The following is a 43,634-nucleotide window of genomic DNA, read 5'->3' as shown; positions in this document are numbered from 1 at the left end:
TTGCCCGGATCGTATTCGCTCTGCTGAAAGGGCAAAGCGAATACCAACCAAAAGCGGCTTGAGGGCTTCCCCTCAACCATAGAATCTCCCACAGTTGAGCGGGGTGCTGCTGATGCATGCGGTCCAATGTGGGAGCGGGCTTGCTCCGGGCGGCGATCCGACGAAGGCAATCTATCAGGCGCCGCTCACCATCGAAGCCTGTGCAGTGCGCAGCGCATGCCGATTACCCTTGAACAACACCAAGGTGGCAATCAACCCCAGCACTGCCGCGCCACTGAGCCAGATCCCCGGCGCGGCCTTGTTGCCCAGCACATGGATCAGATAAGTGCAGGCCGCTGGGGTAAACCCGCCGAAGGTCGCGGTTGCCAGACTGTAGGCCAGGGAGAAGCCGGTGGTGCGCACTTCGAGCGGCATGATTTCCGTCAAGGCGACGACCATGGCGCCGTTGTACGATCCATACAGGAATGACAACCACAATTCCACGATCAGCAAATGACTGAAGCTGGGGTTCGCCACCAGCCAGGACAGCGCCGGATATGCCGTGAGAATCGCCAGAATAGTCGCGCCCAGCAGCAAGGGCTTGCGTCCGATCTTGTCGGAAAATGCGCCCATCACCGGCAGCCAGAAGAAGTTCGACAGCCCGATGCATACCGTGACCAGCAACGCATCCAGGTCCGACAGGTTCAATTCGGCTTTACCGAAGGTCGGCGTGTAAGCCGTGATCAGGTAAAACGACACCGTGGTCATCACCACCAGCGCCATGCCCGCCAGGACGACGCCGAAATTCTGACCGATGGAACGGATGATTTCCGATAGGGTAGGGCGATGTTTTCTCGCCTGGAACTCAGGTGTTTCTTCCAGTGAGCGACGGATCACGAATATCACCGGCACAATCATGCAACCCACCAGGAACGGCACGCGCCAGCCCCATTCGCCCATCTCTTGGGGACTCAGCCAGTGATTGAGGCCCACGCCCAACAGACCGGCAAACACGACGGCCGCCTGCTGACTGGCGGATTGCCAACTGACAAAGAAACCCTTGCGTCCCGGCGTGGAAATTTCCGCCAGGTACACCGACACACCACCGAGCTCAACACCGGCGGAAAAGCCCTGCAGCAATCGCCCCAGCAGCACCAGCAGCGGTGCCGCCACGCCGAGGGTGGCGTAACCCGGCACACAGGCGATAAGCACCGTGCCGGCGGCCATCATCGCCAAGGTGATGATCAAGCCTTTGCGGCGGCCGTGCCGGTCGATGTAGGCGCCGAGAAAAATCGCCCCCAACGGGCGCATCAAGAATCCGGCGCCAAATGTGGCCAGGGACAGCATCAGCGAGGCGAAAGCACTGTCGGTGGGGAAGAACGTCTTGGCGATGGCCGTGGCGTAGAAGCCGTAGACCATGAAGTCGAACATCTCCAGGAAGTTGCCGCTGACAACGCGAAAAATCGCCTTGCCGTTGCTCGTGGTGGAAGACATGGGTCGGTACTCACTCTGACAATCTTGTATGGAGGCGCTGCACGCTGTGGGGGGGCTGCCTGTGGGAGCAAAGCTTGCTCGCGATGAACGAAAACGCAGCCTTGTAGCTGGACCGTGTCGCATGCATCGCGAGCAAGCTTTGCTCCCACAGGTTCGCGCATGCACGCGCTGAAGCCCATAATGGCCGGCGCGGTTTTGAGGGGGGATGAAGATTTGTTAACTGGACGGTGGCTGGGGCTTGTGGTGTTGGTCGGGGTTCTGGCCGGCTGCGGCAATGGCGACACCCTGGAGCGCTTCGATGGACCGACCATGGGCAGTCATTATTCCATTCGATACGTCAGGCATTCCGCCGGGCCCGGTCCGAAAGCGGTGCAGGCCGAGGTGGAAAACATCCTTGCCGAAGTGGATCGGCAATTCTCGACCTACCGCAGCGACTCGGACATCGAGCGTTTCAACGCGCTGCCTGCTGATAGCTGTCTGGTCATGCCCGGTCCGGTACTCGAACTGATCGGTGTGGGTGAGCAGTTGTCAGCCCAAAGCGACGGTTCTTTTGACCTGACGGTGGAACCGCTGCTGAATCTGTGGGGCTTCGGTCCTCAATCCCGAGAAGAGAAAGTGCCGACCGCGGAAGCCTTGGCCCAGGTGCGCCAGCGCGTCGGGCAGGGTCATTTGCGCATCGACGGCGACCGGCTGTGCAAGGACGCCGCGGTGGAGGTCGACTTCAACAGCATCGCTGCGGGCTATGCCGTCGACCGGATCGCCGCCAGACTCCAGGCCCTGGGCATCGACAGTTACCTGGCCGAAGCCACCGGTGAACTCAAGGCTGCCGGGCGTAAACCCGACGGCTCGGCCTGGCGCATTGCCCTGGAGGAGCCTCGGGATGACCGGCAAGTGGCTGAGCGTGTCATCGAAGTCAACGGCTACGCAGTCTCGACGTCCGGTGACTATCGTCGTTATTTCGAACAGGACGGGGCGCGTTACTCCCACACCTTTGATGCACGTACCGGTGCCCCGGTCCTACACAACCTGGCGTCAGTCACGGTGATTCATCCTTCGGCGTTGATGGCCGATGGACTGTCGACGCTGTTGCTGATTCTCGGTCCCGAACGGGGTTGGGACTATGCCCAGAAGCATGGCAACGGGGTATTTTTCGTGTTGCGGGACAATGACCGTTTCATCGTTCGCACCAATGAAGCATTTGAACGGATGACGGTCGGAAAAACCCAATGATGACAGCGCTGTGAAAGCATACCTGTGGCGAAATAGCGCAGGCAAAACTAGCCTACGACGCGACCAAGGGGTAATGTGCGCGGCGTTGACGCTTCTATAGACTGTGGCCGGGCTCGTGAACCGGCCTGAAAATTGTTCCTTCATGTCGCTGGCCGGCATGATTTAGCCGTGGTGCCAAGTGTGGCGTCGCGGCCTGTTCTGAGGAGTACGCATGGCTGTCTACAACTACGACGTGGTGGTATTGGGTTCCGGCCCGGCGGGAGAAGGCGCGGCAATGAACGCCGCCAAGGCAGGGCGCAAGGTCGCGATGGTCGACAGCCGTCGGCAGGTCGGTGGCAACTGCACCCACTTGGGCACCATCCCGTCCAAGGCCTTGCGTCACTCGGTCCGGCAGATCATGCAGTTCAACACCAACCCGATGTTCCGCGCCATCGGCGAGCCGCGCTGGTTCTCCTTCCCGGACGTGCTCAAGAGCGCCGAGAAGGTGATCTCCAAGCAAGTGGCCTCGCGCACCGGTTACTACGCCCGCAACCGGGTCGATGTGTTCTTCGGCACCGGCAGCTTTGCCGACGAGCAGACTGTTGAAGTGGTGTGCGGCAATGGCGTGGTCGAAAAGCTGGTGGCCAAGCACATCATTATCGCCACCGGCTCGCGCCCGTATCGTCCGGCCGATATCGATTTCAACCACGCACGTATCTACGATAGCGACACGATCCTGAGCCTGGGCCATACCCCGCGTAAGCTGATTGTCTACGGCGCCGGGGTGATCGGTTGCGAATACGCCTCGATCTTCAGCGGCCTCGGTGTGCTGGTGGAACTGGTGGATAACCGCGGCCAGTTGCTGAGCTTCCTGGACTCGGAAATCTCCCAGGCCCTGAGCTATCACTTCAGCAACAACAACATCACCGTGCGCCACAATGAAGACTACGACCGCGTCGAAGGCGTGGACAACGGCGTGATCCTGCACCTCAAGTCCGGCAAGAAAATCAAGGCCGACGCCTTGCTCTGGTGCAACGGCCGTACCGGCAACACCGACACCCTGGGCCTGGAAAACATCGGCGTGAAGGTCAACAGCCGTGGCCAGATCGAAGTTGACGAGAACTACCGCACCTGCGTGACGAACATCTACGGCGCCGGTGACGTGATCGGTTGGCCGAGTCTGGCCAGCGCCGCCCATGACCAGGGCCGTTCAGCGGCCGGGAGCATTGTCGACAACGGGAGCTGGCGCTTCGTCAACGACGTACCGACCGGCATCTACACCATTCCGGAGATCAGCTCGATCGGCAAGAACGAGCAGGAACTGACCCAGGCCAAGGTGCCCTATGAAGTGGGCAAGGCCTTCTTCAAGAGCATGGCGCGGGCGCAGATCGCCGGAGAGCCGCAGGGCATGCTGAAGATCCTCTTCCACCGCGAGACGCTGGAAGTGCTGGGCGTGCACTGCTTCGGTTATCAGGCGTCGGAGATCGTTCACATCGGCCAGGCGATCATGAACCAGCCGGGCGAGCTGAACACGCTGAAATACTTCGTCAACACGACCTTCAACTACCCGACCATGGCCGAAGCCTATCGGGTAGCGGCCTATGACGGGCTCAACCGGCTTTTTTGAGCGGCTCCGGCCGGTGGCCTGAGCCGGCCGGGGAGACCGATTTCAGCAATTCTCGAGGGTGGCAGTGGCCAAACCGGGAAAGTCTGTAATCAGGCTGTCAACGCCGAAGTCGGCGAGCCTGCGCATCAGCGCGGGTTCGTTGACGGTCCACACTGATACATGCAACCCCTGACGCTGGGCCTTGATCAGGCGTTCCGGCGTACACAGCGTCCAGTTGAGGGCCAGAATCTGGCAACCGTAACTCTGCGCGACCTTCAGCGGGTCGAGCCAGGCGTATTCGGCCACCAGTCCGCGGGCGATGTCCGGGGTCAGGTCCAGGGCAGCTTTGAGCACTTCCCGGGAGCTGGAGGTGATGGTGATTTTGTCCAGCAACCCGAAACGCTGGGCCATTTCGCGGATTCCCAGCACGGTGGCAGCGGCGCGGGTGCGTGAGGCACTCTTGACCTCCAGTTGCCAATGCTCGAAATCACATTTTTCGAACAGCTCCTCCAGGCGCGGGATCGGGCACGGCTTGATCCAGCCCGGGCCACCCTTGCGCGCATCGTAGGTCACCAGCTCGGCGGCCGAATGCTCCACGACCTTGCCCCGGCGATCGGTGGTGCGCTTGAGGGTCGGGTCGTGGATCACCATCAACTCGCCGTCCATGGACAGGTGCAGGTCCAACTCGCATCGGCGCACGCCGTGCTTGAGGCACTCCTGGAAACCGGTCAGGGTATTTTCTGGCGCTTCGCCCTTGGCGCCGCGGTGGCCATAAATGAGGGTCACGGTTCTTCCTTATTGGTGCCGGATTCGTTCAGTTCGCGCGCCAGGCGCCGCTCTTGCGCCTGTTTCTGCAGGATGTAGCGGGCCAGCAACTGACGCTGGGCGTCGGTGGGGCGTTCGAACTCGGTGCCCACGTCGTAGCCATCGCCCTTGGGGTCGCAATGAGTCACCCGGGCCCGCAGCAACAGCCCCAGAGCCTGGGGCATCAGCACCATCTTGATCGACAGATGCGCGCCGACGGCAATGGGGGTGGGGTATTGGAAGTCGATACCCCCTTCGGAAATGATCACCGGCTGCGGCTCGCCGATCTCGCCGAGCGCGGTCAGGGCAATGACCTGGCTGAGCAGGTCGATGCGTTTGTTCATCGCTTTGAGGTAAGCCGTGATGCTACGCTCGCGCTCGCTGATCTGGCGCAGCAGGTGTTGCGATTCGAATTCGCTCAGGTGCAATTCGCTGAGCAGATTGAACAGTGGAGAAGCATCCTGCAACACTTCCTGGCCAGCAGCTTCAGGAATGGAGAGGGGCCGAATTTCCAGTGCGATCGTGTCCTCGATACGGTAGTATTCGCGGCGATCTTCTTCATCTAATGTCGACATGGCGAACCCATGGTAGCGGCGGTGGTCTGAGTGTAAAGCTGGTTTGTGACCCCCGCCACAAGGACGTTCCTTTTCCCTCCGAACAAGCCCCGACATGTTCAGACCTCTCTTCGTATTTATCGGCACGCGTTATACCCGTGCAAAACGTCGCAATCATTTCGTATCGTTCATTTCCCTGACTTCAATCATCGGACTGGCCCTTGGCGTGGTCGTGATGATCGTCGTGCTGTCGGTGATGAACGGCTTCGACCATGAAATGCGCACTCGCGTGCTGGGCATGGTGCCCCACGCAACGCTTGAAACCGGCGAAGCCATCAGCGACTGGCCGAGCCTGGCCGCCAAGGTCAAGCAGAACCCGCAGGTGCTGGCGGTTGCGCCGTTCACCCAAATGCAGGGGCTGCTGACCAACAACGGCAAGGTTTCCAAGGTCTTGCTCAATGGCATTGACCCCGGGCTTGAGCGGCAGGTGTCGATCATCGACAACTTCATGCAGCAGGGCCAACTCGACGACCTGGCGCCCGGCAGCTTCGGCATCGTCATCGGTGACAAGGCCGCGGCCAAGCTCGGCGCGGCCATCGGCGACAAGCTGACCTTCGTGGCACCGGAGGTCACCGTGACCCCGGGCGGTATGTTCCCGCGTATGAAGCGCTTTACCGTGGTCGGCATTTTCCATGTCGGCGCCGGCGAGTTGGACGGTTACCTGGGCGTGACCAACCTTCAGGACCTGGCCCGTTTGCATCGCTGGAAGCCGGACCAGGTCCAGGGCCTGCGCTTGAAGTTCGACGACCTGTTTCAGGCGCCGCGGGTTGCCTGGACCATCGCCCAGCAGCTCGGCGAAGACCGTTACTACGCCCGGGACTGGACGCGCACCCACGGCAATCTGTACCAGGCGATTCGCATGGAAAAAGCCATGATCGGCCTGCTTTTGTTGCTGATCGTCGCCGTGGCGGCATTCAACATCATCTCCACCCTGGTGATGGTGGTGAACGACAAGAAGGGCGACATCGCCATCCTGCGTACCCTCGGCGCCACGCCGGGGCAGATCATGCGGATCTTCATGGTCCAGGGCACGGTCATTGGCGTGATCGGCACCCTCGTCGGTGCCTTGGTCGGCATGTTTGCCGCGCTCAACGTCAGCGCTGCGATTGCCGCCCTCGAAGGCCTGATCGGGCACAAGTTTCTCAACGCCGACGTGTACTTCATCGACTACCTGCCGTCGCAGTTGCAGACAGACGATGTGTTGATGGTCTGCGGCGCCGCGTTGGTCCTGAGTTTCCTCGCCACCCTGTATCCAGCCTGGCGTGCCGCGCGCACCCAGCCTGCGGAGGCGTTACGTTATGAGTGAGTCGGGTATGAGTGAAAAAGCAATCTTGAGCTGCCGTAACCTGGGCAAATCCTACGAGGAGGGTCCGGAGTCGGTGGTGGTGTTGTCGGGCTTGCAGTTGGAGCTGCATCCGGGCGAACGTGTGGCGATTGTCGGCACCTCCGGGTCGGGTAAAAGCACTTTGCTCAATCTGCTGGGCGGCCTCGATACGCCGACGGCCGGCAGTGTCTGGCTGGCGGGCGAAGAGCTCTCGGCGCTGAACGAGAAGGCCCGTGGCCTGCTGCGCAACCGCTCCCTGGGTTTCGTCTACCAGTTCCACCATTTGCTGCCTGAGTTCACCGCCCTGGAAAACGTCTGCATGCCGCTGTTGATCGGCCGCACCGCGATTCCTGAAGCCCGTCAGCGCGCCACGGCGTTGCTGGAGCGGGTAGGGCTGGGTCATCGCCTGGAGCACAAGCCGGCCGAGCTGTCCGGTGGCGAGCGCCAGCGCGTGGCGATTGCCCGGGCTCTGGTCAACAAGCCTGGGCTGGTGATGCTCGACGAACCCACCGGCAACCTCGACTCCCACACCGCCCAAGGCATTCAGGACCTGATGCTGGAGCTCAGCACGTCGATGCGCACCGCGTTCCTGGTGGTGACCCACGACATGAACCTGGCCCGGCAGATGGACCGCGTCCTGCACTTGCAGGAAGGTTGCCTGACGCCCATTTGACCGACCGAAACCCGGCGCTTGCTGCAAGCGCCGGGTCTTTTATTTTTATACGGTGCCCCGCGAATGTTCAGACCGTTATCGATCTTCATCGGCACGCGCTATACCCGCGCCAAGCGCCGCAATCGCTTTGTTTCGTTCATCTCCATGACCTCGATGATCGGCCTCGCCCTGGGGGTGCTGGCGATGATCGTGGTGTTGTCGGTGATGAACGGCTTCCAGCGCGAAATGAGCTCGCGCATCCTCGGCATGGTGCCCCACGCCACCATTGTCGGCGTCAAGCCGATTGATGATTGGCAGCCGGTGGCCGCTGCGGCGCTGAAAAACCCCGAGGTGACTGCCGCCGTACCGTTCACCGAAATGGAAGGCATGCTCAGCCATAAAGGCGCGATGCAGCCGATCCAGATCAGCGGCATCGACCCGGCCCAGGAAGGCAAGGTGTCCATCGTCGCCCAGCATATTGTCCAGGGGCGACTCGATGCCTTGAAACCGGGCGAGTTTGGCGTGGTGATCGGTGAAATCACCGCCCGGCGCTTCCGGCTGAACGTCGGTGACAAACTGACCCTGATCGTGCCGGAAATCAGCACCGCGCCGGGTGGCATCACCCCGCGGATGCAGCGCTTGAATGTGGTCGGCGTATTCAAGGTGGGCGCCGAGCTGGACGGCTCCATGGCGCTGATCCACGTGGCCGACGCCGCGCAAATGCAGCATTGGCAGCCGAATCAGGTGCAAAGCGTGCGCCTGGCGGTCAAGGACCTGTACGCCGCGCCGCAAGTTTCCGCCGACATCGCCACGGGCCTCGGTACGGCCTACAAGGCCGACGACTGGACCCACACCCAGGGCAGCCTGTTCAGTGCCATGAAGATGGAAAAAACCATGATCGGCCTGCTGTTGTTGATGATTGTCGCGGTGGCGGCATTCAACATCATCGCGACCCTGATCATGGTGGTGAACGATAAGGGCGCAGATATCGCGATCCTGCGCACCATCGGCGCCACGCCCCGGCAGATCATGGCGATCTTCATGGTCCAGGGCACGGTGATTGGCGTGGTCGGCACGCTGATCGGCGGCGTGCTGGGGGTGATTGCGGCGCTGAACGTCAGTGATTTAGTGGGTTGGTTCGAAAGGGTCACTGGCCAGCATATTTTCAGTTCCGACGTGTATTTCGTCAGCAACCTGCCCTCGGAGCTTCAACGCGGTGATGTGGTGCTGATCTGCTCGGCCGGGTTCATCCTCAGCTTCCTCGCCACGGTTTACCCGGCCTGGCGTGCGGCGAAGGTCGAGCCGGCACAGGCGTTGCGGTATTCCTGAGACCCCGCAGCCAGTCTCCCCGTGGCGAGGGAGCTTGCTCCCGCTGGGCTGCGCAGCAGCCCCAAAAGTGGGGGGGCTTATGCAAATTGATGTGCGGGCTTTCAGATTTTTGGGAGCGCTTCGCGCTCCAACGGGAGCAAGCTCCCTCGCCACGGGGTTTGTGTCAGGGCTGGCCTGCCTTCGGCAACTCAATCAAAAACCGCGTCCAGCCATCGGCCGATTCGCAGCGGATCTGCCCGCCGTGGGCGCGGACGATGGAGCGGGTGATAGCCAGTCCCAACCCAGCGTGTTCACTGCTACCTTCTTGGCGGGCCGGGTCGGCGCGATAGAAGCGGTCGAACAAACGCGGCAGCAAGTCCGCTGAAATCCCGTCACCGCTGTTCTCCATATTCACCTGCACCTGCCCAACGTCCTCGACAATATGTACCCGTACTTCGCCACCGTTAGGCGTGAAGCGCAAAGCATTGTCCAGCAAGTTGGAAAGGGCTCGGCGCAACATGCTGCGGTCGCCCTCGATGCGGCCGTTGCCTTCACGGCTCAAGCGCACGTGGGCGTCTTCGGCCAGCGGGGCGAAAAACTCCAGCAGCAGATCCACTTCCTGAGCCAGTTCCAGCGGTTCGCGGCTGGGTGCCAGCAAGCCGTGGTCAGCCTTGGCCAGGTAGAGCATGTCGTTGACCAACTGCGCCATCCATTGCAGCTCTTCAAGGTTGCTGTGCAACGCTTCGCGATAATCCTCCAGCGAGCGTTCGCGGGTGAGGGTGACCTGGGTGTGGGTCAACAGGTTCGATAACGGGGTGCGCAGTTCATGGGCGATGTCGGCAGAGAACGCCGAGAGCCGCTGAAACGCATCATCGAGGCGTCGCAGCATGTCGTTGATGCTGTGGGCCAGTTCCGCCAGTTCGGCGGGCATGTGTTCTTCCGGCAGTCGGGCATTGAGCGAACGGGCTGAGACGCTGCCGGCGATGGTCCCCATGCGCCGCAACGGGCGCAAGCCGCGCCGGGCGGCCCAGGCGCCGAGCAGGGCGGTAGCCAGGGCCGAGAGGCCGACTGTCAACCAGATCAGGCGCTGCATGCGTTGCAGGAAGTGCTGGTGGTGGGTGATGTCCAGCAGCAGCGTCAGTTGCGGCGAGTCGGGGCGGTCGGGGTACAGCGGTGCATTCAATACCCGGTAGTCAGTGTCGGCATCGCTGAGGGTGGAGAGGCCGGGACGCTCCGGCAATTGCGCCGGAATCCGCAGCGAACTGTCGTACCAGCGCACGCCATCACTGCCTTTGATGCGCAAGGCCAAGTCGGCCTGGCGACTGAGTTCACTAGCCAGACGGCTTTGGGTTTGCTCGGCATCAAGCCCTTGCAGGGCGCGCCGCAGGTCGATCAGCTTGCCTTCGAGCAGTTGCTGATCCAGCTCGATGAAGTGCGCCTCGCTGCCACGGCTGAACAGCACGCCGGCAAACAGGGACACCACGGCGGTGCAGGCGGCGAACAGCAGCGCCAGCCGGCTGCTCAGCGACCAACGCCCCCTCACAGGCTGCGCTCTTCAAGCACATACCCCATGCCCCGCACGGTGTGGATCAGCTTGCTGGGGAAGTCATCGTCGATCTTGATTCGCAGGCGCCGTATCGCGACTTCGATGACGTTGGTGTCGCTGTCGAAATTCATATCCCAGACTTGGGAAGCAATCAGGGATTTGGGTAGGACCTCGCCCTGGCGACGCAGGAGCAGCTCCAGCAACGCGAACTCTTTGGCCGTCAGGTCGATGCGCCGGCCGCTACGTTCGACGCGGCGGCGGATCAGGTCCAGGCGCAGGTCTGCCAGTCGCAGGCTGGTTTCCTGGGGTGTCGAGCTACCCCGGCGCAACAGGCTGCGGACTCGTGCCAGTAGTTCGGAAAAGGCAAAGGGTTTGACCAGGTAATCGTCGGCGCCCAACTCCAGGCCATGCACGCGATCCTGAACCGCATCCCGCGCGGTGAGAAACAGCACCGGTGTATCCAGGCCGGCCCCGCGCACGGCCTGCAGAATTTGCCAGCCATCGCGGCCGGGTAGCATCACATCGAGGATCAGCAAGGCATATTCGCCGCTCAAGGCCAATTGCTGACCAGTAATGCCATCGGCCACCAGATCGGCGTTGAACCCCGCTTCGGTCAGGCCCTGGCGCAGGTATTGGCCGGTTTTGGTTTGGTCTTCGACGATCAGCAGTTTCATGGGCAGCTCAAGGCGTTGTTGGAACGAGGGCGTTATACCGCGTCGGGCGGGGCCGTGGCGCTACCTGACAAAGTTGTAATCGGGCCGTCAGCCGATTGGCAGGCGTACAGGGATAGAGTTCCCCCAAGCTCAATCCCACAGGAGTATGGACATGTTAATGGCAAACCGCTTGATCCTGGCCGCCTTTGCACTGGTGCTCAGTACGCCCACGTGGGCGTCACCGGGCCATTTCGATTTCGGCCAGCCTGCATCGGCGGCCAAGGCCACTCGCAGCATCGATGTGGTGATGGGGGACATGACGTTCGATCCCGGTGCGCTTGATATCAAGGCTGGGGAGACCGTTCGGTTCGTACTGATCAATAACGGTCAGTTGCTGCATGAGTTCAACCTGGGCAATGCCGCGATGCACGCCGAACATCAGCAGCAAATGCTCAAGATGCAACAGAGCGGACAGTTGACCCCGACCGCAATGAAGCCAGGCATGGCTCATGACGCGATGGGCCACGGGCAGGCCGGTATGCGCCACGAAGACCCCAACAGCGTGTTGGTGGAACCGGGCAAAACCGCCGAGTTGACCTGGACCTTCAACAAAGCCATGCGGCTGGAGTTCGCCTGTAATGTGCCCGGCCATTACCAGGCCGGTATGAAAGGCAAGCTGACAGTCAGTCAGTAAGCACTCAAAGGCTGGGGCAAAGGCTGATAGAATCGGCTGATTCTTCAGTCAGGTTTCCGTCATGCATCCCGCAGCCGAACATTCGCCGCTGGGCAAATCCAGCGAATACATCGCCACGTACACGCCGTCACTGCTGTTTCCGATCCCGCGCACCGCGAAATGGGCGGAACTGGGCCTGACGGCCGAGACCCTGCCATACAAGGGCGTGGATTTCTGGAACTGTTTCGAGCTGTCGTGGCTGCTGCCGTCCGGCAAGCCGGTGGTGGCCATTGGCGAATTCGCAATCGCGGCGGATTCACCGAACATCATCGAATCCAAATCTTTCAAGCTGTACCTCAACTCGCTGAACCAGACGCCCTTCGCTGATACCGCGAGCCTGGAAGCGACCCTGCGCCAGGACCTGTCGGCGGCCGCCGGTAAACCGGTGGGCGTGCGGATCCGCAGCCTGAAAGAGGTGGAAAGTGAAGGTGTCGTGGCGCTTCCCGGCGTATGCATCGATGACCTGGACATCAGCGTCGACTCCTACGCGCATCCGCGCCCGGAGCTGCTGCGTTGCGACGAGTCGCGCATCGTGGAGGAAAGTCTGCACAGTCATCTGCTCAAATCCAATTGCCCGGTCACCAGCCAGCCAGACTGGGGCAGCGTGGCGGTGCAATATCGCGGTGCGGCGCTGGACCCTGCCAGCCTGTTGGCCTACATCGTCAGCTTCCGCCAGCATTCGGATTTCCATGAGCAGTGCGTGGAGCGGATTTTTCTCGACTTGCAGCGATTGCTCAAACCGGAAAAATTGACGGTGTATGCGCGCTATGTGCGGCGCGGTGGGCTGGACATCAACCCGTATCGCAGTACCGAAGAGGTACAGCTGCCGAACCATCGCCTGGTCCGGCAATAGATATCCAATGTGGGAGCGAGCCTGCTCGCGATGAGGTTGGCACATCCGTCAGTGTTGTTGACTGACGCACCGCTATCGCGAGCAGGCTCGCTCCCACAGGGGGATTGCATTTCATATCGTGAAAACTGAAAAAGCCCCGCTGTTGATAGCGGGGCTTTTTTGCATCCGGCGGGTTCAGATTCCCATATTGCCCAAGGCTTGCACGATGTTGCGCAAAGTCCCGGCAATGGCGGGGTGATCCAGTTCGAAGCGTTCGACGGCCAGGTTCACGCCATCGACCAGGTCATTGTTCTGCAGCTTGTTATCCAGTTCGATCTCGGCTTCGAGCTGAATCATCAGTTGATGCAGATTCTCGCGTTCAGGCCCCGAAAGCGGCGGGTTCTGTTCCAATTGCTCGCGCAGTTCATCAAGTTGTTTCTGCAATTCGCGGGCAGGCATTGGCGTACTCCCTTTATTGATAGGCACAGCCATGGACCGCGACGGTGCGTCAAAAGTCCGTGGCTTGCCTTAAGAGTAATCCACCCTCGTGCACCCTGCATGATCTCGGTCAGGGCTTTTCACCTTTGAGCCGACGCAGGCTGATATCCGCCAGGCAGGTGTCGAGTTCACCCAGGTGATCGATCACCGAATGCACCCCCAGACCGAACAACTGCACGGTGGCCCTGGCGCGCTTGGTCTCGCGTTCCTGTTGGCTCAGGATCTGCCATTCGTTCGGCGCCAGGCCACACAGCGAGCCGCAGGACGCCAGCCCGATGGTCCACAAGCCGGCATTGAGCCCCGACTGCAACAAGCGAGGCTCGCCGCTGACCAGCACGCAACCGTCCAATTGCTGGACGTTCAACGCCATCAAGGCCTGCCAGCAGGCATGCGGGGCCGGCCACGGATAATTTGTTGCTGGAAGTTGCGGCGATTTGATCCACGCCGGTAACGAAGCTGCCAGGCTATGACTGACGGCGGGGGGCAGTTCGTCGAGCCAGGCGCAGGGAATCTCCTGAAGCTGCAGAAGGCGCAGGCTTTCGAGGGCGCCGGGGGTTGGCTGCGAATGCTCGGTTGGCACTGCTCCTGACTGTCGCGCCCTTGCCCCGAAATCCACCAGACAACCGCTCAAGCCAAACAGTACGGCGGTCAGGCTGGGAGCGGGCAAGGGCAGGGTTTCGGCGCGGGGCATGGGAACGTCCTTGAAATATCCCGCAGCCTAACGTGCCTCAATGACAGTCCAATGACAGTGAAATGAAGGCGCCGGGTGCGGAAAAATCCTACGAGCAGCTTCTCTTTCAGTGCTGTCTATCCAAGCGTTCCGCTTTATACTAGCCCCCTTACCGCCTGGGCTCGGCGCCCTTGCCTGAATAATCCAAGGAGTTTTCCCTATGCGCTGGAGCCATTGTCTAGCTCAGCTGTGTGTGTCTGCCTGCGTCCTGCTAGTCCCCTTCGCCGCCCAGGCCGCAACGGAAGACGATCCTTGGGAAAGCATCAACCGCCCGATCTTTACCTTCAACGACACCGTTGATACCTACGCGCTCAAGCCGCTGGCCCAGGGTTATCAGTACGTGACGCCGCAATTTCTCGAAGACGGCATCCACAACATGTTCCGCAACATCGGCGACGTGGGCAATCTGGCCAACAATGTATTGCAGGCCAAGCCGGCTGCTGCAGGGGTCGACACGGCGCGGTTGATCTTCAACACCACCTTCGGCCTGTTGGGGTTCTTCGACGTGGGTACCCGGATGGGTCTGCAACGCAGTGATGAAGATTTCGGCCAGACCCTGGGTTACTGGGGCGTGGGCAGTGGCCCGTACGTCATGCTGCCATTGCTGGGGCCAAGCACCCTGCGTGACGCGCCGGCCAAGTTCGTCGATAACTACGCGGCCCCCTATCGTTACATCGACAACGTCTCGGTGCGTAACTCAATCTTCGGCCTCAACATCGTGGATACCCGCGCCAGTCTGTTGTCCGCCGAAAAATTGGTGAGTGGCGACAAGTACGTGTTTATCCGCAACGCCTTCCTGCAAAACCGTGAATTCAAGGTCAAGGATGGCCAGGTCGAAGATGATTTTTAACTTCGCCCGGTAACCCCAGGAAGGCGGCCTCAGGGCCGCCTTCTTTGTTTTGAGGCACTGTTTAAGCAGGGATCCAACCTTCCATTGAGTTACGCTTCGCCCGGTTCTTATAACTCTCTGTACTTTGACAAACCAAGACGGCGAGCGGCTATCTGCATGAGCTTGAAACGCCCCGCGGATGGGAGTACCGTCTGCGCCTTAGAAGGGCACCTCTGATGTAACTGTGTGTAGGACAAGGACCTGCGTGCGGTGCGACAGAGAGGCTAGAAAGCGAATCCAGTAGCCAGCGCCAGGCCCAGTTGCCCAGCCCGCTACGCCAACCTAATTCTGGCGCCGTTTGCCCACATGCCAAAAACCAGTGCCACGCTGCTGATAATCGATGATGACGAAGTGGTGCGAGCCAGCCTCGCAGCCTACTTGGAAGACAGTGGTTTCAGCGTCCTGCAGGCCAGCAACGGTCAACAGGGTCTTCAGGTATTCGAGCAAGACAAGCCCGACCTGGTCATCTGCGACCTGCGCATGCCGCAGATGGGCGGACTCGAACTCATTCGCCAGGTCACCGAGCTTTCCTCGCAGACCCCGGTCATCGTGGTTTCGGGCGCGGGCGTGATGAATGACGCGGTCGAGGCGTTGCGCCTGGGCGCGGCCGATTACCTGATCAAGCCCCTTGAAGACCTGGCCGTGCTTGAGCACTCGGTGCGCCGGGCCCTGGACCGTTCACGCCTGTTGGTGGAGAACCAGCGTTATCGCGAAAAGCTGGAAACCGCCAACCGCGAGCTGGAAGCCAGCCTGAACCTGTTGCAGGAAGACCAGAACGCCGGCCGCCAAGTGCAGATGAACATGTTGCCGGTCAGTCCCTGGACCGTCGACGATTTCCGGTTTGCCCACCAGATCATCCCGTCTTTGTATCTGTCGGGGGATTTTGTCGACTATTTCCGGGTCGATGAACGTCGAGTGGCGTTCTACCTGGCGGACGTTTCCGGCCATGGCGCGTCGTCAGCGTTCGTGACGGTCCTATTGAAGTTCATGACCACGCGCCTGCTGTTCGAATCCAAGCGCAACGGCACGTTGCCTGAGTTCAAGCCTTCAGAAGTCCTTGGTCATATCAACCGGGGCCTGATCAGTTGTAAGCTGGGCAAACACGTCACGATGGTCGGTGGAGTCATCGACGAGGAGACGGGTTTGTTGACCTATAGCATCGGCGGTCATCTGCCGTTGCCTGTGTTGTATACGCCAGACAGTGTTCGTTACCTGGAAGGGCGCGGTTTGCCGGTGGGTCTGTTCAACGAGGCCACCTACGAAGACCACGTGCTGGAACTGCCATCGACCTTCAGCCTGACGCTGATGTCTGATGGCATTCTGGACCTTTTGTCAGAACCTACACTCAAAGAGAAAGAAGCGGCCTTGCCTGAACGGGTAAGCGCAGCGGGCGGCAGCCTGGAAGGCTTGCGTCAAGTGTTTGGATTAGCCACGCTAGGGGAGATGCCGGATGATATCGCCCTGTTAGTGTTGAGCAGGAATCTTTGATGAGTACCGGTAGAATCCAGTTCGCCGAGCAGGACGGCACCTTTGTCCTGAAGTTTGTCGGTGAAGTGCGCCTGACCCTCTGTTCGGCGCTGGATGCGACTATTGAGCGGATCTTCACCGCGTTGAACTTCAACGCCATCGTGATCGACCTGACCGAAACCCGCAGCATCGACAGCACCACCCTGGGCCTGCTGGCCAAGCTGTCGATCCTGTCGCGGCAAAAGGTCGGCCTGCTGCCGACCGTGGTCACCACCCACAACGACATCACCCGGTTGCTGCAATCGATGGGCTTCGACCAGGTATTCAATATTGTCGGCGATCCCGTGCCATGCCCTGAGTGCCTGGACGATCTACCCGATCAGGATCAATCGGAAGAGGAAGTGCGGATCAAGGTGCTCGAAGCCCATAAGATCCTCATGGGGCTGAACGATTCCAATCGTGAAGCGTTCCATGACCTGGTGAGTGCGCTGGAGCGGCCCTGATTCATAGGTTTGCGTCGACTGAGCGGGCCTCATCGCGAGCAGGCTCGCTCCCACAATGGATCGATGGTGTTCTTCGATTTTGTGCTCAGAACCCAACCCCCCTGTGGGAGCGGGCTTGCTCGCGAAGGGGCCGGTAGATTCTGCATCGATGCAAGCTGACCCACCGCCTTCGCGAGCAAGCCCGCTCCCATAGGGGGATTTGGGCAGATTCGGATATCGTGGTCGATGGGTGACCTTGTGGGAGCGAGCCTGCTCGCGATGACGCCCGGCCAGCAAGCCACCATCCCAAGCCTATAAAAAAGGGCGAACCCATCAAGGTTCGCCCTTTTGCATCACCTTCGAATTACCTCAAAGCTTGGCTTGCAGCAACGCCTCAAGCTTCTCCTGGTCCCGCGCGAACTGACGAATGCCTTCAGCCAGTTTCTCAGTCGCCATGGCGTCCTCGTTGGACAACCAGCGGAACTGCGCTTCATTGAGACTCAAGCGCGCTTCGCCGGCTTGCCCAGGCGCCAGTTTACGTTCCAGCTTGCCTTCGTCGGCGGCCAGTTTCTCCAGCAGTTCCGGGCTGACCGTCAATCGGTCGCAGCCGGCCAATTGCTCGATCTGGTTGAGGTTGCGGAAGCTGGCGCCCATGACCACGGTTTTGTAGTCATTGGCCTTGTAGTAGTTGTAGATGCGCGTCACCGACTGCACGCCCGGATCATCGGCACCGGTGTAGTCGTTGCCGTTGGCCTTCTTGTACCAGTCGTAGATGCGGCCGACAAAAGGCGAAATCAGGAACACGCCGGCATCGGCACAGGCCGCGGCCTGGGCGAAGGAGAACAGCAGCGTCAGGTTGCACTGGATGCCTTCACGCTCCAGCTGCTCGGCGGCGCGAATACCTTCCCAGGTGGACGCGATCTTGATCAGCACGCGATCGCGGCCAACACCGGCCTTTTCGTACAGGTCGATCAGGCGATGCGCACGTTTCAACATGGCTTCGGTATCGAACGACAGGCGCGCATCCACTTCAGTGGAAATGCGCCCCGGAATCACCTTGAGAATTTCTTGCCCGACCGCCACGCCGAAGCGGTCGCTGGCCAGGCCCACATCGCCCTTGCAATCCGCCACACAAGCGTTCAGCAGCTCGGCGTAGCCTTGAATGGCCGAGGCCTTGAGCAGCAGGGAAGGGTTGGTGGTGGCATCCACGGGTTTAACGCGGGCGATGGCTTCGAAGTCGCCGGTATCGGCCACTACGGTAGTGAATTGTTTGAGTTGTTCCAGCTTGGAAGTCATGAGCGTGCTCTGTCCTATGGGTCTGTTGACATTACCCGAGGGCCGGCAGCCACTCAAGGGCGTGAAGGAGGATCAATGGCCCCAGCGGCAACAACCTGAAAACGGCTGTTTGAAAGGCCGGGGTGGGTATCGATAGATACGATGCCAAAACAGGACTCAGGTTCAAAGCAAGTGACGGTCAGCGGCCTTCCAGCATGCCCGCCGCCTGATCCAGCAACGCCAGCGGGTCCTTGGTTTTGTGGATATCCACCGACAACAACTGCCGAAACCGCCGTGCCCCCGGAAACCCGGTGCCCAGCCCCAGCACGTGGCGGGTGATGTGATGCATCGCCCCACCGGCGGCCAGATGATTGGCGATGTAAGGTCGCAACTGCGCCAACGCCTCGGCGCGGGTGATGACAGGCGCGCTGCTGCCAAACAGTTGTTGATCCACCTCGGCCAGCAGATACGGGTTGTGATACGCCTCGCGCCCCAGCATCACGCCATCGAATGTCTGCAAATGCTCATGGCAGGCTTCCAGCGTCTTGATCCCGCCGTTAAGCACAATTTCCAACTCCGGGAAATCCGCTTTCAACCGCGCCGCCACGTCATAGCGCAGCGGCGGAATGTCACGATTCTCCTTGGGCGACAGCCCCTCCAGAATCGCAATCCGCGCATGCACGGTAAAACTCGTACACCCGGCGTCACGCACCGTCCCGACGAACTCACACAACTGCTCGTAACTGTCCCGCCCGTTGATCCCGATCCGATGCTTGACCGTCACCGGAATCGACACCGCATCACGCATCGCCTTCACACAATCAGCCACCAGCGCGGGATGCCCCATCAGGCATGCGCCGATCATGTTGTTCTGCACACGATCGCTTGGGCAGCCGACGTTGAGATTGACCTCATCATAGCCATGCGCCTGAGCCATCCGAGCGCACGCGGCCAAATCAGCCGGGACACTGCCACCGAGCTGAAGCGCCAGGGGATGCTCGGCTTCATGGTGGCGCAGGAAGCGCTCGTGATCACCGTTGAGCAACGCGCCCGTGGTGACCATCTCGGTGTAGAGCAGGGCGTGTTTGGAGAGGATGCGTAGGAAGAACCTGCAGTGGGGGTCAGTCCAATCCATCATCGGCGCCACGCTGAAGCGGCGGGAGAGTGATTGGGGGGCGGCTGTGATTAAGGGCATTGGGGAATCTGAATGGGTAGGGCAGAGGCGGGGAGTTTATCAGGAATGGGATAGGGTAAGGCTGGCGGGGCTAGATTGGTGAGAGAGTTGAATCTCCCGGCTGGGTCAGAGATTCCCGGTTTTGGTCGGGAATCTTAGGGCGCTGGTTGCTGTGTTGGGATTGCATGCCGTCGCAGGGGCGGTAAATAAATCCCCTTTTTTCCTCTTATCCGCCCGCGTGGTCGTTGCCACCGTGCGCGGCGATGAACATGGTGACGGCCGCCCGGCAATAGGATTCGATTTCGTTGTCGTCCTCTGCTCTTACCTCATCGAAGCGCGCGATCATCAGGAGATCGGATCCTTTGAAAAGCGCGGCAAACAAGCGGGCGGACTGGAGAGGATCGGGCACGTTCAGAACCGCCTTCGCGTGCAACTGACGCAACAGTGCCTCGATCTGGGCAATGACATAGGCGGGGCCGGCTTCGTATTGGCGCTTGCTTAACGACTTTTGATTCGTCTTGTCGGCCATGATCATGGCTTCGACACTGCGCACGTCGGGGCTCAACAACGTGCGAAGCAGGGATGTTCCCACCGCCATGAGCTGATCTGCCGCCGAACCGCCGACGCCTTCAATAAGGGCCTGCGGTGCAAACTGATGACAGTGGGCCGCAATGGCCGCACTGAACAGCGCCTCCTTGTTCTCGAAGTGCCGATAGATGCTTAGCTTGGATATCTTCGCCCGCTGGGCGACCTTGTCCATTGTCGTCGCTTGAAAACCCAATTCCACAAAAAGTTCGCCTGCGGCGTCGACTATCGTTTGGCCAAGCGCCTCGTTGGCGGGCCGGCCGCGCCGGGCCTGGCTGTTTTCGGTCATAAAAAATTCCAGTACTTGACAGTATTCTAATTCGTGAATTATGGTACTTCAAAGTATCTAAAAGATACAAGCCTATCTCCTCATCCATACACGGAGCCCATCACCATGAATGACGTCATCATCATCGGCGGCAGCTTTGCCGGGCTTGCCGCCGCGCTGCAGCTTGGCCGTGCCCGTCGAAAGGTCACCGTTCTCGATACCGGCCTGCCGCGCAATCGCTTCGCCGACCACTCGCATGGACTGCTCGGCCACGACCACCAGCCACCGCTGGAGATCCTGGCCGAGGCGCGGCAGCAGCTGGCGCGCTATCCTACGATCAGGCTGGTCGCTGCCCGGGCCGAGAGCGTCTCCGGCGCCATCGACGATTTTTCCGTCCTCACGGGTGAGGGCGAAACCCTCAGGGCGCGCCGCCTGATCCTGAGCTATGGCGTCGCCGACCAGATGCCTGAAGTTCCCGGCTTTGCCGAAGGCTGGGGCTCCTCAATCGTGCCTTGCCCCTATTGCGACGGCTTTGAAGTTGCCGGCCGGCATTGGGGTCTCGTCTGGTCCGGCCCAATGTCGCACAACTACGTCAGGCTGTACCACGATTGGACTGACACGTTGACGGTCTTCGCCAATGGTCACGACATTTCACCCGACATTCGGGCCGATCTGGCGCGCCGTGGCATCCCTGTCGTCGATGGCCGGGTCACCGAAATCGACCATGACGAGAGCCATAACGCCACCGTCAGGCTCGACGCCGGCCCCTCTGTCGCGGTCGACATCCTGTTTGCGCATCCGCGCAACAAGCCGTCCGCACGCCTGCATGAATCGCTGGGTCTCGCCACGGTCGATACGCCCCAGGGCATCGTCCTCAAGGTCGACGAGCGCCGCGAAACCAGCGTGCCCGGCATCTACGCCGCCGGCGACCTCGCCAACCCCGGAATGCCCTCGGTTACCACGGCATCATGGCAAGGCGCGACGGCGGGCATCTCCGCCCAGCAGTCGATGCTGGTTTGAGGGCACTTCGGTTGTCGCAGGCTTCTAAAGGTCGCTTCGAAGCAGCATTGATCACGCCGGTTTCAACTTCATACTAGACGGGAGCACCCACCATGGCCGACCAAAAGCCGCAAGACCGTAAATTCAAACCGCTAGACGATAAATTCCCGCTTGAGCGCCAGCTCGGCATCGCGGCCGCGCCAGTCGTGCTCATTAACCTCTTCACGCTCGATTACGCCGACGAAGCGGGCTTCCTGGATGCTTTCAAGGCGGCTGCCGAGATCATAACGAAGCAACCGGGCTTCATTTCCATGCAACTGCATCGAGCGATCGGCGATAGCCCGACTTACCTGAACTATGTGGTGTGGGAATCCACCGAGACGGTCCGCGCCGGCCTCACCCATCCTGAGTTCGTCGCGAAGCTTTCGGCCTATCCATCATCCGTCGTAGGCAGCCCGCACCTGTTCCAGAAGGTCGCCGTCCCCGGCTTTTGCACGGCCTGAAGAGCGAATCAAAACGAGGAGATGTCATGACAGAGCAAAATGCCTATCAGGTCGCCGACTGGAATGGCCAAAGCGGAGAGTACTGGGCCGCCAACCAGGCCCGGCTCGACGCCATGTTTGCGGTGTTCGGCCAGGCCGCGATAGAAGCCGCCGCACCCGCGACGGGGGAGTGCGTGCTGGACGTCGGCTGCGGCGCGGGTGCGTCGAGTCTGGCCCTGGCCGCCCGCGTCGGCGCGGGCGGCCATGTACTGGGCGTGGACATATCCGAACCGCTGATCGGTCGAGCGCGGGCCCTTGCGCCACAGGATACGCCGGCCCAGTTCCGGGTAGCGGACGCCAGCAGCGCCGAGCTGCCAGAGGGCGCATTCGACATCCTGTTCTCCCGTTTCGGGGTGATGTTCTTCGACGATCCGACAGGGGCGTTCGCCCATATGCGTCGCGCGCTCCGGCCGGGCGGGCGGGTCGCTTTCGTCTGCTGGCGCGGCGTGACCGAGAACGATTGGGTGCGCCTGCCGATGGGCGCGATCAAGGGCATTGTCCCGCCGACCGCACCGCCCGATCCCGAAGCGCCCGGCCCATTCTCGTTCGGCGACCGGGGACGCGTGACACGTATCCTGACAGCGGCCGGCTTCAGCGATATCGCTATCGCGCCCTTCGATGCTTCCATCCCGTTCGGCGAGGGCGGGACGCGGGACGCGGCGATCGACGACGCGGTGAAGATGGCGTTCGAAGGCGGCCCATTGTCGCTTGTGCTCGCTAGTCAGCCCGACGACATCCGTGCCCGCGCCTGGGCCGCGGTTCGTGCCGCCTTCGCGAGCCTCCCCGGCGAGCGGTCGGTGATGATCGACGGCGCGGCGTGGATCGTCATGGCACGCAATCCGGCAAGCTGACAAGGATTAACAGTGGAGACGCCCCTGCTCGGTGGAGCGGGGCGTCTTTGGCCGGTCAGATTGATGTCCTTTCTTGCTTGGTCATCCGTTCCTCGGCAAAAGCGGCCACTCACGAATGTCTTTACTCTTATTCCACGAATTATCTGATCGATACCGAGCACGGCGTCATCGATGGATTGGAGCGACAAGCATTACAGCGTAGCCATCTGCATGGCGAGGATCGTATGCGCCAATCGGTTGGACCCAAGTTAAATAAACCTATCCCCTCTGTTTGGTGGCTGTCTGGCTAGAGCCTCGCCCCATAGTCGGGTAGGGTTGCTTGAGCCCTCTCCCGATACGAAACAAGGATGAAATCATGACGATGACCGCTCTTCGCTCTCGTTTGGCCGTCAGTCTCGGCCTGAGCCTGGCCCTCGGTGCCTTCGCCCCCGTTGCTTTCGCGCAGCCCCATCAACAAGTCCTGAGCGACGCCGAACAGTACAAGGGCGAAGCCCTGAAACTGCTGGAACGGCTGGTCAACATCGACTCAGGCTCCGGGTATGTGCCGGGGTTGAACCAGGTCGGTGACATTGCCATCGATGAATTGCAGAAGTTGGGCGCCACCATCGAAAAGGTGCCCAGCTCGGACGGCACCCAGCACATCCTGGCGACCTTCAAGGGCTCCGGTAAGGCGAAAATTCTGCTGATGGCCCACATGGACACGGTGTTCAAGGAAGGCTCGGCCGCCGAGCGTCCGTTCCATATCAAGGACGGCCGGGCCTACGGGCCGGGGGTGATGGATGACAAGGGTGGGATCGTCGCTGGGATCTATGCGTTGAAGGTGCTCAAGAACCTGGACTTCAAGAACTACGCGCAAATCACCTTCCTGCTCGACGCCAGCGAAGAAACCGGCTCGGACGTTGCCACCGACCTGATCAAGAAAACCGCCAAGGCCCATGACGTGACTCTCAACCTTGAACCGGGTCGTCCGGCCGATGGTTTGGTGGTCTGGCGCAAGGGCAGTGCCACGGCGCTGGTGGAGGTCAAGGGCAAGGCGTCCCATGCCGGTGTCGCGCCGGAGCTGGGGCGCAATGCGGCGATGGAAGCCGCGCACCAGATCCTGCAACTGGGCAAGCTGGGCGACGCGGAAAAGAAAACCACCATCAACTTCACGGTGCTCCAGGCCGGCGACCGGACCAACGTGATTCCCGACCAGGCCAGCGCCAAGGCCGATGTGCGGGCAGCGGTACCGGAAGAGTTCGACCGCATCGAAAAAGACCTGGCGCGCGTGTCGCAAGACAAACTGATCGCCGACACTGAAGTCACCACTAGCCTCAAGCGCGGCCTGCCGCCGATGCCGCAGACGGCGGAGTCGGACCGTTTGATGGCCATGGCCCAGGGCATCTATGGCGAATTGGGGCGCAAACTCACCGAAGAGGGCAGCGGTGGCGCGGCGGATGCCAGCCTGTCGGCTGGGGTGGGCACGCCGACGCTGGATGGCTTCGGCATTGTCGGCGGCAACATTCATACGCCTGAGGAATACGCGGAGGTTGAGAGTGTGGTGCCAAGGATTTATCTGTTGTCGCGGATGATCATGGAGTTGGCGGGGCGGTAAAGCGCTGCCGGTTCTTTAAGGGCACACAGGCTTTTGTGGCGAAGAACCTTGCTCCCGCTCGGCTGCGCCTGTAGGAGCTGTCGAGTGCAACGAGGCTGCGATCTTTGTCCAGACACTTGAGTCTCAAGGGAAAGATCAAAAGATCGCAGGCTTCGCCAGCTCCTACAGCACCCAGCGGGTTTGGGTGGTGAGCTTGTTAGCGCGGATCGACGTTATCCAGCGCCCGGTTCGCCAGCAAACCGCCCAGTTCGATCAGTTGCTGAATGCCCAGGGCGACGTGGCGCCGGGAGCCTTCCAGATCGAAGGCCAGGTCGCTGACCATGGCATTGGCCGAGGCCAGGGTTTCGCTGAGGTTGGCGAGCAGGGCTTCGGTGTCGATGCCGTTGACGACGGTGAAGACTTGGTTTGGAGCAGACTCGGGCTTGGTTGATTTGGGTTTCAGGTAGAAATCGAGGGCGCGGTCGGCGGCTTGGTCGAATTTTTTGGTGTTGGGGGTGGTTGGATCGGTGTCTGGCGGATTAGGTGTTGGTTTGAACATGGATGAAACTCCTTGGTTAATGGAGCCGCAACCTTTTGCTACCAAACATTAGGTGGCGGCTATACGCAGGTTGGTAGACCGGGTACCAAGGCAAACCCAGCGCGCCACAAGGGCGCCCCGCGCACAGCCGCCATAACAAACCTGCCGACGAAAGTTGTCAGCGGCGTGTATCTGCCGGAGCTGTGCGCCTTAGTTTTACCCGGGCTACCAAACCCGATCGCTGATTCATCAGCGACCGGAAAACGATAAAGCCCGACCCCAAGGCGCACAAGCCGGCGGATTCTGGCGTAGTTGTAGGCAACGGCGCAAGACGAGGCAGGCAGGTCCTACGTCGAGGCTGACGGGATAAACATTTGGCCTTCCTGTGTCAGTAAACCCAAACCTCCACCCGCCGATTCCTGACCCGGCCTTCATCCTCGCTGTTGGCCGCCACCGGCATCAGGGCGCCGAAGCCGCGTATTTCGCGTAGCGCCACGCCGTGTTTGACCAATTCGCGCCGCACCGCCATGGCCCGCAACCGCGACAGCAGGTCGGCGCGCGCCGGGTCGTCCTTGGCGTCGCCAAACCCGACTAGCGTTACTCGGCGGTCGAGCTTGTCGTGCTGCTTTATATAGGCGAGCACGCGCCCCAGGTCCTGCTGGGCCTTGTTGTCGAGGCTGGCGCTGCCTTCTTCGAAGCGGAAGTTGACCGACAACCGTTGCGCGTGGCGGCTCAGGGCTTGATAACCCTCAGGCATCAGGGCATTGGGGGTGACGGCCATCGCCTGCACGGTTTGGGCGATGAAGCCGTTGGCCGCGACGATGGCCTGGCCCTTTTCGCTTTGGGTGAAATCAGCCAGGGCCTTGGCCCACGGGTTTGTTTCTTGCGGTGGCAGGTAAAAGAACAGCCGGCGGGACAACGGGTAGTCTTCGGTGGCGATCAGGTGGGTCAGCGGCAGCATGGGCTGGGAGTCGCCGTCGACAATCGCCAGCGCCTTGGCCTGGCGTACGTAGGGCAAACCGATGAAACCGATGCCTTGTGGGTCCTGGCTGACCGCGTCGGAAAGCTGCTCGCTGGATTCGAAGCGCTGGGCAGAAGCGGCCAGGCGTTTGCCTTGTCGGTTGAGCACCAGTTCCTTGAAGGTGTCGTAGGTGCCGGACTGCTCATCCCGCGCGTAAAGATGAATCGGGCCGCCGGCGCCACCCAGCGCTTCCCAGGAGTTGACCTCGCCGCTGAAGATCTTCGCCAGTTGCCGGGTGTCGAGCTGGCGCAGCGGGTTTTGTGGATGAAGAATGATCGCCAGGCCATCGATGGCGATGACTTGTTCGGCGTCGGGATGTTTCAGGTCGCCCAGATGGGCCAGTTCCTTGAGTTCGCTGTCCTTGATCGGCCGCGAAGAGGCCGCCAGTTCGGCGCTGGCGTGCTTGAGGGCGGAAAACCCGGTGCTGGAACCATGGGCGGCAATGTCGATTTCCACCCGCCGACCATCGGCGGCCTGGCCGACGATACGCTGTTCGTTCTCGCGGTCGGTGATTTCGGTGCGGACTTTGAGCAGCCCTTGATCCGCCATTAGCGCCTTGACCAGCGCCGGCCCCAGCGTAGCGCCGATGGTGTTCGAGCCTTGTAGGCGCAGCGCGGGGCCGTGTTCGGGAATCGGCAGGCCGCTGGCCCATGCCGCGAGCGGCAGCCAGAGGGCCATGAAAAAAACAACGCGCAGCCGCATGCCGACACCTTTTGAACCTGAGGACGTGCCGGAAGATTAAGTCAGTCAGGTTACTGAAAAGTGACAGGCGTGCGACTTGTTAGCCGCAGTTCGCCGCAGATCCCTTGTGGGAGCGAGCCTGCTCGCGATGGCGGTGAATCTGCCACATTGATTTTGAATGTGCCGCCGTCATCGCGAGCAGGCTCGCTCCCACAGGGTTTGTGGGTATGCCCTGGATTTAGCTCAACTGCAGCCAGATCGGCGCATGGTCTGAAGGTTTTTCCATGCCGCGCAGCTCATAATCCACGCCGGCATCTTTCACCCGTGGCAGCAGGCCATGGGAGGTGAGGATCAGGTCGATGCGCAGGCCACGCTTGGGCTCGTCTTCGAAACCGCGGCTGCGGTAGTCGAACCAGCTGAAGCGGTCGGTGACGTCCGGGTTCAGGTGGCGGAAGCTGTCCACCAGGCCCCAGTTTTTCAGGCGTGCCATCCACTCGCGTTCTTCCGGCAGGAAGCTGCATTTGCCGGTTTTCAGCCAGCGCTTCATGTTGTCCGGGCCGATGCCGATGTCGCAGTCTTCCGGGGAAATATTCACGTCGCCCATGACCACCACGGGCTGGTCATTGCTGAAGCGGCTTTCCAGCAGTTGCTGCAGGTCGTTGTAGAAACGCTCCTTGGCCGGGAACTTGGTGGGGTGATCGCGGCTTTCGCCTTGGGGGAAATAACCGTTCATGATCGTGACCGGCACGCCGTTGGCATCGGCGAAGGTGCCCCAGATGAAACGCCGCTGGGCGTCTTCATCGTCGCCCTCGAAGCCTTTGTGCAGCGTCAGCGGGGCCTGGCGCGAGAGGAGGGCGACGCCGTAGTGACCCTTCTGCCCATGGTAATGCACGTGATAACCCAGGGCCTGCACCTCGGCCAGGGGGAATTGCTCGTCGTGGACCTTGGTTTCCTGCAGGCCGATCACGTCCGGCTGATGCTTCTCGATCAGCGCCGCCAGCTGATGGGGGCGGGCGCGCAGCCCGTTGATGTTGAAGGAGACGATCTTCATGGTCGGCTGTCCTGGCAAAACTGCGATGCTAGCTGACATGTAGGAGCACGGCCAGCGTGGCAGTAGGACAAATGCGCTGCTAATGTCCTGTGCATGTAGGAACGATCACAGCCTAATCGGGTTCGTACTCAATAAGAGCGGGGCCTCACCGAGCCTCGCCCAGGAGATTGACCGTCATGCCAGAAACCTCCACCGCCATCGCCGACATTCATATGCTCGACCGCGGTTATTCGCGCGAAGCCCGTTCATTGCTCTACCAGGCTTACCGGCATGAACCGACTTTCAGCTTTCTCTTTGAGTCTGAGCGCCCCGGTTATGAACATCGGGTGCGGGCCACGGTGCGCGAATTGGTCAAACAGCACTTTCTCCAGGATTTGCCGGCCATCGGCCTGCTGGTCAACGACCGCCTGATCGGCATCGCCCTGATTGCTCCACCGCAGCGCCGCCTGGGTATCACTGAAAGCTGGGCCTGGCGCCTGCGCATGGTGTTGAGCACCGGCTTTCGCTGCACCCGGCGTTACCTGGACTACCACGCCGCAGTGACGGCCTGCCTGCCGTCGGATTCTGTCCATGTATTGCCACTGCTGGGGGTGCATCCGCAGTTTCAAGGCCAACATTTCGGCGAACAGTTACTGGCGGCGGTGCATAACTGGTGTGCGGTGGACGAAAACTCCCAAGGCGTGGTGCTAGACACCGGCAACCCCCGTTACCTGGAGTTCTATAAACGTCAGGGTTACGAGGAAATTGGCGAGATTGCGGTAGGACCTGTCCGCGAACATGTGTTCTTTCACGCCAACCCGCAGGTATTGCACAGCGCAACGGCGTAATCCGCGGAAACTTTTGAGACATGTCCGGCTCTATCAGGCTTCCAAGCCCGTGATAGCATCCGCGCCATGAATTTCCCAGGACGAATGACCAGTGGTGCGCTCTTGCTGTCGATCAGCTGCGCGGCGCTGGCACAAAGTGAATTGGCTGTACGGGTCAAGCCGTCCAACGACCAGCTCAAGGCTAACGTAGAAGGCTATATTGGCGGCGTGGGCGATCGTGACGAAGAGGCCTTGCTGCGCTTCAGTCGGGGTGCCGAGGAGCAGGCGCGTAAAGCCGCCCAGGCGTTGGGCTACTACCAACCGCAGATCGACAGCGAGGTCGAGGGCGGCAAGACCCCGCGCCTGATCCTGACCATCGATCCCGGCGAGCCCGTGCACCTGCGCAATGTCACCGTGCGCATCGATGGCCCGGCCGCTTCCCTCAAGGCTTTTCGCGTACCCGACAACGCCGCGCTCAAACCCGGCGCGGTGCTTAATCATGGGCGCTATGAAGACGCCAAGCGGATGATCCAGAACCAGGCCTCGCGCTACGGATTTTTCAGCGGACGATTTGTCAGCCAGAAGCTGTTGGTGGACCCCCAGGCCGGCGTCGCCGACATCGAGCTGGTCTACGACAGCGGCCCGCGCTATGCCCTGGGCCTCGTGCACTTCGAAGGCGACACCCCACTGGACGAAGACCTGCTGCAACGCATGGTGCCGTTCAAGGCGGGCGAGGCGTACGACTCGGAACTCATCGCAGAACTCAATCAGGCCCTGCAATCGAGCGGCTATTTCGAAGGCGTTCGGGTGGACGCGGCACCCACTGCCGCCACCGATAATGTGATCCCGGTGGCGGTCAAGCTCGACACCCGCAAGCCGCGCACCATGGGCCTGGGCCTGGGGTTCTCCACCGACGTCGGCCCACGGGCCAAGGCCAACTGGACGCGCCACTGGGTCAATCCCCAGGGCCACAGTTATGGCTGGGAAGCCGAAGTGTCGGCGCCCCGGCAGAACGTTGGCCTGTGGTACGACGTCCCCCTGGACCCGCCCTTGACCGACAAGATGCGCTACGCCGGTGGTTATCAATATGAAGAGCTGTCCGGCACCGATAGCCTCAGCAAGCTGCTGACCGTGGGCCCCGAATGGCACAGCAAGTTGCCCAGTGGCTGGCAGCGGGTGGTGTCGCTCAAGTGGCAGCGAGAGGAGTATCGGCTCGGCGACGACTCGGGACTGAGCACCTTGCTGATGCCGGGCGTGAGCTATTCCTACCTGCGCAGTGACAACCGCATCGATCCGCGCAACGGCTATCGCATTCAGTTCGACACCAAGGTCGCCAAGGAAGGGCTTGGCTCGGACAACAACCTTTTATATGGCACGGCCATGGTCAAGGGCCTGACCACCGTGTTCGACAAGCATCGCCTGCTGGCCCGTGCCCAGGTCGGTGGCAGCGCCACCAACGGCTACAAATCCATTCCGCCATCGCTGCGCTTCTTCGCCGGTGGCGACCAGAGCGTGCGCGGTTACGATTATCAGAGCCTGTCACCGGAAAACTCCGAAGGTGATCGCATCGGTGGGCGCTACATGGTCGCCGGCAGTCTCGAGTATCAGTATTCGATTGCGCAAAAATGGCGGTTGGCGACCTTCGTCGACCAGGGCAACTCCTTCAATAGCCTTGAGCTGCCGAGCCTCAAGACGGGCGTTGGCGTCGGTGTGCGCTGGGTGTCGCCGGTGGGGCCGATCCGCCTCGACCTCGCCCACGCGCTGGACGACGACGGCGGCATTCGCTTGCACTTTTCCATGGGGCCCGAGTTGTGAATCGTGGTTTGAAAATAGCCCTGCTGGCGTTCAGCACGTTACTGCTGGTGGCCTTGCTGACCCTGAGCGTCGTGCTCGGCACACCATGGGGCAGCCGTTGGGCGCTGGGCGTTGTGCCGGGTTTGAGTACGGATAATTTCCAGGGACGGTTGGGCGGCCAGTGGAGTGCCGACCACCTGGTGTGGCAGCAGGACAGCAGCCGAGTGGAACTCGATCAGGTGATCTTCGCCTGGTCGCCGCTGTGCCTGGCGCGCATGACCCTGTGCATCGATCAGCTCAAGGCCGATAAGGTCAGCCTGCAATTTCCTCCGTCCGCTGACGAGCCGAGCAGCGGTCCGATCACCTTGCCGGACCTGAACTTGCCGCTGGCCCTCGAACTGGGCGACGTGCAGGTCGGCAGCCTGTCGTTCAATGGCAGCGAACAGCTCAAGGGCTTGCAACTGGCCGCGCATTGGACCGCCCAGGGTCTGCAGATCGACTCGGTGCAGTTGCAGCGCGACGAGCTGAGCCTGAAGTTGTCCGGGGTGCTGCAACCCGGTGGCGACTGGCCGCTGAAGGCCGAGGGCCGGCTGACCTTGCCGGCGCCGGGCGCTACACCGTGGGCGCTGGACCTGAAGATCGATGGCAATCTGCTGAAAACCCTCAGCTTCAATGCCGACAGCAGCGGTTATCTGCAAGGCCGATTGGTCGGTGAGCTGCAACCGCTGGCGGACAACCTGCCGGCCAAGGTACGCATCACCGCCGACGGCTTCAGGGCCAGCGCCGATCTGCCGGATACCCTGATGCTCAATCAGCTGGAGTTGACCGGCGAGGGCGATCTGAGCAGCGGCTACCAGTTGCTTGGCAAGGCCACATTGCCCGCCGAAAAAGGCCCGGTGGCATTGCTGCTGCAAGGCAAAGTGGACGCCAACGGTGCGCAGATCGCCGGCTTGGACCTCAACGCCAGTGATCAGCAATACCTCAAGCTCACCGGCCAGTTGGACTGGCGCGAAGGCCTGAGCGCCGAGGCGAAAATCGCCTGGCTGGACTTCCCCTGGCATCGCCTCTATCCGCTGATCGACGAGCCGCAAGTGGCGCTGCGCAGTTTCAACGGTGAAGTGTCGTATACCGATGGCAGATACCTGGGCAATTTCCAGGCAGCGCTGGACGGTCCCGCCGGAGCGTTCAGCCTGGACAGCCCGTTCAGCGGCGACCTGACGACCCTCCATTTGCCGCAACTCAAACTCGCCGCCGGGCAGGGCAAAGCCGAAGGCCATCTGACCCTGGAGTTTGCCGACGGCATCGCCTGGGACACGGCGCTGGATCTGTCGGCCATCAACCCGGCGTACTGGCTGGGCGAGCTGCCTGGCACTCTGGCCGGGCCGTTGCGCAGCACAGGCTCGATGAAAAACGACCGCCTTGAGCTTGATGCGGACCTGGACCTCAAAGGCAAATTGCGCGGCCAACCGGCACTGTTCCAGGCCAAGGCCAACGGTGCTGGCGAGCAGTGGAACCTCAGCGCGCTGGACATTCGCCTGGGTGACAACCGCATCAACGGTACGGGCAGCCTGCAAGAAAAACTCAGCGGTCAGATCGATATCAAACTCTCGCGCCTAGCCCAGCTCTGGCCGCAACTGCGCGGCCAGGTGAGCGGTCGCTTCAATGTGGCCGGGACACTCAAGGCCCCCCAAGGCAAGCTCGACCTGCAAGGCACGCAACTGGCGTTGCAGGATAACCGCCTGCAAAGCCTGAACCTGGACGCGACCCTCGACAGCGCGCAGCGGGGCAAGGTTGACCTCAAGGCCAGCGGTATTCGGGCGAGTGACACCTCGCTCGGTGTCCTGACGGTGAGCGGGCAGGGCGACATCAGGCAGCAAAAACTCACCCTCGACCTGCAAGGGCCACAGCTTGAAACGACCCTGGCGCTCGATGGCATGCTCGACCAAGGCAACTGGCGCGGGCGTCTCAGCACTGGCAATGTGCAGGCCGGCGGCCAAGCCTGGCGCCTGCAAGCCCCGGCGAAGCTGGAGCGCCTGGCCAACGGCACGCTCAACCTGGGGGCCCATTGCTGGCGTTCCGGTCAGGCCAGCCTGTGTGGTGAGGATCAGCGCCTGATGCCGGAGCCGAAGCTGCGTTATCACCTCAAGCAATTCCCCATCGAAAGCCTGGCCCAGTGGATGCCCAAGGATTTTGCCTGGCAGGGCCGGCTCAATGCCGACCTGCAACTGGACCTGCCGGCCAGCGGCCCGAACGGACGCATCCTGGTGGACGCCAGCGGCGGTACTTTGCGGATCCGGGACAAAGACCGCGACGATGGGCAATGGCTGGACTTCCCTTACCAGACCTTGACCCTAGACAGTCGCCTGACGCCCAAGCGGATCGACACCCACCTGAATTTCGTCGGGGCCAAGCTGGGCGAATTGATGCTCCAGGCGCAGATCAACCCGTTGCCGGCCAGCAAACCGCTGAGCGGCTCGTTCCGCCTGAGCGGCCTGGACTTGTCCGTGGCCCGCCCATTTCTGCCGATGGTGGAAACCTTTACCGGGCACCTGAATGGCAGCGGCACGCTCTCGGGTGGTTTGTTGGCGCCTCAGGTCAACGGCAACCTGTTGATCAGCGATGGCGAAGTGTCCGGCCCGGAACTGCCGGTCAGCCTCGAAGACTTGCAGATGCGCGCCACGATTGCCGGTGACACGGTGCGTCTGAACGGTGACTGGAAAAGCGGCAAGGACGGACGGGGCAGCCTGACCGGGGACATTGGCTGGGGCGAAGCCCTGAGCCTGAACCTGGCGCTCAAGGGTTCGCAATTGCCGGTCACCGTCGAACCTTACGCGGTGCTGGAGGTGGCGCCGGACCTGACCATCACGATGCAGGGCGAGCGGCTTTCCATCGCCGGTAAGGTCCTGGTGCCCAAAGGCGAAATCACCGTGCGCGAACTGCCGCCGTCTACCGTCAAGGTGTCGGATGACACGGTGATCGTCGGCCACCAGACCGAGGAGGGCAAGGCACCGATGGCCATGGCGATGGACATCGATGTGATCGTGGGCCAGGAAAAGCTCGCGTTTTCAGGCTTTGGCCTGACGGCCAACGTACAAGGCCAGGTGCACATCGGCGACAACATGGACACCCGGGGCGAGCTCTGGCTCAACGACGGTCGCTACCGGGCCTATGGGCAACGGCTGACGGTGCGTCGGGCGCGGCTGCTGTTCGCCGGGCCCATCGACCAGCCTTACCTGGATATCGAAGCGATTCGCCAGACCGATGATGTGATCGCCGGTATTCGTTTGAGCGGCAGCGCCGAGCAGCCGACCACGCAAATCTTCTCTGAGCCGGCCATGAGCCAGGAGCAGGCGTTGTCTTATCTGGTACTCGGCCGGCCGCTGAGCACCACCGGCGAGGACAACAACATGCTCGCCCAGGCGGCACTGGGCTTGGGGTTGATGGGCAGTGCGGGAGTTACCACCAGTCTTGCCAACACTTTGGGGATTGAAGATTTCCAGCTCGACACCCAGGGCAGCGGCGATGCCACCAGCGTCGTGGCCAGCGGCAATCTGACGGAAAAACTCAGCCTGCGTTACGGCGTTGGCGTGTTCGAACCGGCCAACACCATCGCCCTGCGCTACAAGCTCAGCAAACGGGTTTACCTGGAAGCCGCCAGCGGCGTCGCCAGCTCCCTGGATATCTTCTACAAGCGCGATTTCTAAGCCTCCCCCCCATCATCTGTGGGAGCGGGCTTGCTCGCGAAAGCGGTGTGTCAGACGACTTTGATTTGACTGACACACCGCTTTCGCGAGCAAGCCCGCTCCCACATTTTTATCTGCGTTTGTCGGGTTATGCATAGCACGCTAACTATTTGTTTGACATTTGCTGCCTAGGCAGTAACATCTCGACATACATTCACTGCCTAGGCAGTAAAAGGTGGTCAGATGAAACATTTCACCCCGGACGATTTCCACAATTGCCACCTCGGCATGCTGCTCGGTCGTGCCGCGCTGCTCAAAGACCGGATCATCGATACCCACATGGAACCCGTCGGCATCACCGCCGCGCAGTTCAAGGTGTTGATCATCATGGCCCAGCACGGCATCGATACGCCGGTCGAGCTGTGTCGGTACCTGTCCCTGGACAGCGGTTCGATGACGCGAATGGTCGATCGTCTGGAGCAGAAAGGTTTTCTGATTCGCCAACGCTCGGCCGATGACCGTCGGCAGGTGCGACTGGTGCTGACCGAAGCCGGCCAGGCCTTGGCCGATCGCTTGCCGGTTATCGGCGCCGATGCCATGAACCAATTGGCGGCCGCCATCAGCCGCGAGGAGCTGCAAATCCTCGAACAAATCCTCAAGAAAATTCTGCTCGCCGCCGGTGATCCCATCACCGTGTTGCGGTTGGGGGGCAAATGAGTCGTAAAACCTTGCGTACCCGCATCAGCCTGGTGTTGCTTGCCATGAGCCTGGCCGGTTGTGCCAGCTACAGCGGCCTGAACACCGAAGGGGTCAGCCTTGAAGCACAACACCTCAAGGCCGGGCAATCTCTTAACGGCGTCACGCTGTCGCCCGCTGCCTGGCCGAAAAGCGATTGGTGGAAAAGCCTCGGCGATCCACAACTCGACGGTCTGATTCGCGAAGCTCTGCGCGACAGCCCGGACATGCAGATCGCCAGCGCCCGGGTGCACCAGGCCAGCGCCGCTGCCTACGCCGCCAATGCGGCGCGCATGCCGACCCTGGATGCCAGCGCTAGTGTCAGCCGTTCGCGCCTGGCCCGTGACCAGGACCCGCAAGGGCAGGGCGGGGCGTACAGCACGCTGCGTTCGCTGGGCGTGGATTTCAATTACAACTTCGACCTCTGGGGCGGCCAGCGCGCGGCCTGGGAAGCGGCCCTGGGCCAGGCCCGTGCCGCCGAAATCGACCGGCAGGCTGCCCAGCTGACGCTTGCTGCTGACGTGGCCCGGGCCTACAGCGATTTGGGTCAGGCCCATATCATTTATGACCTGGCGTCCGAAGACCTTAAGCGTACCCGGCAAATGCTCGACCTGGGCAAACGCCGCCTCAGTGCCGGGATCGATAGCGAATACCAGTTCCAGCAGACCGAAAGCCTGGAAGCCAGCGCCGATGCGAGCCGGATCGACGCGCAAAAGCGCCTGCAAAGCGCAAAAATCGCCTTGGCGGTGCTGTTGGGCAAGGGACCGGACCGCGGCAATGAAATTGCTCGCCCCCACGTGCTGCAAGCCAGTGCCGTCGCCTTGCCATCGAACCTGCCGGCCGAACTGCTGGGCCGTCGTCCTGATCTGGTTGCCGGCCGTTGGCGCGTCGAGGCGGCGGGCAAGAACATTGAGGCCGGCAAGACGAATTTCTACCCCAACCTCAACCTGAGCGCGGCGGCGGGGGTGCAGTCGTTGTTGGGCGACGCGATGTTCGGTTCGGCCAGCCGTTTCTTCAACGTGGCACCGACGGTGTCACTGCCGATCTTCGACGGCGGGCGATTGCGGGCGGACCTGGATGCCCGGGATGCCGATTACGACATGGCGGTGGCGCAGTACAACAAGAGTCTGGTCAAGGCCCTTGGGGATGTCAGCGACACCATCAACCAGTCGCGCGACATCGAGCGGCAGATCGCCGCGCAGCAACACGCCACCGATATCGCGCAGAACTCTTACGACACCGTGGTTCAGCGCTATGGCTCCGGCATCGGAAATTACCTGGACGTGCTGAGCATCGAGCAGCAATTGCTCCAGGCCCAGCGCCAACTGGCGAACCTGAATGCCGAGCAGATCGACCTGTCGATCCAACTGATGCAGGCCCTGGGCGGTGGCTTCGAGACCGACACCCTGGCTTCGGCCGCACCGGCCTCCACCACGCCGAACAACTGATTCGAGGTACTTGTCATGGCGACTGCCGAAACACCCCAACCCTCTGAAACTACCCAGAACAGCAGCAACCCGCGCAAGCGCAAGCTGATGCTGCTGGGGCTGGCACTGATTGTCGTCCTGGGTGGCCTGGGCGTCTTGGCCTGGCACGAACTGTATGGTCGCTGGAGCGAGAGCACCGACGACGCCTATGTGAACGGCAACGTGGTGGAGATCACGCCGCAAGTCACCGGCACTGTGGTGAGTATCGGTGCCGACGACGGGGACCTGGTTCGCGAAGGTCAGGTGCTGGTGCAGTTTGATCCGAACGACGCCGAGGTCGGGCTGCAAAGTGCCCAGGCCAATCTGGCCCGTACCGTGCGCCAGGTGCGTGGTTTGTACAGCAACGTCGATGGCATGCGCGCCCAGGTCAAAGCCCAGGAGGCCGAGGTACAAAAGGCCCAGGAGAACTACAACCGACGCAAGAACCTGGCGGCCGGCGGGGCGATTTCCCGGGAGGAACTGTCCCACGCCCGCGACGACTTGACCTCGGCGCAGAATGCGTTGGCCAACGCCAGGCAGCAACTCAAGACGTCCAGTGCCTTGGTGGATGACACCGTGGTGGCTTCCCATCCAGACGTGCAATCGGCCGCCGCGCAATTGCGTCAGGCCTACCTGACCAACGCTCGCAGCACCTTGATCGCGCCGGTCACCGGGTACGTGGCCAAGCGCACGGTGCAGTTGGGCCAGCGGGTGCAGCCGGGCACGGCGCTGATGGCGGTGATCCCGCTGGATCAGTTATGGATTGACGCCAACTTCAAGGAAACCCAGCTGCGCGACATGCGCATCGGCCAACCGGTGGATATCGAAACCGACCTTTATGGCAGCGATGTGAAGTACAGCGGCACCGTCGACAGTCTCGGTGCCGGCACCGGCAGCGCGTTTGCCCTGCTGCCGGCACAGAACGCCACCGGCAACTGGATCAAGATCGTGCAGCGGGTGCCGGTGCGCATTCATATCAATGCCCAGGAACTGGCCAAGCATCCTTTGCGGGTTGGCCTGTCGACTCAGGTCGACGTCAATCTGCGAGACCAGAGTGGTCCGGTGCTGGCCCAGCAGCCACCGAAAAAAGCCTCTTTCAGCACCCAGGTCTACGACCGGCAACTGGTCGACGCCGACGCCATGATTACTCGCTTGATCCACGAAAACAGTGCCGCTGCCAGCAAGACCGCCCAGCGCTGAGGTCGCAATGCATGGCTACTTGGGTCATTACCTGAACCTGTGGGAGCGAGCCTGCTCGCGATAGCGGCGGATCAGCCAGCGTGCATGGCGACTGACAAACCGCCATCGCGAGCAGGCTCGCTCCCACAGTTTTTGTCCCCATTTCAACCGGGACTTTTGCGCGACTTTCTCATGTCCGTTTCGCTTCATAGGATCTCGCAATGAGCAATAACGCGTCCTTCACGCCGCCCAGCCTGTTGCTCAGCACCATCGGGCTGTCGTTGGCGACGTTCATGCAAGTGCTCGACACCACCATTGCCAACGTCGCCTTGCCGACCATTTCCGGCAACCTGGGCGTCAGTTCGGAGCAGGGCACTTGGGTGATCACCTCGTTCGCGGTGAGCAACGCCATCGCCTTGCCGTTGACCGGTTGGCTGAGTCGCCGCTTTGGCGAGGTGAAGCTGTTTTTGTGGGCAACCCTGCTGTTCGTGCTCGCCTCGTTTCTGTGCGGTATCTCCACTTCGATGCCGGAGCTGATTGGCTTTCGTGTCCTTCAAGGGCTGGTGGCCGGACCGTTGTACCCCATGACCCAGACCTTGCTGATTGCCGTGTATCCGCCGGCCAGACGCGGCATGGCCCTGGCATTACTGGCGATGGTCACGGTGGTGGCGCCGATTGCCGGGCCGATCCTCGGCGGCTGGATCACCGACAGCTACAGCTGGCCGTGGATTTTCTTCATCAACGTGCCCATCGGGATCTTCGCCGTGATGGTGGTGCGCCAGCAGCTCAAGGCGCGGCCGGTGGTCACCAGCTACCAGCCAATGGATTACGTCGGGTTGATCACGCTGATCATCGGCGTCGGTGCGCTTCAGGTGATCCTCGACAAGGGCAACGACCTGGACTGGTTCGAGTCGAACTTCATCATTATCGGGGCGGTGATCTCGGTGATTGCCCTGGCCGTGTTTGTGATCTGGGAAATGACCGACCGCCATCCGGTGGTCAATCTGCGGCTGTTCGCCTACCGCAACTTTCGCATCGGCACCATTGTGCTGGTGGGGGGCTATGCCGGGTTCTTCGGCATCAACCTGATCCTGCCGCAGTGGTTGCAGACCCAGATGGGCTACACCGCCACCTGGGCCGGGTTGGCGGTGGCGCCCATTGGCATCCTGCCGGTTTTGATGTCGCCCTTCGTCGGCAAATACGCCCACAAGTTCGACCTGCGCCTGCTGGCTGGGCTGGCGTTTCTGGCCATTGGCCTGAGCTGCTTCATGCGCGCCGGGTTCACCAACGAAGTGGACTTCCAGCACATCGCCCTGGTGCAGTTGTTCATGGGGATCGGCGTGGCGCTGTTCTTCATGCCGACCTTGAGCATCCTGATGTCGGACCTGCCGCCGCACCAGATCGCCGATGGCGCGGGGCTGGCGACGTTCTTGCGTACCTTGGGCGGCAGCTTTGCCGCGTCCCTGACCACCTGGATCTGGATCCGCCGGGCGGATCAGCACCATGCGTACCTGAGTGAAAGCATCAGCACCTATGAGCCGGCCACCCGCGAGGCGCTTAACCATCTCGGCGGCGCGAGCGCACCCGCTTATGCCCGGCTCGAGCAGATCCTCAACAGCCAGGCGTACATGCTCTCCACCGTGGATTACTTCACGCTGATGGGCTGGGCGTTCATGGGGCTGATCGTGCTGGTGTGGCTGGCGAAGCCGCCGTTTGCGGCGAAGGCGGGGCCTGCCGCCAGCGGCCATTGAGTCAAGTATCTCCTTGTGGGAGCGAGCCTGCTCGCGATGGCGGTGGATCAGCCGGTACAGATGGGGACTGACGCGCCGTCATCGCGAGCAGGCTCGCTCCCACAAGGGGGCTATGTGTGGCTGGAGATCGTGTCGGGCGCTGGGAGTTGCGGCGGCGGGGCAAAGCCAAACGGCGCCAACGCAAACCCCTGTTCATCCACCTGCAACGCCCAGCCCTGCTTGTCCCAATCCCCTAACACAATGCGTCGGGCGGCGTGTTCGCCCAGTTGCAGTTTGTGGATGGCGGGGCGATGGGTGTGGCCGTGGATCAGGGTCTTCACGCCGTACGCTTGCATGATCCGCGGGATCTCTTCTGGCGTGACGTCGACGATGTCATTGGCTTTCATTCGCGTTTGCGTACGGCTTTCGCTGCGCAGTTTGCGCGCCAGTTTGTGGCGGCTGGCCAATGGCAGGTGACGCAGGATGAACAGCGTGACCGGGTTGCGCAGCCAGCGCCGCAACTTCATGTAGCCTTCGTCGCGGGTGCAGAGGCTGTCGCCGTGCATCAGCAGCACCGGTTCGCCGTTGAACTGCACGACACTGGGGTCCTTGAGCAGGGTGCAGCCGGCCGCTTTGCAGAAGGCCTGCCCGAGCATGAAGTCGCGATTGCCGTGCATCAGGAAAATGGCCGTGCCGCTGTCGCTCAGTTCGCGCAGGGCCTGGCAGATGGAACGCTGGAACGGCGTCATGGCATCGTCGCCGATCCAGGCTTCAAAAAAGTCGCCCAGAATGTACAACGCTTGCGCCGAGCGGGCGCGTGTGGCGATCAAATCCAGAAACGCCCGGGTAATGTCCGGGCGCTCCTCTTCCAGATGCAAATCTGAAATCAGCAGTATCACTCAATGATCTCGGCTTTCTCGATGATCACGTCGTCTGCTGGCACGTCTTGATGGCCGGCCTTGGACGTGGTGGAAACGCCCTTGATCTTGTCGACCACGTCGGTGCCTTCAACCACTTTGCCGAACACCGCATAACCCCAGCCCTGGGTGGTCTTGCTGCTGTGGTTCAGGAAGCTGTTGTCGGCCACGTTGATGAAGAACTGCGCGGAAGCCGAATGCGGCTCCATGGTGCGGGCCATGGCGACGCTGTACTTCTCGTTCGCCAGGCCGTTGTCGGCTTCGTTCTGGATGCTTGGGCGCTTGTCTTTCTTTTCTTTCATGCCTGGCTCGAAACCGCCGCCCTGGATCATGAAGTTACCGATGACACGGTGAAAAATGGTGTTGGTGTAGTGGCCGTCGGTGACATATTCCTTAAAGTTGGCAACGGTGGTCGGTGCCTTTTCTTCATTCAGTTCCAGCACGATGTCGCCGTGGTTGGTGGTCAGTTTGACTTTGATCATGATCGGTACTCTTTCAAGGAATTCGTGGGTTTCGGGGCTGTAGTGCCCGCAACCGGTCTGGCTGCAATTGGGCCAGGCTGGGCAGTTTAGCGCGCCGAGCGGGTTTTTCGAGGCGGTTTTTCATCTGATGGTCGATTAAATTCAATCGTTTGCCGGCCTGGCCTGTCAGGTGCTTGACAGCATCGGCTATGATACGGGCTTTGATTTATCAGGCCGCACCCGGCCGCGCACTTGTACGTTCAAGGATCCTATGAGCAAGCCCACTGTCGACCCTACCTCGAATTCCAAGACCGGCCCGGCCGTGCCGGTCAATTTCCTGCGCCCGATCATCCAGGCGGACCTGGATTCGGGTAAGCACACGCAGATCGTCACCCGTTTTCCGCCGGAGCCCAACGGCTACCTGCACATCGGTCACGCCAAGTCGATTTGCGTGAACTTCGGCCTGGCCCAGGAGTTCGGCGGCGTCACGCACTTGCGTTTTGACGACACCAACCCGGCCAAGGAAGACCAGGAATACATCGACGCGATCGAAAGCGACGTCAAGTGGCTGGGTTTTGAATGGGCCGGTGAGGTGCGCTATGCCTCGCAGTATTTCGACCAGTTGCACGACTGGGCGGTGGAGCTGATCAAGGCCGGCAAGGCCTACGTGTGCGACCTGACCCCTGAACAGGCCAAGGAGTACCGTGGCAGCCTGACCGAGCCGGGCAAGAACAGCCCGTTCCGTGATCGCAGCGTCGAGGAGAACCTGGACCTGTTCGCCCGCATGCGCGGCGGCGAATTCCCGGACGGTGCACGGGTGTTGCGCGCCAAGATCGACATGGCCTCGCCGAACATGAACCTGCGCGACCCGATCATGTACCGCATCCGTCACGCCCATCACCACCAGACCGGCGACAAATGGTGCATCTACCCCAACTATGACTTCACCCACGGTCAGTCGGACGCCATTGAAGGCATCACCCACTCGATCTGCACCCTGGAGTTTGAAAGCCATCGTCCTTTGTACGAGTGGTTCCTGGAGCACCTGCCGGTGCCGGCTCAGCCGCGCCAGTACGAATTCAGCCGCCTGAACCTGAACTACACCATCACCAGCAAGCGCAAGCTCAAGCAACTGGTGGATGAAAAACACGTCAACGGCTGGGACGACCCACGCATGTCGACGCTGTCGGGCTTCCGTCGTCGTGGCTACACGCCAAAATCGATCCGCAACTTCTGCGAGATGGTCGGCACCAACCGTTCCGACGGCGTGGTGGACTTCGGCATGCTGGAATTCAGCATCCGCGACGACCTGGACCACAGCGCTCCACGCGCCATGTGCGTGCTGCGCCCGTTGAAAGTGGTGATCACCAACTACCCGCAAGACAAAGTCGAAAACCTCGAGCTGCCTTGTCACCCGAAAGAAGACATGGGCGTGCGCGTCCTGCCGTTCGCCCGGGAAATCTACATCGACCGTGAAGACTTCATGGAAGAGCCGCCAAAAGGCTACAAGCGCCTGGAGCCTGCCGGTGAAGTGCGCCTGCGCGGCAGCTACGTGATTCGGGCCGACGAAGCGATCAAGGACGCCGATGGCAACATCGTCGAACTGCATTGCTCGTACGATCCCGAGACCCTGGGCAAGAACCCGGAGGGTCGCAAGGTCAAGGGCGTGATCCACTGGGTGCCGGCCGCTGCCAGCGTCGAGTGCGAAGTGCGCTTGTACGATCGCCTGTTCCGTTCGCCGAACCCTGAAAAGGCCGAGGACAGCGCCAGCTTCCTGGACAACATCAACCCTGACTCCCTGCAAGTACTCACTGGTTGTCGTGCCGAGCCTTCGCTGGGCAACGCACAGCCGGAAGACCGTTTCCAGTTCGAGCGCGAAGGTTACTTCTGCGCGGATATCAAGGACTCGAAACCCGGTGCTCCGGTGTTCAACCGTACCGTGACCTTGCGCGATTCCTGGGGTCAGTGATCAAGTCTTAAGGGAAACCCTGTGCTTACGATCTACAACACGCTCACCAAGAGCAAAGAAGTCTTCAAGCCGCTGGACGGTAACAAGGTCCGCATGTACGTCTGCGGGATGACCGTGTACGACTACTGCCACATCGGCCATGGTCGCAGCATGGTCGCTTTCGACCTGGTGACCCGCTGGTTGCGTTTCAGCGGTTATGACCTGACCTACGTGCGCAACATCACCGACATCGAAGACAAGATCATCAATCGCGCCCGCGAAAATGGCGAGCCGTACGATGCGCTGACCGAACGCATGATCAAGGCCATGCACGAGGACGAGGCGCGCCTCAATATCCTCAAGCCGGACCTTGAGCCCCGTGCCACGGACTATATCCCTGGCATGCAGGCCATGATCCAGACCCTGATCGACAAGGGCTACGCCTACGCCCCGGGCAATGGCGACGTGTACTACCGCGTCGCCAAGTTCATGGGCTACGGCAAGCTGTCGCGCAAGAAGATCGAAGACCTGCGCATCGGCGCGCGCATCGAAGTCGACGAGTCGAAACAGGACCCGCTGGACTTCGTGCTGTGGAAAGCCGCCAAGCCGGGTGAACCGAGCTGGGAGTCGCCGTGGGGCGCCGGGCGTCCGGGCTGGCACATCGAGTGCTCGGTGATGTCCACCTGCTGCCTGGGCGAGACCTTCGACATTCATGGCGGCGGCAGCGACCTGGAATTCCCGCACCACGAAAACGAAATCGCCCAGAGCGAGGCGGCCACCGGCAAGACCTACGCCAACGCGTGGATGCATTGCGGCATGATCCGGATCAATGGCGAGAAGATGTCCAAGTCCTTGAACAACTTCTTCACCATTCGCGATGTGCTCGACAAGTACCACCCCGAAGTCGTGCGTTATCTGTTGGTGTCGAGCCATTACCGCAGCGCCATCAACTATTCGGAAGATAACCTCAAGGACGCCAAGGGCGCCCTGGAGCGGTTCTACCATGCGTTGAAGGGCCTGCCGAAGGTCCCGGCCGCCGGTGGCGAAGCCTTTGTTGCGCGCTTCACCGAAGTGATGAACGACGACTTCGGCACGCCGGAAGCCTGCGCGGTGCTGTTCGAGATGGTGCGCGAGATCAATCGTCTGCGTGAGAGCGATCTCAATGCGGCGGCGGGCCTGGCGGCGCGTCTGAAAGAACTGGCCGGCGTACTGGGTGTGTTGCAGCTCGAGGCGGATGACTTCCTTCAGGCCGGTGCCGAAGGTCGCGTGGACGCCGCCGAGGTCGAAGCGTTGATCCAGGCACGCCTGACGGCGCGTGCCAACAAGGACTGGGCCGAATCGGACCGCATCCGCGACCAGCTCACCGCCATGGGCGTGGTGCTGGAAGACGGCAAGGGCGGGACGACCTGGCGTCTGGCTGACTGAGTCCTTAGGCAACCCCCCCTGTGGGAGATTCTATGGTTGAGGGGAAGCCCTCAAGCCGCTTTTGGTTGGTATTCGCTTTGCCCTTTCAGCAGAGCGAATACGATCCGGGCAA

At 61.3% G+C, this 43,634-nt stretch carries 38 protein-coding genes; 23 read left to right on the top strand and 15 right to left on the bottom strand.

What is annotated here, in order from left to right:
• Positions 1-174: 174 nt before the first annotated feature.
• Positions 175-1,473 carry an MFS transporter gene (locus BMY45_RS26355; RefSeq protein WP_092403241.1) on the bottom strand — a complete coding sequence of 433 codons (1,299 nt, stop codon included), beginning with the start codon at positions 1,471-1,473 and terminating at the stop codon, positions 175-177.
• A 180-nt stretch (positions 1,474-1,653) separates the two neighbouring features.
• On the opposite strand from BMY45_RS26355, the gene BMY45_RS26350 reads away from it, so the two are divergent.
• Positions 1,654-2,703, top strand: coding sequence for an FAD:protein FMN transferase (locus BMY45_RS26350; protein ID WP_256573681.1), 1,050 nt, complete (start codon positions 1,654-1,656; stop codon positions 2,701-2,703).
• A gap of 211 nt (positions 2,704-2,914) precedes the next feature.
• Complete coding sequence (gene sthA, locus BMY45_RS26345) at positions 2,915-4,309, top strand: Si-specific NAD(P)(+) transhydrogenase (protein WP_047227219.1); 1,395 nt, start codon at positions 2,915-2,917, stop codon at positions 4,307-4,309.
• A gap of 42 nt (positions 4,310-4,351) precedes the next feature.
• On the opposite strand, the gene BMY45_RS26340 is transcribed toward sthA, so the two are convergent.
• Entirely contained in the window at positions 4,352-5,074 is a 723-nt protein-coding gene (locus tag BMY45_RS26340; RefSeq protein ID WP_092403237.1) for a glycerophosphodiester phosphodiesterase, read from the bottom strand.
• Positions 5,071-5,667 (bottom strand): PilZ domain-containing protein, encoded by a 597-nt coding sequence (locus BMY45_RS26335; RefSeq protein WP_092403235.1) that lies wholly within the window; start codon positions 5,665-5,667, stop codon positions 5,071-5,073. The genes BMY45_RS26340 and BMY45_RS26335 overlap by 4 nt, the downstream gene beginning before the upstream one ends.
• Before the next feature lie 94 nt (positions 5,668-5,761).
• Between BMY45_RS26335 and BMY45_RS26330 the strand changes: the two genes are divergently transcribed.
• The 3 genes from BMY45_RS26330 (at position 5,762) to BMY45_RS26320 (ending at position 9,011) form a co-directional block, all read left to right on the top strand.
• Positions 5,762-7,012, top strand: coding sequence for a lipoprotein-releasing ABC transporter permease subunit (locus BMY45_RS26330; RefSeq protein WP_092403233.1), 1,251 nt, complete (start codon positions 5,762-5,764; stop codon positions 7,010-7,012).
• Between the two features lie 7 nt (positions 7,013-7,019).
• Complete coding sequence (gene lolD / locus BMY45_RS26325; protein WP_162843734.1) at positions 7,020-7,703, top strand: lipoprotein-releasing ABC transporter ATP-binding protein LolD; 684 nt, start codon at positions 7,020-7,022, stop codon at positions 7,701-7,703.
• Positions 7,704-7,766: 63 nt separating this feature from the next.
• Positions 7,767-9,011, top strand: coding sequence for a lipoprotein-releasing ABC transporter permease subunit (locus BMY45_RS26320; RefSeq protein ID WP_092403231.1), 1,245 nt, complete (start codon positions 7,767-7,769; stop codon positions 9,009-9,011).
• A 163-nt stretch (positions 9,012-9,174) separates the two neighbouring features.
• Here BMY45_RS26320 and BMY45_RS26315 read toward each other — a convergent pair whose 3' ends face one another.
• Both BMY45_RS26315 and BMY45_RS26310 read right to left on the bottom strand, forming a co-directional pair.
• Entirely contained in the window at positions 9,175-10,533 is a 1,359-nt protein-coding gene (locus BMY45_RS26315; protein ID WP_092403229.1) for a heavy metal sensor histidine kinase, read from the bottom strand.
• On the bottom strand, positions 10,530-11,210 hold the full coding sequence (locus tag BMY45_RS26310; protein WP_092403227.1) for a heavy metal response regulator transcription factor: 681 nt from the start codon (positions 11,208-11,210) through the stop codon (positions 10,530-10,532). The genes BMY45_RS26315 and BMY45_RS26310 overlap by 4 nt, the downstream gene beginning before the upstream one ends.
• A 151-nt stretch (positions 11,211-11,361) precedes the next feature.
• Between BMY45_RS26310 and BMY45_RS26305 the strand changes: the two genes are divergently transcribed.
• Both BMY45_RS26305 and queF read left to right on the top strand, forming a co-directional pair.
• Complete coding sequence (locus tag BMY45_RS26305; RefSeq protein WP_092403225.1) at positions 11,362-11,883, top strand: copper-resistant cuproprotein CopI; 522 nt, start codon at positions 11,362-11,364, stop codon at positions 11,881-11,883.
• A 61-nt stretch (positions 11,884-11,944) separates the two neighbouring features.
• On the top strand, positions 11,945-12,775 hold the full coding sequence (gene queF / locus BMY45_RS26300) for an NADPH-dependent 7-cyano-7-deazaguanine reductase QueF (RefSeq protein ID WP_092403223.1): 831 nt from the start codon (positions 11,945-11,947) through the stop codon (positions 12,773-12,775).
• 174 nt (positions 12,776-12,949) lie between these two features.
• Here queF and BMY45_RS26295 read toward each other — a convergent pair whose 3' ends face one another.
• On the bottom strand, positions 12,950-13,213 hold the full coding sequence (locus BMY45_RS26295) for a DUF4404 family protein (protein WP_092403221.1): 264 nt from the start codon (positions 13,211-13,213) through the stop codon (positions 12,950-12,952).
• Between the two features lie 109 nt (positions 13,214-13,322).
• Positions 13,323-13,943: an HAD superfamily inactivated hydrolase PcrP gene (locus BMY45_RS26290; protein WP_092403219.1), complete on the bottom strand. Its 621-nt coding sequence runs from the start codon at positions 13,941-13,943 to the stop codon at positions 13,323-13,325.
• A gap of 199 nt (positions 13,944-14,142) precedes the next feature.
• Here BMY45_RS26290 and BMY45_RS26285 point away from each other — a divergent pair, with 199 nt between their 5' ends.
• The 3 genes from BMY45_RS26285 (at position 14,143) to rssC (ending at position 16,841) form a co-directional block, all read left to right on the top strand.
• Positions 14,143-14,832 carry an MlaA family lipoprotein gene (locus BMY45_RS26285; protein WP_092403217.1) on the top strand — a complete coding sequence of 230 codons (690 nt, stop codon included), beginning with the start codon at positions 14,143-14,145 and terminating at the stop codon, positions 14,830-14,832.
• Between the two features lie 345 nt (positions 14,833-15,177).
• The gene (gene rssB, locus BMY45_RS26280) at positions 15,178-16,359 is read left to right on the top strand and encodes a two-component system response regulator RssB (protein WP_092403215.1); all 1,182 of its coding nucleotides are present in this window, start codon (positions 15,178-15,180) and stop codon (positions 16,357-16,359) included.
• Positions 16,359-16,841, top strand: coding sequence for an anti-sigma factor antagonist RssC (rssC, locus tag BMY45_RS26275; protein ID WP_047227232.1), 483 nt, complete (start codon positions 16,359-16,361; stop codon positions 16,839-16,841). Before rssB ends, rssC begins: the two co-directional genes overlap by 1 nt.
• 348 nt (positions 16,842-17,189) lie before the next feature.
• Here the strand turns inward: rssC and tal are convergent, their stop codons facing one another.
• The 3 genes from tal to BMY45_RS26260 all read right to left on the bottom strand — a co-directional run bounded on the left by tal (position 17,190) and on the right by BMY45_RS26260 (position 20,143).
• Complete coding sequence (gene tal, locus BMY45_RS26270; protein ID WP_092403213.1) at positions 17,190-18,116, bottom strand: transaldolase; 927 nt, start codon at positions 18,114-18,116, stop codon at positions 17,190-17,192.
• Positions 18,117-18,294: 178 nt separating this feature from the next.
• Positions 18,295-19,290 carry a tRNA dihydrouridine(20/20a) synthase DusA gene (gene dusA / locus BMY45_RS26265; RefSeq protein WP_092403211.1) on the bottom strand — a complete coding sequence of 332 codons (996 nt, stop codon included), beginning with the start codon at positions 19,288-19,290 and terminating at the stop codon, positions 18,295-18,297.
• 205 nt (positions 19,291-19,495) lie between these two features.
• A complete protein-coding gene (locus tag BMY45_RS26260) occupies positions 19,496-20,143 on the bottom strand; it encodes a TetR/AcrR family transcriptional regulator (RefSeq protein ID WP_092403209.1) in 648 nt (215 codons plus the stop codon).
• A gap of 105 nt (positions 20,144-20,248) precedes the next feature.
• Here BMY45_RS26260 and BMY45_RS26255 point away from each other — a divergent pair, with 105 nt between their 5' ends.
• The 4 genes from BMY45_RS26255 (at position 20,249) to BMY45_RS26240 (ending at position 24,108) form a co-directional block, all read left to right on the top strand.
• Positions 20,249-21,142, top strand: coding sequence for an NAD(P)/FAD-dependent oxidoreductase (locus BMY45_RS26255; RefSeq protein WP_092403207.1), 894 nt, complete (start codon positions 20,249-20,251; stop codon positions 21,140-21,142).
• A 92-nt stretch (positions 21,143-21,234) separates the two neighbouring features.
• Positions 21,235-21,624 carry an antibiotic biosynthesis monooxygenase family protein gene (locus BMY45_RS26250; protein ID WP_054984084.1) on the top strand — a complete coding sequence of 130 codons (390 nt, stop codon included), beginning with the start codon at positions 21,235-21,237 and terminating at the stop codon, positions 21,622-21,624.
• 26 nt (positions 21,625-21,650) lie between these two features.
• A complete protein-coding gene (locus tag BMY45_RS26245) occupies positions 21,651-22,514 on the top strand; it encodes a class I SAM-dependent methyltransferase (RefSeq protein ID WP_092403205.1) in 864 nt (287 codons plus the stop codon).
• Positions 22,515-22,869: 355 nt separating this feature from the next.
• The gene (locus tag BMY45_RS26240; protein WP_092403203.1) at positions 22,870-24,108 is read left to right on the top strand and encodes a M20/M25/M40 family metallo-hydrolase; all 1,239 of its coding nucleotides are present in this window, start codon (positions 22,870-22,872) and stop codon (positions 24,106-24,108) included.
• 196 nt (positions 24,109-24,304) lie between these two features.
• Here the strand turns inward: BMY45_RS26240 and BMY45_RS26235 are convergent, their stop codons facing one another.
• The 3 genes from BMY45_RS26235 to xthA all read right to left on the bottom strand — a co-directional run bounded on the left by BMY45_RS26235 (position 24,305) and on the right by xthA (position 27,378).
• Positions 24,305-24,646 carry a DUF6124 family protein gene (locus BMY45_RS26235; RefSeq protein ID WP_092403202.1) on the bottom strand — a complete coding sequence of 114 codons (342 nt, stop codon included), beginning with the start codon at positions 24,644-24,646 and terminating at the stop codon, positions 24,305-24,307.
• Positions 24,647-25,013: 367 nt separating this feature from the next.
• Entirely contained in the window at positions 25,014-26,348 is a 1,335-nt protein-coding gene (locus BMY45_RS26230) for a substrate-binding domain-containing protein (protein ID WP_092403200.1), read from the bottom strand.
• Between the two features lie 217 nt (positions 26,349-26,565).
• Positions 26,566-27,378 carry an exodeoxyribonuclease III gene (xthA, locus tag BMY45_RS26225; RefSeq protein ID WP_092403198.1) on the bottom strand — a complete coding sequence of 271 codons (813 nt, stop codon included), beginning with the start codon at positions 27,376-27,378 and terminating at the stop codon, positions 26,566-26,568.
• Positions 27,379-27,554: 176 nt separating this feature from the next.
• Here xthA and BMY45_RS26220 point away from each other — a divergent pair, with 176 nt between their 5' ends.
• The 7 genes from BMY45_RS26220 (at position 27,555) to BMY45_RS26190 (ending at position 38,792) form a co-directional block, all read left to right on the top strand.
• A complete protein-coding gene (locus BMY45_RS26220; RefSeq protein WP_092403196.1) occupies positions 27,555-28,205 on the top strand; it encodes a GNAT family N-acetyltransferase in 651 nt (216 codons plus the stop codon).
• Positions 28,206-28,271: 66 nt separating this feature from the next.
• Complete coding sequence (locus BMY45_RS26215; RefSeq protein ID WP_092403194.1) at positions 28,272-29,999, top strand: autotransporter assembly complex protein TamA; 1,728 nt, start codon at positions 28,272-28,274, stop codon at positions 29,997-29,999.
• A complete protein-coding gene (locus tag BMY45_RS26210) occupies positions 29,996-33,682 on the top strand; it encodes a translocation/assembly module TamB domain-containing protein (protein WP_092403192.1) in 3,687 nt (1,228 codons plus the stop codon). Before BMY45_RS26215 ends, BMY45_RS26210 begins: the two co-directional genes overlap by 4 nt.
• A 222-nt stretch (positions 33,683-33,904) precedes the next feature.
• Positions 33,905-34,378, top strand: a complete 474-nt coding sequence (locus BMY45_RS26205; protein WP_092403190.1) for a MarR family winged helix-turn-helix transcriptional regulator — start codon at positions 33,905-33,907, stop codon at positions 34,376-34,378.
• On the top strand, positions 34,375-35,844 hold the full coding sequence (locus BMY45_RS26200) for an efflux transporter outer membrane subunit (protein WP_092403188.1): 1,470 nt from the start codon (positions 34,375-34,377) through the stop codon (positions 35,842-35,844). The genes BMY45_RS26205 and BMY45_RS26200 overlap by 4 nt, the downstream gene beginning before the upstream one ends.
• 15 nt (positions 35,845-35,859) lie before the next feature.
• Positions 35,860-37,062 (top strand): HlyD/EmrA/EmrK family protein, encoded by a 1,203-nt coding sequence (locus BMY45_RS26195; protein ID WP_092403186.1) that lies wholly within the window; start codon positions 35,860-35,862, stop codon positions 37,060-37,062.
• A gap of 200 nt (positions 37,063-37,262) precedes the next feature.
• A complete protein-coding gene (locus tag BMY45_RS26190; protein ID WP_092403184.1) occupies positions 37,263-38,792 on the top strand; it encodes a DHA2 family efflux MFS transporter permease subunit in 1,530 nt (509 codons plus the stop codon).
• Positions 38,793-38,902: 110 nt separating this feature from the next.
• Here BMY45_RS26190 and lpxH read toward each other — a convergent pair whose 3' ends face one another.
• Both lpxH and BMY45_RS26180 read right to left on the bottom strand, forming a co-directional pair.
• Complete coding sequence (lpxH, locus tag BMY45_RS26185; RefSeq protein ID WP_092403182.1) at positions 38,903-39,670, bottom strand: UDP-2,3-diacylglucosamine diphosphatase; 768 nt, start codon at positions 39,668-39,670, stop codon at positions 38,903-38,905.
• Positions 39,667-40,170 carry a peptidylprolyl isomerase gene (locus BMY45_RS26180; RefSeq protein WP_092403180.1) on the bottom strand — a complete coding sequence of 168 codons (504 nt, stop codon included), beginning with the start codon at positions 40,168-40,170 and terminating at the stop codon, positions 39,667-39,669. The genes lpxH and BMY45_RS26180 overlap by 4 nt, the downstream gene beginning before the upstream one ends.
• Positions 40,171-40,420: 250 nt before the next feature.
• Here BMY45_RS26180 and BMY45_RS26175 point away from each other — a divergent pair, with 250 nt between their 5' ends.
• Positions 40,421-42,118, top strand: coding sequence for a glutamine--tRNA ligase/YqeY domain fusion protein (locus BMY45_RS26175; RefSeq protein WP_076385540.1), 1,698 nt, complete (start codon positions 40,421-40,423; stop codon positions 42,116-42,118).
• 21 nt (positions 42,119-42,139) lie between these two features.
• The gene (cysS, locus tag BMY45_RS26170) at positions 42,140-43,522 is read left to right on the top strand and encodes a cysteine--tRNA ligase (RefSeq protein WP_092403178.1); all 1,383 of its coding nucleotides are present in this window, start codon (positions 42,140-42,142) and stop codon (positions 43,520-43,522) included.
• The last annotated feature ends 112 nt before the right edge of the window (positions 43,523-43,634 follow it).

Source organism: Pseudomonas sp. NFACC39-1 (assembly GCF_900110355.1).
Classification (GTDB): domain Bacteria; phylum Pseudomonadota; class Gammaproteobacteria; order Pseudomonadales; family Pseudomonadaceae; genus Aquipseudomonas; species Aquipseudomonas tehranensis.
The sequence above is the reverse complement of the archived record's forward strand: the minus strand, read 5'-3'. Positions and strand labels throughout refer to the sequence as shown.

Excerpts from the sequence above, each read along its gene's own strand:
- BMY45_RS26355 (WP_092403241.1), bottom strand. The coding sequence starts at position 1,473 with ATGTCTTCCACCACGAGCAACGGCAAGGCGATTTTTCGCGTTGTCAGC.
- BMY45_RS26350 (WP_256573681.1), top strand. The coding sequence starts at position 1,654 with ATGGCCGGCGCGGTTTTGAGGGGGGATGAAGATTTGTTAACTGGACGG.
- sthA (WP_047227219.1), top strand. The coding sequence starts at position 2,915 with ATGGCTGTCTACAACTACGACGTGGTGGTATTGGGTTCCGGCCCGGCG.
- BMY45_RS26335 (WP_092403235.1), bottom strand. The coding sequence starts at position 5,667 with ATGTCGACATTAGATGAAGAAGATCGCCGCGAATACTACCGTATCGAG.
- BMY45_RS26330 (WP_092403233.1), top strand. The coding sequence starts at position 5,762 with ATGTTCAGACCTCTCTTCGTATTTATCGGCACGCGTTATACCCGTGCA.
- lolD (WP_162843734.1), top strand. The coding sequence starts at position 7,020 with ATGAGTGAAAAAGCAATCTTGAGCTGCCGTAACCTGGGCAAATCCTAC.
- BMY45_RS26320 (WP_092403231.1), top strand. The coding sequence starts at position 7,767 with ATGTTCAGACCGTTATCGATCTTCATCGGCACGCGCTATACCCGCGCC.
- BMY45_RS26310 (WP_092403227.1), bottom strand. The coding sequence starts at position 11,210 with ATGAAACTGCTGATCGTCGAAGACCAAACCAAAACCGGCCAATACCTG.
- BMY45_RS26305 (WP_092403225.1), top strand. The coding sequence starts at position 11,362 with ATGTTAATGGCAAACCGCTTGATCCTGGCCGCCTTTGCACTGGTGCTC.
- queF (WP_092403223.1), top strand. The coding sequence starts at position 11,945 with ATGCATCCCGCAGCCGAACATTCGCCGCTGGGCAAATCCAGCGAATAC.
- BMY45_RS26295 (WP_092403221.1), bottom strand. The coding sequence starts at position 13,213 with ATGCCTGCCCGCGAATTGCAGAAACAACTTGATGAACTGCGCGAGCAA.
- BMY45_RS26290 (WP_092403219.1), bottom strand. The coding sequence starts at position 13,943 with ATGCCCCGCGCCGAAACCCTGCCCTTGCCCGCTCCCAGCCTGACCGCC.
- BMY45_RS26285 (WP_092403217.1), top strand. The coding sequence starts at position 14,143 with ATGCGCTGGAGCCATTGTCTAGCTCAGCTGTGTGTGTCTGCCTGCGTC.
- rssB (WP_092403215.1), top strand. The coding sequence starts at position 15,178 with ATGCCAAAAACCAGTGCCACGCTGCTGATAATCGATGATGACGAAGTG.
- rssC (WP_047227232.1), top strand. The coding sequence starts at position 16,359 with ATGAGTACCGGTAGAATCCAGTTCGCCGAGCAGGACGGCACCTTTGTC.
- tal (WP_092403213.1), bottom strand. The coding sequence starts at position 18,116 with ATGACTTCCAAGCTGGAACAACTCAAACAATTCACTACCGTAGTGGCC.
- dusA (WP_092403211.1), bottom strand. The coding sequence starts at position 19,290 with ATGCCCTTAATCACAGCCGCCCCCCAATCACTCTCCCGCCGCTTCAGC.
- BMY45_RS26260 (WP_092403209.1), bottom strand. The coding sequence starts at position 20,143 with ATGACCGAAAACAGCCAGGCCCGGCGCGGCCGGCCCGCCAACGAGGCG.
- BMY45_RS26255 (WP_092403207.1), top strand. The coding sequence starts at position 20,249 with ATGAATGACGTCATCATCATCGGCGGCAGCTTTGCCGGGCTTGCCGCC.
- BMY45_RS26250 (WP_054984084.1), top strand. The coding sequence starts at position 21,235 with ATGGCCGACCAAAAGCCGCAAGACCGTAAATTCAAACCGCTAGACGAT.
- BMY45_RS26245 (WP_092403205.1), top strand. The coding sequence starts at position 21,651 with ATGACAGAGCAAAATGCCTATCAGGTCGCCGACTGGAATGGCCAAAGC.
- BMY45_RS26240 (WP_092403203.1), top strand. The coding sequence starts at position 22,870 with ATGACGATGACCGCTCTTCGCTCTCGTTTGGCCGTCAGTCTCGGCCTG.
- BMY45_RS26235 (WP_092403202.1), bottom strand. The coding sequence starts at position 24,646 with ATGTTCAAACCAACACCTAATCCGCCAGACACCGATCCAACCACCCCC.
- BMY45_RS26230 (WP_092403200.1), bottom strand. The coding sequence starts at position 26,348 with ATGCGGCTGCGCGTTGTTTTTTTCATGGCCCTCTGGCTGCCGCTCGCG.
- xthA (WP_092403198.1), bottom strand. The coding sequence starts at position 27,378 with ATGAAGATCGTCTCCTTCAACATCAACGGGCTGCGCGCCCGCCCCCAT.
- BMY45_RS26220 (WP_092403196.1), top strand. The coding sequence starts at position 27,555 with ATGCCAGAAACCTCCACCGCCATCGCCGACATTCATATGCTCGACCGC.
- BMY45_RS26215 (WP_092403194.1), top strand. The coding sequence starts at position 28,272 with ATGAATTTCCCAGGACGAATGACCAGTGGTGCGCTCTTGCTGTCGATC.
- BMY45_RS26205 (WP_092403190.1), top strand. The coding sequence starts at position 33,905 with ATGAAACATTTCACCCCGGACGATTTCCACAATTGCCACCTCGGCATG.
- BMY45_RS26200 (WP_092403188.1), top strand. The coding sequence starts at position 34,375 with ATGAGTCGTAAAACCTTGCGTACCCGCATCAGCCTGGTGTTGCTTGCC.
- BMY45_RS26195 (WP_092403186.1), top strand. The coding sequence starts at position 35,860 with ATGGCGACTGCCGAAACACCCCAACCCTCTGAAACTACCCAGAACAGC.
- BMY45_RS26190 (WP_092403184.1), top strand. The coding sequence starts at position 37,263 with ATGAGCAATAACGCGTCCTTCACGCCGCCCAGCCTGTTGCTCAGCACC.
- BMY45_RS26180 (WP_092403180.1), bottom strand. The coding sequence starts at position 40,170 with ATGATCAAAGTCAAACTGACCACCAACCACGGCGACATCGTGCTGGAA.
- BMY45_RS26175 (WP_076385540.1), top strand. The coding sequence starts at position 40,421 with ATGAGCAAGCCCACTGTCGACCCTACCTCGAATTCCAAGACCGGCCCG.